A 57671-nucleotide genomic window follows, 5' to 3' on the forward strand; every position below is an offset into this window, starting at 1 on the left:
CTCACCCGGCGTGGCTGTCACCTCGCCATCCTCGGGTCGAGTGCCGCCTTCTTCGTCGGCGTCGCCGCTCTCGGGACTCTCGTCGACCCCGTCGCAGCCGCCCTCGCCCTCCCCGGGTGGCTGGTGGCCGTCCTCCACGCCCCGCAACTCGACACCAACCCTCTCGGCGCGACTCTCGGGTACCCGGCTGGCATCGGCTTTGCCCTCCTCGGCGGCTACTACGTCCAGACCCGCGGCCTCTCGACGGCCGTCGTCGCTTTCGCCGCCGTCTTCGTCGTCGTCCTCGCTGGGATCAAGGTCGTCGACGACACCACCGACTACGCCTACGACCGTTCGGTCGATAAGCGGACGGTCGCGGTGGTCGTCGGCCGCGACCGGGCACGGGTCGTCGCCGGCCGACTCATGGGCGCGGGCATGATGGCCGTCCTCGCACTCGCCGCTACCGGCGTCGTCCCGCGAGGCTCCGCGCTCGCCGTCCTCCCGTTCGCCGTCGTCGCGCTGATCGCCCGGCGAGGCGACCCCAAGACCGCGACGATGTTGCTCGTGCGGGCGTCCTACCTCTTTTTTGCGCTTCTCGTTGTCGCCGTGTGGCTCCGACCGCTCGCCGGCCTCTCGGCGCCCGACCTCACCGTCCTCGGTCCCTACACCTACCTCGCCACGGAGCTACTGTGGGGGACCGTCGCCGTCGCGCTGGTGGTGCGGGCAAACGCGGTGCGGGCGGCCGCCCGAACCGTCGCCGTCCTCTACCCCTTCGCCTACGTCTGGGACTGGTACACCCTCACCGTCGGCGTCTTCGCGATTCCGATGCGGACGGGGATCGACCTGCTCGGTATCCCGCTGGAGGAACATCTGTTCATGCTGATCGTTCCGACGATGGTCGTCGGCGTTCACGAGACGCTACGCCACCTGTCCGACTAGTCGTGTGACGCCCTCGTCCGACGGCCGACGCCGATCCCCGAATATAAATCCCGGTGTGACGTAGTTTACGTAGAGAGAGCGTGATGTACGAAGATTCCGACGACGGGGAGATGCGAGCCTTCGAGGGCGCCTCGGGGGCTGTCTACGAGACGATTTTCCGCGAGATGCAGGATGCTGTCTTTCTGGTCGACGTCAAGCGGGTGGATGGCGACTACCGGTTTATTTTCCGACGGAACAACGCTTCGCACCGACAACGAACTGGGATTTCGGAGGACGAATTCCGCGGACAGTCCCCGAGGGAACTGCTCGGTGCGGAGGAGGGTGCGGCCGTCGCGGCGAACTATCGCCGCTGTGCCGAACGGGCGGAGACGATCGAGTACGAGGAGGCGCTCACCTTTCCGGGTGGGACGAGCCACTGGCAGACGAAACTGACGCCGATCATCGACGACGGCGAGGTCTCACAGATCGTCGGGGTCGCCCGGGATATCACGGAACGAAAGACCCACGAACGGGAACTCCAGCACATCCACAGCCAGTTCGAGACCGTCTTGGATACCATGTCCGCGGCCGTGTTCCTGAAAGACACCGACGGCCAATATCTCATGATGAACCAGGCGTGTCGCGAACTGTTCAACGCCGAAGATCGGGATATCGTCGGGCTTTCCGACTACGATCTCCTCCCTCCAGGGGTCGCCGAAGAGGCGAGAGCGGACGACCGACAGGTCATCGAGTCCGGTGAGGTAACCGAAATAGAGGAGACGGTCCCGACGGCCGTGGGGAACACCGTCCGGCTTACGCGAAAGTCCCCCGTCTACGAGGGCGACGAGATCACGGGGATCTGTGGCGTCTCGACCGACATCACCGAACAGAAGCGGCGTGAACAGGAGCTTCAACGCCTCACGGAGCGGTTGGAACTCGCCGTCGAGGGTGCGAACCTCGGCATCTGGGACTGGGACATGACCACCGACGAGGTGGAGTTCAACGAGCAGTGGGCCCGGATTCTCGGCCACTCGCTCGACGAAATCGAGCCTCGACTCGCGGCCTGGGAACAGCGCGTCCATCCCGACGACCTCGGCGGCGTCGAGGACACACTCGACAAACATCTGGCTGGCGAAACCGACCTCTACGACACGGAACACCGGATGAAAACCGCCGACGGACGCTGGAAGTGGATTCGCGATATCGGAAGGGTCGTCAATCGCGACGAGGACGGTGAGCCGCTGCGCGCCGTCGGCATCCACCTCGACATCGACGAGCGCAAGATGTACGAACAGACCCTCGAACGCCAGCGTGACAACCTCGAAGTGCTCAATCAGGTCGTGCGCCACGACGTCCGCAACGCCCTCCAACTCGTGATTGCCTACGGCGACGTGCTAGAGCATTACGTCGAGGACGACGGAGCCAAATATCTCCGACAGATCCTAGAGGCGGGCCGCGAGGCCGTCGACATCACCCAGACCGCCGGCGACGTCACCAAGGTGTTGCTCCGCTCGGAGGCCGACCGCACCCCGATGAATCTCCGCCCTCTCCTCAGAGAGCAGGTCGACGAGATCCGAACTAGCCACGAACGCGCCATCGTCACCGTCGACGGACCGATTCCGGACGTCGAGGTGCTGGCCGACGATATGCTCGCGTCGGTGTTTCGGAACCTGCTGAACAACGCCATCGTCCACAACGACAAGGAGCTTCCCGAAACCACCGTTTCGGTGAGCGTCGACGACGAGGCCGTCCGGGTCCACGTCGCGGACAACGGGCCGGGGGTTTCCGACGACCAGAAAGAGCAGATCTTCGAGGAGGGCGAGAAAGGCCTCGACAGCGAGGGAACTGGACTGGGACTCTACCTCGTCCGGACACTCGCCGAGCGCTACGGCGGTGTGGTCTGGGTCGAAGACAACGACCCCGAGGGGAGTGTCTTCACCGTGGAGCTACTCCGCGAGTCGTGGGCCGGCGATCAGTGACCGGTACCGTCCCGAACGTCGCGGTGGCCGCCACGCCGTGCCCGCCGCGGTAATCAGTCCTTCGCGCCCGGATCGGTTACCGCGCCGTTTGCCGCCGACCCGAACATCTGCCCGTATTTCGCCAGCACGCCGCCGGTGTAGTTCGGTTCGGGGTCGTACCCCTCCAGTCGCCCCTCGATTTCTGCGTCGCTGAGATCCACCGAGAGTTCGTGGTCGTCGACGTCGATAGTGATCACGTCGCCGTCTTCCAGTGCGGCGATTGGCCCGCCCACGAACGCCTCGGGGGCGACGTGGCCGATGGAGAAGCCACGGGTCGCGCCGGAGAAGCGGCCGTCGGTGAAGAGAGCCACGTCCTCGGCGTGACCTTGGCCGGCGACGGCGCTCGTGACGCCGAGCATCTCGCGCATCCCGGGCCCGCCGCGAGGCCCCTCGTTCCGGATGCCGATCACGTCCCCGGAGTCGACGTGACCCTCTTGGACGTACTCCATGGCGTTTTCCTCGTCGTCGAAGATCCGGACGGGGCCCTCGTGGTGGAGGTGGTCCTCGCCGGTGATCTTGATGACCGCCCCCTCGGGCGCGAGGTTGCCCGAGAGGATACGAATGGCGCCACGCTCGTGGATCGGGTCGTCGACCGTATGCAGGAAGTCGGCGTCCAGGTCGGCGACAGCGGGCGGATCGTAGCGGTCGAGCGCCTCAGCCATCGTCTCGCCCGTGACGGTGAGCGCGTCGCCGTGGAGCAGGTCGGCATCCAGGAGTTCACGCAGGACGACCGGGACGCCGCCGACCTCGTGAAGGTCGTTCATCACTCGCTCGCCCCCGGGCTGGAGGTTGGCGATCTTCGGCGTCCGCGCGCTGATGCGGTTGAAGTCCTCGATGTCGAGGTCGATACCAGCCTCGGCGGCCATCGCCAGCAGGTGGAGGACGGCGTTGGTCGACCCGCCGATAGCCACCTGGAGCGCGATGGCGTTCTCGAAGGACTCCCGCGAGAGGAAATCGGAGGGCTTGCGCCGTGAGTCGACGACGTCGACGACGAGTTCGCCGGTTTCACGCGCCACCTCGTAGCGGGACTCGTCCTCGGCGGGCGGTGAAGCCGACCCGAGCGGTGCGAAGCCGATGGCCTCGCTGATCGAGGCCATGGTGTTGGCGGTGAACATACCGCCACAGGACCCCGCACCGGGGCAGGCGTTCCGTTCGAGGTCGTCGAGTTCCTCGTCGGACATCTCGCCCTCGGCGACGGCGCCGACGCCCTCGAAGACGTTCTGGATGGTGACCTCGCGGCCGTCGTGTTCGCCGGGCATGATCGACCCACCGTAGAGGAACACGGAGGGCAGGTCGGTCCGGATCGAGGCCATCATCATCCCGGGCATATTCTTGTCACAGCCGCCGATGGTGACGAGGGCGTCCATGCGCTCGCCAAAGGAGACGAGTTCGACGGAGTCGGCGATGACCTCCCGGGAGATCAGCGAGGATTTCATCCCCTCGGTTCCCATCGAGATGGCATCGGAGATGGTGATCGTGCCGAACTCGATGGGCATGCCGCCTGCCTCGTCGATGCCTTCGATGGCCGACTCGGCCAGTTCGTCGAGGTGGACGTTACACGGCGTGATATCCGCCGCCGGATTGGGGACACCGATCATCGGCGACGAGAGGTCCTCGTCGTCGAACCCCATCGCGCGGAACATCGACCGATGGGGCGCGCGGTCCCGGCCCTCGGTAACGTCAGTACTCCGGAGGTCTGAGTCCTTGTCTCCGGCGTAGGGCTCCGACTCGGACTCTCGCTCTGGTTCCTGTTGACTCATGACCCGACTCTACTCGTCCGAGGGCTTAAAGCATGAGGCCTCGTGCGTGTCTCAGGTCTCACGCCCCGCCAATCCCGAGAGGTGGCCGGCCTCCGGCACGATAATCTCCTCGGCCCCGAGTCGCGCCGCGTTCTCGCTTCCCGGCAGACAGAAGACGGGCGTCCCCGCGACAACCCCTGCGACCGCCCGCGTCCCGACTACCTTCGTCCCGATTTCGTCGTACGAGAGCCGGCGAAAGAGTTCGCCAAAGCCCGGGAGCGTCTTCCCGAACAGGGGTTGGGCCGCCTCGGCGGTCACGTCGTCCGGCGTCACGCCCGTGCCGCCGGTGCTCACCACCGCGTCTACGTCGTCCCGTCCGGCGAGGTGCTTCAGCGTCGCCTGCACGCGGTCGTAGTCGTCCGGGATCAGCTCCCGGGTGGTGACCTCGTGGCCCGCGTCGGTGAACGCCGCTGCGATGGCGTCGCCCGCCGGGTCGTCGTCCAAGCCACGCGAGGAGGTGACGGTCACCACCGCGGCACCGAGGGTCTCGACGTCGTGGTGGTGGTGTTCGTGGTCGTGGTCGTCGCCACCGCCGTCGTGTCCGTGATCGTCAGCCATGAGCGTGGCTTCGGGAGCCGCCCACAAAAACCGTCCCCGAGAGGCGCGCGACATATTGGACGAGTAACCACTTTGCCGATGACGGTCGTACGCACGCGTATGGTCGACGCATCCAGCGGGACGGAGGTAACGTGTTTCAAGTGTGGGTTCGCGGCGCCCGCCGGGAGCGACGACTGGGACACCGCGACCCATCCGTCGCTCGGGACGCTCCAGCGGTGCCCCGACTGCGGGAGTACGGACACGACGAGCGGATAGGGAACGGGGACGCCGGCCGGTGGAGGCGGATACCCCGGTCTCGCCGGAACCACAGCGTTTTGTCGGTCGCGGTGGTTTTCACGGGTATGCACGCGGTCTATGTGGCCTACACCCTCGACGCGAGCGACTCCGACGTGGCGTCCGATCCGGTTGGCGGCCGGAACGCGCGACGCGGCGGCCGGGCGCCCTCGCGACCCCCGAGAGCACTGTGTAGCGGTCAGAGCGGGTCCCGACGGTGAGCGACGACGACCGCCCTGTTGTCGAACCCGGCGGGGACGTGTCGCGCACGAGCGACCCTCCGGACGGCGAGACGGACCTCGGATGGGTCGGGTGGGTACTCGTCGCGGCCGTCGTCCTCGCCGTTCTCGGGGTCCCCGGTGCCATCTACCTCTGGCCTGCCGGCGGGAGCGTCCTCGGCGCTCACTACCGCACGGCGATGCTCGTTCTCCCCATGGCGCCGGCCGTCCTCCTCGGCATCGTCGCCGTCTGGTCGATGAAGAATCGACGCTAAGAGCGGTTCGTAATAAATCCTCCCGACAAGAGTTATATCACGGGGTATGGTAACGTGTACCGAACCGTATGTTCGAAGAGTTCTCCGCCGGCTACTACCTCGGACGGTTGTACGTCCAGCCCCGCGACGGTGACCACGCCGTCATCCACCGGACGGACCACGAACGGATGAACGAACGCCTCTATTCGACGGGCGAGGGGGTCGAACGCCTCGATGCGCCGCTCGTGATGAAACTCGACGGGCGTCACTTCCCGGTGCTCGGCGAGGAGGGCGTCCCCTCCGGGACGCTCGGCCTGCCCCCGACCGTCACCGAGACGGACCTCCCCGACCGATGTGAGGTGTTCCTCGCCAAACCCGACCGCGCCGCCGAACTCCTCCGGTATTCGGGGTACGAGCCTGGTGGTGTCGCTGGCGAGGCCGTGTAGACGGGTCGCGGTCGCAGGGTAGAAGGCCCCCGCGCTCGCCTACCTATTCATGCTCGATTCGTTGCTCGGGCGGGCCGAACTGAAGGCGCGCATCGAGGAACTCGAAGAGGAAAAGCGCCACCTCGAACGTCGACTCGACGCCGAGAGCGACCGCCGAGCCGAGGCCGCAACCGCCCGTCAGGAAGCCGAACAGCGGGTCAATCGTCTCGAGGACCGCATCGCTGACCTGGAGGGCCGCCTCGACGCCGAACGCGACGACCGCGAGGCGTCGCTCACCCCGCGCGGCACCGAAGACCTGCGCGGCGACCGACGCGACGAGGTGCTTGCACGCCTCCGAAGCCTCTCGACGACGTCCGAAGGAGCGCTGACCGCGATGGTCGGCGCGGGCGGAGTCGGCGGGGCGAGCGCGGAGCGGGCACCGCCCGATAGCCTGGCGAACGACGCCGCCTCACCCCCCGACCGCGACGCCGTCGACGACGCCATCGGCGACCGGGCGGCGCTTCTCGACGACGTCGCACCCGCGCTCGTCTGTGTCGACGACGCCGGCCTCGTGAGCGTCGCTCTCGACCCACCGCTCGCGCCCGATCCCTTCGTCGAGTGGGGCGAGGGCTTCCGCCTCGACCCCGACTGGTTTCGCCCGCCCGACGGCCTCGCCGTCGCGCTAGTTCGCTCGGATCTGTTCGCCGTCGGCCGCTACGACGGTGGCTCGCTCGTCGACGTCGAGACGGTCGAGACGGACGTCAAGGGACGTCACTCGAAGGGTGGATTCTCGCAGGCCCGGTTCGAGCGGCGTCGCGAGGAGCAGGTCGACGGCCACCTCGACGACTGTCGTGCCGTCCTCGACGCGCGCGACCCGGATCGACTCGTGCTCCTCGGCGAGCGAACCGTCCTCGACGACCTGGACCGCGAACCCGTCGCCCGCGCCCCCGTCGACGCGAGCGGCGACCCCGAGACCGCCCTCGTGGACGCCGCGGACTCCTTTTTCACGACCCGGCTGACGCTGCTGTGAGCGCGGGATCGGCCGACGCCGTCGCGTTCGTCGCCCGGAGGTCGTGTTCGACGACGACGCCATCACGCGCCGCGTCGGGGATGTACGCCGCCTCGCCGCCACACCGGAGCGCCTGCCGACAGACCTCGACGTATGGCGTCAGAGCGCGGGTTCGGTCGCCCTCGGTCGCTGTCGGCACCTCGAGCCGGTAGCTGAACCCGTTGCCCGAACCGTAGTCGGCAAAGGCCGTCACCTGCAGGTCGTCACGGTCGTCGACCGGAACCGTCGCGTTCCCGTTGACGGGTGTCACGCCGCGGAGGCGGGCGCGGCCGTCGCCGACGACCAGCGACGGGGTGGCGAGTGTGGGCGTGCCGTTCGTGACGTAGTAGGCCTGCCCTGCCTCGGATTCGAGGCGGATGGAGACGCGTTCGACACCCGGTGGGACGCCGAGACGCAGGTCGAGGACGACCCGGTCGCCGGCGACGTGATCGACGGGCTGGATTCGTGGGCGAACCGTCTCCCCCGCCGTCGGGACCCACGTCCCGCGGTAGGTGTAGCGATACAGCGTCCGCCCGGGGTGGGCGTCGACGACGTCGAACTGGCGCTCCCGGAGCGCGTAGACCACGTCGCCGTCGAAGTCGGGATCGTTGCGTAGCGCTTGGAACGGGTGATTCATCCAGTCACCGTACGGCGTCGGGAGGAAGACGAGTCCCCCGTCTTCGATCCCGTTGACAGGCGCGTACGCGCTCCGATAGGTGTCGGTCACCTCGGCGTTGCGCTCGACGGGGCTGGCGAGTGCCGTCGCCGCCGGCATCGCGAACGCGAGGAGGCAGACGGCCGCGATAGCGATTCCGATCCGGCGTCGCCGGGCGCCCTCGGAGACTCGCGACGCCAGCGCCGCTCGGAGTCGCTCGCCGCCGCCGACGACCCCGTGGGCGGCGAAGGCGGCGGTCGGCACCAGCAGGTCGAAGTGGTAGTACGGCCCGAGGTGGGCCACCAGGCCGTCGTTGGCCTGGCCGAGGTCGCCGAGGACGTTCACGTTCCCCCAGAAGTAGACGTTGCCGGCGGCCACCGAGACGAACAGGCCGGCGAGGACGAGACGACGCGGGTCGGCCGACCGGTCGCGGGCCAGGCGGGCGAGGAGGCTACCGACGCCGACGGCCGCTAAGAGCGTCCCGACGGGGCCGGCGGCGACCCACTCGCCGAACAGGAGCGCGAGCACCCGGCCGTTGGCCCGAAGCGCGAGTTCGGGGGTGTACTCCCGTGAGTACGCGAGGATCTCACGCTGGCCGAAGCCGAGGCCGTCCCGCGGAGCGAACGCCTCGTAGGGAAACACTGTGGGATCGCCGGTCGTGAGGGCGTTGTACCCGAGCGCCGCACCGACCCCGACGAGGCCGAACGCCGCGGTCGTGGTCTGCCGAGCGACGCTGTCGTGGCCGAGGCCACGAAGCGTCCACAGCGCGTGGACGATTACGGGCGTCGCGAAGAGGACGGCCGTGTAGGGGCGGGCGAAGAAGGCACCACCCACGGCGAGGCCGGCGACGGCGGCGGCCCGGAGACTCCCGGTTCGCTGGGCGCGGAAGTACGCCACCGCGAACGCGAGGTTCAGGAGTGTCGTCGGCGCGTACGGCAGGAAGACCGCCGACTCGATCAGAAAGAGTGGCGAGACAAGCAGGAAGGCGGCTGCGAGCAGCCCCCGACGGCGGTCGAAGGCTTCGGTGACGAGCGTGTAGGTGAGCGCGAGGTTCCCCGCCGCAATCCCCGCGAGCGCGAGGCGGTAGCCGCCAAGGCGTTCGCCGATGGCGAACATCGCCGCCGGAACGGGGGCGTACTTCGCGTACAGTGCCCCGTCGGGCGCCCGGACGAAAAACCACGGGCGGTAGGCCTCCGCGACGGGCGGCCGCAGGAACACCTGGCCGTCGAGCAGCATCGCCGCCTGCTGGAGGTAGACGCCTTCGTCGTGGTTGAGGCTGTGGTACGGAAACAGACGCGTGGCGACCAGCAGAACGAGTAATCCGCCGCCGATGGCGAGGGCGGCGGCGAGCAGGCGGTAGGTTCGGGGACCGAGCCACGCCGTCTCTTCGGTCACTCCGCGGGATACCACGCCAGCGTGTGGTCGGCAACTAGGTCGACCGTGACCCGTTCGCCGAGTTCGTGCTCGGTCGAGTGGTTGTGCTCGCAGTGGACGACATCGCCCGTATCGAGTTCGACCCCGTACACGAACGAGGGGCCGGTGTACTGGCGGCCGACGAGCGTGCCGTTGCCGGTTCGCCGGTCGTCGTCACACGGCGTCGCCCGCAGGTCGTCCGGTCGGACGAGCACGTCGATCCGGGCGCCGTCGTAGTCCGCGGTCAACCCCTGGAGTAGATCCGCCGAGAGCGTTCCGAGACCGGTCTCGATGTTGTTCTCCGCGAGCCGGCCGGTGAGGAAACTCGCCTGTCCGAGGAAGTCGGCGACGAACCGAGACTTCGGGTGTTCGAACACCGCCTCGGGGCGGCCAACCTGCTCGATGTGGCCGTCGTTCATCACCGCCACCCGGTCGGAGATAGAGAGGGCTTCCTCTTGGTCGTGGGTGACGGAGACGGCGGTGACGTTCGTCTCCTTGATGATCCGGCGGACCTCCTCGCGCATCCGTTCGCGAAGGCGGATGTCGAGGTTGGCGAACGGCTCGTCGAGCAGGAGCACCTCGGGTTCGGGCGCCAGCGACCGGGCGAGTGCGACGCGCTGTCGTTGCCCACCCGAGAGGTTCTCCGGGGAGCGGTCCGCGAACGACGAGAGGCCGACCAGGTCCAGGAGGTCAGCCACCCGGCGTTCCCGCTCGTCGGCGTCCCAGTCGTCGAGGCCGAAGCCGACGTTCTCGGCGACGGTCAGATGCGGGAACAGGGCAAACTCCTGGAACACCATGCCCACGTCCCGCTGCTCGGGGGGGACGCCGTCGCCGTCGCTGGCGACCGTCTCGTCGTCGACGCCGACCCGTCCGCTCGTCGGCATCGTCAGGCCGGCGATCATGCGGAGCGTCGTCGTCTTGCCACACCCCGAGGGGCCGAGAAGCGTGAGGAGTTCGCCGTCACGGACCGTCAGGTCGATGTCGTCGACTGCCGCCTCGGCGCCGTAGCGCTTCGTCACGCCGTCGAGTGTCAGCATCGCCGACGCGTCTGGCGTCGATTCCGCCGTGTTCGTCGTCGTTCGACGAGGTATCTCTAGTGTGTCGTTAGGCATCGTCCCCCTCCTGTCGCAAGAGCAGAATCATCGAGAGCGCTGAGACGGCGACCAGTACCAGCGCCGGGAGCGCGGCTCGCCCGTAGTAGCCCGCTTCTTGCACACGCCAGATGTAGGTCACGAGGGTTGTAAAGCCCGTCGGATGGAGGATGAGCGTCGCCGGCAGTTCCTTCATCGTCGTCAGGAAGACAAGCGCGGCGCCCGCGACGAGTCCGGGGGCGATCAGCGGCAGGGTCACGCGCCGGAAGGCGCCCCGCGGTGTCTCCCCGAGGGTGCGGGCCGCGCCGAGCAGTTTCGCGTCCACCTGTATCACCGACGACCGGGTCGATCCGACCGCCTGGGGCAGAAAGCGGACGATGTACGCGAACACCAGCAAGGGGAGCGTCTGGTAGAGCCAGGGGAAGTAGTTCGCCCCCAGAAACACCAGTGCGAGCGCGAGGACGATTCCCGGTACGGCGTAGCCGACGTACGTCGACCGCTCCAGTAGTTGAGCGATCCGGGAGTCCGAACGCGCGGAGACGTAGGCGATGGGAAGCGCCGCGAGCACCGTCCCAACCGCGGCGAAGACGGACACGTAGACGGAGTTGATCGCGAAGTCCCACTGGAAGCCGATGCCGCCGGATGCGTAGCCGGGGCCGCTCCGCAGCAGCCACATGCCGAAGATGGCGACGGGAATCACGAGCGTCAGTCCGACGACGAGCGCACAGAACGCGAGCGCCGGGAGCTTCGCCCACCCGAGCGAGGCGACGGGTGAGTCCGTGCCGACGACGCCCCCACCGTATCCGTCGCCGCCGGCGTCGCCGAGCCGGGATTCGAGAAACAGCACTAGCGCGGTCACCGCCAGCAACTGGATCGAGAGCAGCGACGCGGTTCCGCGGCCGAAGTTGTTGTACTGGACGTAGATCACCCGCGTGAACGTATCGAAATGCATGATCGCGGGCGTCCCGAAGTCCGACAGCGCGTAGAAGGCAACGAGGAGAGCGCCGGCGGTCATCCCCGGCGCAATCTGTGGCAGGACGACGCGGCGGAACGCCGACCGGAAGCCGTGATTGAGCGTCTGTGCCGCCTCCAACTGCTCGGTGTCGAACGAGAGCAGGGACGCCCGGGTCGTCAGGAAGACGTAGGGGTAGACAAAGAGGCCGAGGACGAGCGTCGCACCCTGGAAGCCGTAGACGGTCGGAATCGTGACTCCGAGCGGCGACAGGAGTTCGGCGAGTTCGCCCCGTGGACCGAACGCCGAGACGAACGCGAACGCGCCGAGATAGCTCGGGACGACCAGTGGGAGCGACAGCGCCACGGTCCAGACCCGACGGAACGGCAGGTCGCTCAACACCGTCAGCACTGCCAGTGGCACGCCGAGCGCGACCGAGAGGCCGGTGACCGACGCCACGAGCGCGACGCTGTTGACGAACACGTCGAGCGTCGAGGGGGCAACGAGGATCGACAGCGCCTCCCGTGGACCGACCGCGGCCGCCCGGAGGAACAGCCACAGGAGCGGTGAGATGACCGTCACCGCGATCAGGACGGCCACCCCGGCGACGAGTCGGTTCGACCCGTCGCGTGTCGGCGAGCGGGCGGCCTCCCGGAGTCGGTCGACCGCCCGCCGGGTGCCGGTGTCCTCGCGACTCATCGCCTAGAGGACGCCCACGTCTCGCATGAGTTGGAGGGTCGGTTCGACGTTTGCTAGCTCCTGCAGATCGATGGACGGCGGGTTCAACTCGTCGATGGTGGGGAGACCGCCGACCGGTGGCACGCCGGGGATCATCGGGTAGGCGAACGTCCGGGTGGCGAAAAACTCCTGTGCCTCGACCGTGAGCAGGTGGCGGACGAAGTTCTGAGCCAGTTCCGACTGGTCGGTTCCCTGGACGACGGCGGCGCCAGCGATGTTGATGAGCGCGCCCGCGTCGCCGCTGGTAAAGGCCAGATCGAGCGGCGCGTTCGAGCGCGCCGAACGCACTCGCAACGCGTAGTAGTGGTTGGCGAAGCCGGCGTTGATCTCCCCGTCCGCGACGGCGTTGGAGGTCAGGAACTCGTCGGGGTACTCCGTGACCCCGCCGTCGAGCATGCCCTGGAGCCACTCACGGGTCGCGGACTCGCCCTCGATGAGCCGCATCGCCGTGACGAACGCTTGGAACGCGCCGTAGGTTGGTCCCCAACCCATCGACTCCACGAGGCCGTCCGTTTCAGGGAAATCCATCACCGTGTCCGGGATGTCCGCCGCGGAGAGCGCGTTCGTGTTGTACGGAACGCTCCGGGCGCGGCCCGCCGTTCCGACCCACCGACCGGTGGGATGGAACTCCTCGGGGACCGATTCGACGACGTCGCCCGAGAGGTCCACCGTCATGCCCGCCTCGTCGACGGCACCGAGTGAGCCTGCGTCGACCGCCCAGAACACGTCGGCGGGGGTGTTCTCCCCCTCCTCGATGATGGTGTTTGCGAGCTGTGCGGTGCCACCCTCGCGGGGTCGGGCGGTGAAGTCGGGATAGATCTGTGAGAACATCGCGAGCAGGTCGCGGTACAGCCCGCCCTCGCCGCCGCCGAGGTAGATGGTAAGCTCGCCGGAGAGGTCGGGGAGGTCGGCGATCCGGGTGCCGCTCAGCGACGCCCGGTTCTCGACGAGTGGCCCGGACCCGCGGAACGAACTCAGGCTGAGCGTTCCGCCGCCGTCGCCGCTGCTGCCGCTGCCGCCGCTGCCGCCACCGCTCCCACCGGGCAACCCGTTGCACCCTGCGAGCGCACCGACAGCCGCGGCCGCACCAGTCGCGAGGAACCGACGCCGTCGGAGGGACGACGAAGTATCGTCTTCCATAGTTTGTTTAGGCCGCCCTAAAACACTTATACCTGCCGATTCAGCTGACCGAGTCGTCAGTCGCCGGGGAGCGAATCGTCAGTCGTCGGCCGGCACCGCGCGCTCGACCGACTGGAGTTCGTCGAGACACGCCAGCCAGTCGTGCATATACTCGCCGACGTGTGCGAGGAAGTCACCGTTACGGTAGTCCGCCTCCGCGTCGATCAGCGCGTCGGCCATGGCGGCGAAGGCGTCGGCGTACGTGACTTCGCCGGTCGGTTCGGCGCCGTCGACCAGTTTCCAGAGGTGCTCGTTGAGTTCGAGCCCCGCCACCTCGTTGTGCAGGTCGTCGAAGGTGGATCGCGGTGCCTTGTCGTGCCGACAGAGCGGGTCGCCCGTCAGAATCTGTTTGCCCAACAGGTCCGCGGCCCGCTTCAGGAACACGCCGCTCCAGATGTCGTCGAACCGGCCGACCGACCACTCGTTGTCGTCCATCGGCAACTGGTAGAAGGCCGGCACGACTTCCCGGCGGAAGGCCAGGTTCATCGAGCAGACGGTGAGATACTGGCCGGGTTCGGCGACGAAGTCGGGGCCGAAATCCGCGGCCGTCAGCCGTGTTTCCGCCTGTCCCTGTAGGTCGCCGTCCATGAGAATGCGCACCGCGTCGAGGTCGGGGACGTTCGTCCACAGCCCCTGTGAGGCGACCACGCTGTCGACGTGGGTCGTCCCCGTTTCCACCCGCTCGTCCATGGCTGCGTAGGGGTAGCCGCGAGGGTAGAGTCCGTGGTCGTCGGCCTCGTGATAGAGCACGTTGACCCACCCCTCGTCGGATCGCACCGACTCGACGGTGCGGTCGGCGTGCAGGTTTCGGAGGTGTGTTCCGAAGAAGTCGACGTCGTCGTGTGGCCGTGTGTCGTCGTCGATGAACACTCCGTAGGGGTGGTCGTGGGCCCAGAGATACAGCAGGCCGAAACTCGTCTGAGCGTGACTCCGCGCCGGGATCAGGTGGTCGTACTCACCGACGCCCCGTTCGGCCAGCCACGCTTCGCGCCGACTCCCGTCGAACACCTCGCCGGCGACGCCCAGATCGTCGAGCATCGCCGCCATCTCCGCGGTCGGGCAGTGGTCCTCGGTCACCAACACGAACTCCAGTCGGTCCGTATCGAACCCGTGTCGCTCGGCGTTCGCGACGTAAGACCGCACACATTCGTACTCCCTGATCGTCGGCACGATCACACAGACGTCCTCGCTCATCACACGTTCGTCTTTAGGGGCACCTAAAGTAACTGTCGCTCCGCACCGAGAGTATATATGACTCTGTAGCCCGATAGAGTCATCATACCAACCGCTTTCCGTCGCTGCTGTCTCCGCTCATTCGATCCGCCGACGGCGGCGACCCCACTCCCATGACCGGACCCGACGACACGGACACCGTCCCCGAGTCGACGCCCGATCTGTCCGACCCCGAGTTCTATCTGAACCGGGAGTTGAGCCACCTCGAATTTCAGCGGCGCGTCCTCCACGAGGCGCTCGACGAGCGGACCCCCCTGTTGGAGCGGGTACGCTTTCTCGGCCTCTTCACGAAGAACCTCGATGAGTTCTTCATGAAGCGGGTCGGGGGGTTGAAACAGCAGATCGACGCGGGCGTCACCGATCCGACGGTCGACGGACGGACCCCTCGCGAGCAGTGGGCCGAGATCCTCCAGATGACCCGCCCGCTGTTCGACCGACAGACCGACTGTTACCGCGAGACGATCCGACCTGCGCTCGCGGCGGCGGGGATCGAAATCGTCGACCACGACGATCTTACGGCCGCCGAACGCGACCGTATGCGGGACTACTTCGAGGAGTCTGTCCTGCCGACGCTGACGCCGCTCGCGTTCGACCCTGCCCACCCCTTTCCCTTTATTTCGAACCTCAGCCTCTCGATTGGGGCGTACGTCCGTCACGAATCTGGCGCGGACCCGACGTTCACCCGCGTGAAGATCCCGCAGAACCGGCCGCGACTCGTCCCCGTGACCGACGGGACGCGGTATCTCCTCCTCGAGGACCTCATCTGCGCCCATCTAGATCTGCTGATGCCGAACGTCGAAATCGTCGACACCGCCACCTTCCGGATCACGCGTAACGCCGAGGTCCGCAACGACCAGGAAGTCGCCGAGGACCTCATCAAGGCCATCGAGAAGGTGATCGAACAGCGTCGCTTCGCCACCGCGGTTCGCTTGGAAATCGACGCCGACGCACCGCCGGCGATGGTGGACCTCCTGCGTGAGCAACTCGACCTCGACCCCGAAGAGGTGTTCCACCGATCTGGTCCCCTCGACTACCGCGATTTGACGACGCTAACTGACCTCAACCGGCCGGATCTCACACGCGACTCGTGGTCCCCGCTCCCGCATCCGCGCTTCGAAGACGGAGCGAGCGCCGACGCGTCTCTCACGGGGAGTGATCTCTTCGACACCATCGCCGCCGACGACGTCCTCCTGCATCACCCGTATCACTCCTTCGAGGGGACCGTCCAGCGCTTTCTCGACGCCGCCGCCAACGACCCCGACGTGTTGGCGATCAAGGCGGCCATCTACCGCACCGCGAGCGACTCGCAGGTGATCCAGCGGCTGATCGACGCCGCCGACAACGGCAAACAGGTGGCCGTGATGGTCGAACTCAAGGCGCGGTTCGACGAGCGGAACAACCTCCAGTGGGTGCGAAAACTGGAGGAACATGGCATCCACGTCGCCTACGGAACGGTCGGCCTGAAGACACACACAAAGACCGCACTGGTCGTCCGCGAAGAGGACGATGGCGTCTCGCTGTACTCCCACATCGCCACCGGGAACTACCACTCCGAGACGGCGAAAGGCTACGTCGACCTCGGACTGCTGACCGCCGACCGTGACATCGGACAGGATCTGGTGACCGTTTTCAACTTCTTTACCGGCCCCTCGCTTGACGAGGAGTTCCGCAAACTGCTGGTCGCGCCGGTCACCATGCGCGAGCGGTTCACCGACCTGATCCGTCGGGAGGCGGATCACGCCCGCGACGGTCGTCCCGCCCGCATCGTCGCCAAAATGAACGCGCTCGAAGACCCCGACATCGTCGCCGAACTGTACCGCGCCTCCATGGCTGGGGTCGACATCGACCTGATCGTCCGCGACATCTGTCGGCTCCGCCCGGGGATTGAGGGCGTCAGCGACACCGTCGACGTCTACTCCGTCGTCGGTCGGTTCCTCGAACACTCCCGTATCTTCTACTTCGAGAACGGGGCGCGAGCGAGCGACCCGGATGCCGACCGCAGTCCGGAGTATTACCTCGGGTCGGCCGACTGGATGACCCGCAATCTCGATCACCGGGTCGAGGCTGTCACCCCCGTCGACGACCCCGACCTCCGTGAGCAACTCCGCTTTATTCTCGAGGTGGTGCGCAACGACAACCGCACCTGCTGGACGATGAACGCCGACGGGAGCTACGATCAGCGGACGCCGGGCGACGAGCCGTCCCGGGCCACCCAGTCGGTCCTCATGGACGCCGTCCGCGCGGCCCACGACCGCGACGACGACCGGGGCCTCGACACCGAGCACCCGGCCAGCCCCGGCGACCTCCTCATCGGGGACGACTAGTCCGCCTCACTCAGGGCCGACAGGAGGTGGACGGCCGGTTCGGGGGCCAGCGGATCGTTGGCGTTGCCACAGTGTGGCGACTGGACGCAGGCCGGACAGCCACCCGCGCAGTCGCAGTCGTCGATCAGCCGTTCGGTCCGTGCGAGCAGGGGTTCGATCCGCTCGTAGCCGCCGCGGGTGAGGCCGACACCGCCGGGGTGACCGTCGTAGACGAAGACAGTGCTCGCGCCGGTGTGGGGGTGGTGCGGTGTCGAGAGGCCGCCCACGTCCGCCCGGTCACAGAGGAGATGGAGGGGAAACAGCGAGATGAGGCCGTGTTCGGCGGCGTGGATGCCGCCGAGAAAGTCACCGAGCGCCCGCATTTCCGCTTCCACGTCCGCCGGGACGGTGAAATACAGCGCCGTCGTCCGCAGAGTCGTCTCCGGCAGGTCCAGGGTCTCGCGGCCGAGCGTCTCGCCCCGACTCGCGTCCCGGCGCTCGAACCCTGTCACCCGCTCGGTGACGGTCACGTCCGCGAGGTGGACCGCCGTCTCGGGCCGGGCCGACAGTGCTGTCGACTCGCGGTCCCGCTCAACCGCGACTGACTTCTCGGTCAGCACCCGGGTGTAGTAGTCCGCCCACGTCGACTGGAGGGTCGCCACGTCCCGGTCCAGGTCGAGTTCTGTCACCTCGTAGGACCGCCCCTGGTGGTGGTATATCGCGCCCGGGTGGGCGTCCCGGAGGGCGTCGTCAAGCCCCAGCGTGGCGATCACGTCGCCGTCCGCCAGCAGATCCACCTCGCGGTCGTCCGCGCTCCGGAGGCTCGTTCCCTGTTGTGGGCTCCGGTCGCCGGCGTGGGTCCAGCGGACGCCACCCTCGGTCTCCCGGCGCTCTAAGCGCCCGGCCGCCTCTAGGTCCGCCACGATTTCGGGAAAGCCCTCGCCGAAGTGAGACTCGTCCCCCTGTGAGAGCCAGTTTTCCGTCGCCGCTGCAGCGACGTGATCCGGCAGGAGGTGGTCGTTCTCGGGGTCGACGGTCGCCCGCTCCGGGTCGCCATCGAAGAGGTCGTCGGGCTGGCTCATCAGATACTGATCCAGTTGGTCCTCGCCGGCGACGAGGGCGACGAGCGCGGGGTCCGATCCCCGCCCCGCCCGCCCGGCACGCTGGAACGTCGACATCCGGGTGCCGGGGTAGCCATCGAGGAGGACCGCATCGAGGCCGCCGACGTCGACACCGAGTTCGAGCGCGCTGGTCGACCAGACGCCCGCCACCTGTCCCTCGTGGAGTCCATCCTCAACCTCGCGGCGACGCTCGTCGCGCAACGAGGCTTGGTAGGCCTCGATCCGCCCCGCAAGCCCGTGTTCGCCCCGGTCGCGCAGAGCGTCGGCGCTCTCGGTCGCGTACCGCTCGGCGGTCTGTCGCGCTCGGGTGAACGCGAGGGTCTGGTGGTCCGCCGCGACGAGGTCCGCGAATAGCCGCTTCGTCTCGACGTGGCTCGACCGACGACGGCCCGATCCACGGTCGCCCTCGTACTCGGGCGGGTTCCAGAGGAGCCAGTGGCGCGGCCCCCGACCGCTCGTGTCCTCGTCGACGAGCGCGAACGACGACGCCTCGCGGCCGGTGAGGCGCGCGGCGTGTTCGACGGGATTGCCGATGGTGGCCGAACAGCAGACAAACTGGGGGTCGCTCCCGAACCGCTCACAGAGTCGGGCGAGGCGCCGGAGTACGAGCGCGACGTGGCTCCCGAACACGCCGCGGTAGCCGTGTACCTCGTCGACGACGACGAGCGAGAGCGACGAGAACAGCCACTCCCACAGCCGGTGGCCGTGCGGGAGTAGGCCGTAGTGGAGCATGTCGGGATTCGACAGTAGGACCGTCGGCCGCCGGTCCCGGACCTCGCGTTTCTTGGATTGGGAGAGTCGGCCGGTGTAGGTGTCCACCGAGACCCGGCTGCCGAACCCCAGCCCCTTCGCGAGGTCGCTCAGGCTCGCGGCCTGGTCCGCGATCAGCGCGTTCTGTGGGCCGAGATACAGCGTGCGCTCCCCGTCGGCCATCGCCCGCTCGAACGCCGGCACGGTGTACGCGAGGCTCTTTCCGCTCGCCGTCGGCGTCGCCAGCACGACGTTGCGGCCGTCCCGGACGGCCTCGATGGCGTCGACCTGGTGGCGATACAGGCGGTCGACCCCGCGGTCAGCGAGCGCGCCCGCGAGCCGGGATTCCAGATCGCAGTCGGCGTAGCTCGGGTCGCGTTCCGGCACCACCCGGTAGTCCGCGACCGCTCCGTCCCCACGCTCTCGCAGTCGGTCGACCACGTCGTCCACGCCCTCCGCTCGGGACGACGCGAACAAACCGGTTCCGGTCGATCTTTGGCTCTCGACCGCCCGGGTGTAACCATGACCGATGCGGACGGCGGCACCTACACGCTACTCCTCGAACTGCCCCGCGACGTGGACATCGAGGTCGGTGCGCTGGGCACCCACCACTTTCCCGCTGGCGCCTACGCCTACACCGGGAGCGCTCTCGGGAGTGGCGGCTTCGCCCGCGTGGACCGACACCGCCGCCTCGCGGCCGGCGAGAGCGACACCCGCCACTGGCACGTGGACTACCTCACCGGCCATCCGGCGACGGATCTGGCTACCGTCGTCACGTCCGGCGGCGCAGACGTCGAGTGTGCCGTCGCCGAGCGCCTGCCCGACGGGCCGGTCGACGGCTTCGGCGCCTCGGACTGTGACTGTCGCGCTCACCTCGCGATGGCTCCGTCGCTGTCGACGTTGACAGCGACCGTCGAGTCCGCACACCGCGACGCGATGAAAGGGTGATCCCGACCGCTGTCGGGCGACCGGGGGCACCGACGCCGACGGGGCCGGGCATCCCCGTCGGGGGTACGGTGCCGGATCGAATGGCGGGCCGGGCAACCCGCCACGACCCCGTGTGTCAGAGGCACCCCGGCGTACAGGAGTACAGCCATCGACGACTTGATGTTGTCGTGCGGCGAAAACCTCACTCGTTGAAACGTGATATATAACTATTGTGCTGATTGTCTATCGAGGCGGCGGATCAGGTCGCCGGGCGGGGGTCGATGACCGATCCGTCACCGGCCGCGGTCGTCGCCCGACGGATCGAGACACTCCGCGCGCTCGACGAGGGGGAGGTCACAAAGGCGGCGCTCGTCGACCGACTCGGCGTCTCCCGGTCGACGGTCGACCGAGCCGTCCGCGAGCTGTCGGCGGCCGGGTTCGTGGAGGCGACACAGTCGGGATACCACACGACGCCGTCCGGACGACTGGCCGTCGGGGTGTACGACCGTCACACTCGACGGAGCGAGACGCTGGCCGAGGCCGCCCCCCTGTTTGCTGGGGTCGAGATCGGTCTCGACCTCGACCCGGCGATTCTCGACGAGGCGACGCTGATCGAGGCGACGCCACACGCACCCAGCCGTCCGGTTTCGGCGGTCGCGGACCTGATCGGGACGGCGACGCACGTGTCGGTGTATACGGGACGATTCCTCTCCCGACACGCACAGCGCTATCACAACCGGGTCACGGAGGCGGGCATGACCGGCTCGTTCGTCACGACCGAGCGGGTGCTCGAACGGCAGGCGGCGGCTCGGCCCGGAGACATGCGCGAGGTGGTCGCGAGCGGGCGCGTCGCGATCCGTCACGTCGACCGGGACGACCCCGTGACGCTCGTCCTCGCGGAGACGCCGTCCGGTCCCAAGATGGGGCTGGTGGTCTACCGCGACGGCACCCCGAGTGGCTTTCTCGGCACCGACGCGCCCGCGGCGACACGCTGGGCGCGTGCGTGTCACGACCGCCTGTGGGCGGCGGCGACGCCGTTCGATCCTACCTGAGCGCGGCGTCGAGTTTCTCCACCGGTGTCGGCGGCTCCGCGTCGTAGTGATCGCCGAGTTGTGTCCGGCAGGAGGCACCGGGCGCGACGAGTTCCTCGCCCGGACTGTCGTCCACCTGGTCGAAGAGGATGGCCCCGATGGCCTTGCTCATGGAGAAGTGTTCGGCCTCGTAACCGAAGGAGCCGGCCATCCCACAACAGCCGGAGTCGAGGGGGTCGACCGCGTAGCCCGCCCGCCGCAACACGCCGACGGCGTGGTGATCCTTCTGTGTCGACTTCTGGTGACAGTGGCCGTGGTAGGTCAGCGACCCGTCCGCCTCCGTCTCCAGCGCCTCGTCGAGGCGGAAGGCGTCGAGATACTCCATGACCCCGTAGGCGTTGTCCGCGAGGGTTTCGACGTCGTCGCCGTCGAGCAAGTCGCGGTAGTCCGACTGGAACATCACGGCGTCGGTGGGTTCGACCAGTACCACGTCCCAGCCGTCGCGGACGCGGGGCGCGAGGGCGTCGACGTTCGTCGCCGCCTGCTCGCGAGCCCGGTCGAGAAAGCCCTTCGAGAACGGCGGGCGGCCGCTCCCGCTCACGTCTCGCGGAATGCGGACGTGGACGTTCGCCGCCTCCAAGATCCGGACCGCGGCCTTCCCGGACTCGGGGTGGTTGTACGTAGTGTAGGTGTCGGGAAAGAGCAGAGCGTGGCGGTCGGCCTCGGCCTCGGGAACGCGACTGCCGCCCCGGTCGTCGAACCAGTCGACGAGCGACTCGCGGTGGAAGGTCGGTAGCGTGCGGTCTTTCGCGATACCGAGGGTCTTCTCTATCACCGTTCGGGCGCCGGGTACCTTCGCCGCCCAGTTCGAGAGCGGTGCGAACGCCGAGCCCAACGCGTTCAGGCGGTCGACGTTCGCGAACAGCTTATCCCGCAGGCTGGCGCCGTGACGCTGGTGGTGTTCGTGGGTCACCTCCGCTTTCAGCTTCGCGAGATCCACCTCGCTCGGGCAGTCCTTCGAGCAGCCCTTACACCCGATACAGAGGTCGAGCACCTCGTGCATGAACTCCACGTCGGTAGCGTCGGCGTCCAAGTCGCCGCTCATCGCCTGCCGGAGCAGGTTCGCCCGACCTCTGGTGGCGGTGATCTCCTCCTCGCTCGCGCGGTAGGTCGGACACATCACGCCGCCGGTCGTCTCCTGGGGGCCGCGACAGCCGCCACAGCCGTGACAGAGTTCGACCATGCCCTGCATGCCGTTTTCGTTGTCCCACGCGAGGGTCGTCGAGAAGCCGGCGTCGAACTCGTAGTCGGAGCCAAAGCGGAGATTCTCGGTCATGTCCGCGACGGCCGCGCGGTTGGCCAGGCCGTCGGGGATCGGCTCGTCGTCGGCGTAGCCACAGACCGTCCCCGGGTTCAGGAGCCAGTTGGGATCGAACGCGCTCTTCAGATCCCGGAACACCTTCCAGAGGCGGTCACCGTACAGCTTCCGGTTCCACTGGGTACGGGCGCGGCCGTCGCCGTGTTCGCCGGAGACGGAGCCGTTGTATTTCACCACGAGGTCGGTCGCGGCGTCGGCGATGGCCTCCATCTCCTCGACGCCCGCGACTGTCTTGGTGTTGACCAGCGGGCGGATGTGGAGGACGCCCGGCCCTGCGTGGGCGTAGTAGGTCGTGAGGGTGTCATGTTCGTCGAGTATCGCCTGGAAGTCGGCGACGTAGTCGGGAAGGTTCTCGGCCGGGATGGCCGTATCCTCGATGAACGCGATGTGTTTCTCGTCGGTAGTCCGGCTGAGAAGGATCGGCAGTCCGGACTTTCGCATCTTCCAGAACTTCGCCCGCGTCTCGGCGTCGTGGGCCTCCATCGCCGCCTGCGCGACCTGCGGGGTGTCCGTCCGCTCGGCCGCCCCGTCACCCGGGGTCGCCGCGGGGTCGCCGTCGGGGACCCGGTCCGCGATGAGGTCTGCTACCTTCCGGCGGCCGTCGTCGTCGTCTTCGGCGTAAAACTCCACGAGCAGGACTGAACTCGTCCCCTCGGGAAGCATCCCGACCACGTCGGCGAACTCCGCGGTGTCCCGCGCTAAGTCGAGCAACACGTCGTCCATCACCTCCACGGCCGCGGGGTCATGTTCGAGGATGGGCGCGACGTCCTCCATCGCGTCAAGCAGGTCGTCGTAGGTCAGGAGGGCAACCGACTTCGTCTCCGGGACGGGTTCGAGCGAGACGGTCGCCTCGGTGACGACTGCGAGCGTTCCCTCGCTCCCGGCGAGGAGGCGGCCGAGGTTGACCGACCCCGACGCGGCCTCGTCGACCAGCATGTCGAGGTTGTACCCCGAGACGTTGCGTTTCATGTCCGGGTATCGCTCGCGCACCTCGTCGGCCTCCTCGTCGACGATTCGCACGACCGCGGCGTAGATGCGCTCCTCGATGGTGCCCTCGGGGTCGGCCCCCTCGCGGAGTTCCGTGAGCGACACCTCGCCGAAGGTGGTCACGGTTCCGTCGGCCAGCACTACCTCCAGTTCCTCGACGTAGGCGTCGGTTTTGCCGTATTTCAGTGAGTGGGCGCCGGTGGAGTTGTTACCGATGGCGCCTCCGAGGACGCTCTTATCGCCCCACGCGGGGTCGGGAGCGAACTTCAGGCCGTGGGACTCCAGTTCCGCGTTGAGGTCCCCGAGCGTGACACCCGGCTGTGCGCGGGCCCGCCGGCCATCGGGGTCGGTCTCGATCACGTCGGTCATGTGCCGCGAGAAATCGAGGACGACCGCCTCGTTGACGGTCTGGCCGGCGAGACTGGTTCCGCCGCCACGAGGAAGGATCGGCACCTCGCGCTCGGCGCAGTATTCGACAGCAGCGGCCACGTCGGCGGTCGAGGTGGGGAAGACGACCCCGACAGGGGTCATCTCGTAGGCGCTCGCGTCCGTGGCGTAGAGCTGTCGAGAGTAGTCATCGAACCGCACGTCACCCTCGATCAGTTCCTCGAGGTCGTCGACCATCCCCGGGCGGTCGACGTCGTCGCTTCGATAGTCGTACTCCCCCGACGCTGCGGGATCGTCGGCGGGGTCACCTGTCGTTGCCATCGGCGGCCACTTGGTGTATGGCCGCTTAAATTCCGGGTACTAGAACGTGCCGGGGAACAGCACGTACCCGAATAGCAAGGTCAGGATTCCGGTCATCGTCGCGTAGTACGTGAGCGGGATGAGTTCGTAGCGGATGACACGGCCCTCCTCGCCGACGAGTCCGACGACGGCGAGCGCCGCGACGACGTTGTGGACGGCGATGAGGTTGCCGATGGCACCGCCGACGGCCTGCGCGCCGAGGATGATGGTGCGCGGGAAGCCGATCTGGTCGGCGACGCCGTACTGGAAGGTGCCAAAGAGAATGTCGGAGACGGTGTTCGACCCCGCGAGGAAGGCACCGAGGGCGCCGACGAGCGACGCGAAGAAGGGGTAGACCCCGCCGGCGAGGTTCGCCATCGCGTCCGAGAGGACGATCAACATCCCGTCGGTGCCGGTGGCGGTGCCGGACTGGAGCATGATCTGGACCGTGGCCACCGCGAACAGCAGGGCGATGACTGCGGGAGTCACTTTCTCTATCGTCTCGCTCCACGCACCGGTGATCTCGTCGCTCGACATCCCGTGAATGGGAATCGTCAGCAGGTGGACGCCGACGAACACCGCGCCGGGGAGATACAACACCGCGAGCGATCCGGACAGCGACGTTCCGAAGATCGACCCCCACTGCAGGACGAGCGTCGACTGGAGGAAGCCCGTCACCGGGTCGACGACGCGCGTGACGACCAGCAGCGCCGCGACGAGGGCGTACGGCGTCCACGCCTTCCAGAGCGGCATCGTCTGCACTGCGCCGCCGTCGGCCGCAACACTGGCCTCGCGACTGGAGGATTCGCCGGGCTGGATCTCGCCGACCCAGTGGTCGGGCCACGACGACTGGTCACCGAAGTCCCACTCGTCGTCGGGGTGGAAGAAGCCGGCCTTGAGGGCGCCGACCGTGATGAACAGGCCGGCCATCGCGCCGATCAGTCCGGGGAACTCCGGCCCCAGGAAGTATGCCGTCGCCCAGTAGGGGACCGCGAAGGAGGCCCACGCAAAGAGGGTGAGCGGCAACACCTCCAGAGCGGGCTTGATCGAGCGCTCCTCGCCGAAAAAGCGGGTCATCATCGCCACGCCGATGAACGGCAGGACGGCGCCGACGACGACGTGGAAGGAGGCGGCCCACACCGCGATGTCGGCCACCCAGCCATCGATGGTCATGCCCTGAGCGGTGACAGCCGAGGAGATGACCTCGACGTCGGCGAAGATGTCGATCATGCCGATGATGAGCGGGGTTCCGACGGCGCCGAAGGTGACGGCCATCAGGTTCCCGGTGAGCGCAACCACAACGGCCGCAAGCGGCGGGAAACCGAGACCGACCAGCAGGGGGCCGACGATGGCCGCCGGCGTCCCGAAGCCGGCCGCGCCCTCGATGAACGAGCCCATCAGGAAGACGAGCAGGACCACCTGGACGCGGCGGTCGTCGCTGATGGAGGCAAAGCCCTGGTTGATGGCATCGAACGCACCGGTCTGTTTGAGCGTATAGAGCAACAGGATCGCCCCGAAGACGATCCAGAGGATGCTTGCGGCGGTGATGAAGCCGTTGACGGTGGCGGCACCGATCCAGGCCGGCGACATGTTCCACCCGGCGTAGCCGGCGACCATGGCGACGACCCACGCCACAGGCATCGCCCGCGTCGCGGGCCAGAACCGCCCGACCATCAGGTAGGCGATGACCGCCAGCGGTGCGATGGCGATGGCGATATCGGCTAGTGCCATCGCACACCCCCGTCGGCCACCCGTCGATTCGTTCCACGACCGTTCGCAGATCGTTCTGGCATCGTTCCCTGCCACCGTCTGCCCCGATATATATCCATCGTTCCTCGCTTTTCGTGATGGATACGGCGTGACTCGGGAGTGGTTCTCACACTCTTGATCTCTCGACTGAATCGAAAAAACCGACGAAAGGGCGGGTTTCAGTGGGTTTCTCTCGACCGACCCCACATCCACAACACACGTGTGTACTACCCTCTTCACTCGTGTGTGCCGACGTTCACACGAGTGCGAAGGCTTTTGTCCTCGTGTGTAAAGGGTCGACCATGGCCGGAGAGGACCGCGCGCGGAACGACGACGGCCAGTACGCCGACCGCATCCCGCCGGAGGCGGTGCTGGAGGTGTTCGACGAACGCGACGACCTGGCGCGGCCGCTCACCGCCGGCGACGTGATGGCGGCGGTGGACTGCTCGCGGCGGACGGCCCACAACAAACTCGAGACGCTCGTCGAGCGTGGGCGGCTGAAGACGCGGAAAGTCGGCGCGCGGAGTCGTGTCTGGTGGGTGCCGATGGAGCGGGCGTCGTCCCAACCGTCGCCCGACGACGACTCTGCGACCGACGGCCGACCGCTCGCCGTTGCCAACGCCATCCGCGAGGCGAAGTTGCCGGGGAGCGGGCCGACCTTGGAGGCTCGCCGCGAGGCACTGTCGGCCGCCTACGACTATCTGGCTGCCCACCCCGAGGCAAAGAAGGCCGACTTTCTCCGGGACGTGTACCACGAGCACCCCGCGGGCTACGAGTCGCCCGAGTCGTGGTGGAACGCCATCCAGCCGGCGCTGAAGGGGTTACCGGGGGTCGACCCGCCGGCCGAGCGGGGTCACCTCTGGCATTTCCTCGGCGGCGACTGATCGGTTCGTTTTTCTCGCGCGCTTCCTGAGTCGGAACTGATGGGAGCGTCGACGCCCAGCGACCGCCCGACATCACGCGGCGGGGGTAGCCGTGGGTGACGACGACGCGGCGTCCGCGGACTCCGTGGACCCGACCGACGAGGGCGACGCCGATGCCCCGGTGTACGCCTCCGCGGTCGAGGGCCGACAGTACCGGGGGACGTGGTACTGCCCACTCCCCTACGACGACCTGGACCGCGCGCCCGAGACGGTCGACTACCCCGACCGCGGGACCGGCGGCGCCTTCCGGCTGGCCGAACTGCCGCGCGTGCCCCGCCTCCGTCACATCGTCGGCCCGAGCGCCATCATGCTCGGTGCGTCGCTCGGGAGCGGCGAGACGCTGTTTTGGCCGGGGTTGATCGCTCGCCACGGCTGGGGGCTCTACTGGGCGTTCTGGGTCGGCGTCCTCACGCAGTTTTTCGTCAACACGGAACTCCAGCGGTGGACGCTCGCCACCGGTGAGAGTGTCTTTCGTTCGTACGTCCGCGTCCACCGCGCGTGGCCGTGGGTCTTCCTCGTCGCCGGTCTCCTCAGTCTCGGATGGCCCGGCTGGGCCGCCGGAGCCGCACAGGTCGCGGCCACCGCAATCGGCGTCGCCGGATCGACACTGTTCGGCCTCCCCGTCTGGAAACCCCTCGCTATCGGCCTCATGCTCCTCGTCTGGGGCTCCTACCAGGCGTCGTCGGTGATGTACAACGCCGTCGAGGCGTTCCAGATCGGGCTGCTCACGCTCGCCATCGTCACGGCGCTCGCGCTTGCGGCCGTCGGCGGTGCGGCCGGCGAACTCACCGCCCTGCCGACGGCACTCGGCGGTGTGGGAACCCTCCCCCCGAACATGGACGTGGCGGTCTTCCTCGGTGGTCTCGCCTTCGCCGGCGCCGGCGGCTACCTCAACCTCTCACAGAGCCTCTGGGCCCGCGAGAAGGGCTACGCCATGGGCAACTATCAGGGCCGCGTCCACAACCCCTTCAGCGGTGACGACCCCGAGGCCATCCACCGAAACGGCTTCACCTTCCGCCCCACGGAGTTGAACCTCCGCCGCTGGCGCGGCTGGTGGCGGGTGATCCAGGCCGAACACCTGCTCACGTTCGTTCTCGGCCTGTTGCTCGTGGCGACGGTGCTGATGGCCGTTGCCCACCGCCACGCCCCCGGGGTCGAGGCCAACGCCCTCGATATGTGGCTCGGGCAGATTGCCCCCGCAATCGGCGGATTCGGGGCGCTGCTGGTCTTTCTTCTGCTCTTTCTCGCCCTCTTTACTACCGAGTACGCCATCGTCGAGTCGTTCGTCCGCAACTCCGCGGACGCCGTCTACGAGGCGTTCGCCCGCGACGCGGGGTGGGACCTCTCCCGTCTGTTCTGGTGGTTGCTCACCGCCTTCACCGTCTGGGGGGTGATCGTCATCCTCCTGTTCTCGGCGCCGCTCGGCGACCGTGACCCCTTCTTCCTGCTCGTCGTTGGCGCCGCCCTCTCCGGGCTGATGATGTGGCCTTACACGCTCCTGACGCTACTCGTCAACACCGGACGGCTCCCCGAACACCTCCAGCCCGGATGGAGCCGGGTCGTCGTGCTCTGGTGGGCCTCCGGATTCTACGGCTACTTCTCGGTCCTCCTGCTCGGCGAGACGGCGGTCACGGCCGGTCTCGACGCCTTCGGAACCGCCGTCGGCGTCGTCGGAAGCGCTCCCGGCGGGTACGTCCTCTGGGCCGGCTACGCACTCGTGCAGGCGTACGCGGTGGTTCGCTCGATCCGCGCGAAGCGGGCGGCGGCGGGCACCGTCGCGGCCCTCGACCGCCCTCGGGCGTTCCGGTGAGCCGCCGCCGGACCGAAGCTACAAAGCCGGCGCGCCCCAAACGCCGTGCATATGGCTACCACGACCACGAACCCACTGTCGACGTTCGAGGACGCCCTCGACGAACTCGGGGTCGCCCTCACCCGGACGACAACCGACGAGTTTGCGGCGACGCTCGACGGTGTCGTCCGCGCCCCCGCGGTCGGCACCCCCCTCCCCTTCGATGTCGCGTATCCCGACAGCGTGGCCGTCGATCCGACGCCTGCGGCCCTAGAGCGGGCGGCGACCGGCGTCACCCCCGCCTCGTTCGGCGTGGCCAACTACGGGAGCGTCTTCCTCCCTTCCACCGCCGACGGCGCCGAACCCGTCTCCCTCTACCCCGAACTGCACGTTCCCGTGATTCGCGCGGGCGACGTCCTCCCGGACCTCCCCGAAGCCCTGGATCGGTTCGGTGAGACGGCTCGTGCGGACGCCGCCAGCGCCATCGTCGGCACCGGGCCGAGCGCCACCGCCGACATGGGTGAACTCGTCCTCGGCGCGCACGGTCCCGAGGCCGTCCACGTGGTGATGCTCGATGAGTAAGGGCCGTGGCGACAAGGCCGCCGAGATCAGGCGGCTGATGGCGACCGAGGGCCCAGCCATCGAGGAGAACACCAAGGGGTTCAACCGCAAGCGTCAGGCGGCGGTGGCCGACTTGGAGAACTACGAGGAACTCCGGACCCGCGCCCGCGAGATCAAGGAGGACGCCATCGAGCGACTCCCGGAACTGATCGAGCAGTTGCGTGAGTCCGTCGAGGCGAACGGCGGCACCCTCTATCTCGCCGACGACGCCGCGGACGCAAACCAGTATATCCGGGAGGTGGCCGACGACGAGGACGCCGAGCGCGTCGTCAAGAGCAAGTCCATGACCACCGAGGAACTCGATGTCAACGACGCCTTGGAAGACGACGGCGTCGACGTCGTCGAGACCGACCTCGGCGAGTGGGTCGTCCAGCTAGCCGACGAGACGCCCTCGCATCTGATCGCCCCCGCCATCCACCGCTCGCAGGAGAGCATCGCCGACCTGTTCGAGACGATATTCGATCCCGACGATCCGCCCGAGACGGCGGACGAACTCACCAGTTTCGCCCGGGAACGGCTCGGCGAACGCATCCGCGACGCCGACGTGGGCATGACCGGCGCCAACTTCGTCGCCGCCGACTCCGGGACGATGGCTATCGTCACCAGCGAGGGCAACGCCCGGAAGTGTGCCGTCACGCCCGATACCCACGTCGCCGTCACTGGTGTCGAGAAGATCGTCCCCTCGACGGACGACCTCTCGCCGTTCCTCGAACTCCTCGCGCGCTCCGGCACGGGCCAGGATCTCACGGCGTACGTCTCGCTTCTCACCCCGCCGGTCGACTCCCCGACACTCGACTTTGACGACGACGAGACGCCGCTCTCGGAGCGCGATTCTGACCGCGACTTCCACCTCGTCCTCATCGACAACGGCCGCATGGCGATGCGCGAGGACGAGCAACTCCGCGAAACGCTGTACTGCATCCGGTGTGGGCAGTGTTCGAACTCCTGTGCCAACTTCCAGCACGTCGGCGGCCACGCCTTCGGCGGTGAGACGTACTCCGGCGGCATCGGTACCGGCTGGGAGGCGGGCATCGAAGGACTCGACACCGCCGCCGAGTTCAACGACTTCTGTACCGGTTGTTCGCGGTGTGTCAACGGCTGTCCCACCAAGATCGACATCCCCTGGATCAACACGGTGGTCCGCGACCGGATCAACCGCGGCGAGGAGCCGGAAGGGACTGACTTCCTCGTCGAGGGACTCACCCCCGACGCGGAGTCCAGCGGCTTGGACCTGGATAAGCGCCTCTTCGGGAACTTCGAGACGCTGGCGAAACTCGGGAGCGCCACCGCGCCCGTCTCGAACTGGCTCGCCGACACCGCGCCCGCCCGATGGGCACTCGAACGCGTCGCCGGCGTCGATGCCCGCCGTGACCTCCCCGAGTTCCAACGGGAGACCCTCGTCGACTGGTTCGAGCGCCGCGCCTCCACGGTGTCCGACCCGACGCGGGAAGTCGTCCTCTATCCCGACGTCTACACCAACCACGTCCAGGTCGAACGCGGCAAAGCCGCAGTCCGGACCCTCGAAGCGCTGGGTGTCGACGTGCGGGTCCCGTCGGTCCCGTCCAGTGGCCGTGCCCCCCTGTCACAGGGGATGATCGCCACCGCCGAGGAGCACGCCCACGACGTCTACGGCGCTCTCGCCGAACACGTCGACGCCGGGCGCGACGTGGTCGTGATCGAACCGTCCGACCTCGCGATGTTCGACCGGGAGTACGAGCGATTCCTTCCGGCGGCCTCCGCCGAGCGGCTTCAGGAGCGCAGCTACGAGGTCATGGAGTACGTTTACGGCCTGCTGGAGAACGGAGCCGACGCCGACCCGCTCCGCTCAGGTGACAGCCACGACGTGGCCTATCACGCCCACTGCCAGCAGCGGACGCTCGGTCTCGAAGCCCACACCGTCACCGTCCTCGAGGACCTCGGCTACGACGTGGCCACCTCCGACGTGGAGTGTTGTGGCATGGCTGGCTCCTTCGGCTACAAGGACACCTACTACGAGTTGAGCATGGATGTGGGTGAGGATCTGGCCGAGCAGTTTTCGACCCCCGAGACGCGCGACCGGACGGTCGTCGCGAGTGGCACCTCCTGTCTGGAGCAACTCGACGCCTTGCTCGCCCGCCCCTCTCGACACCCCGTCGAGTTGATTGCCCCGCCGTAGCCACCGGTCCCACCCGCGGCGACACCGTCGGCGTCCGTTTCGAACACACGGCCCTGGGACTCGGGCACGTGATTTTATGCGCGTTCCGCCCTGAATACGGGTATGAGCACCGCGACGAACTCCGGACTCGTCGATCCGGACACGCTGGGACCGCTGCATTACGCTGGCGTGGCGCTGGCGGTTGTCAGCGGACTGCTCCACATCGGACTCGGCGTTGGCTTCGTCCCCGAACCGCTCGGCCTGTCGTTCCTGTTTGCCGGGGTCGTGTTCCTCGCCGCCGGCGCCGCTGTCGTCGTGAACTACCGGCGGGGGCTTCTCTACCGCCTCGGGATTCCCTTTACCGCCGGACAGATCGTCCTGTGGTACTACCTCAACTTCGCCGCTGGCCCGAAGTCGTTCCCCAGCGATGTCGGGACGCTCGGCGCCGTCGACAAGGTCGCACAGGGGTTGCTCCTCGTCGTCCTCGTGCTTCTCGTCCGGAAGTGACCCCGCGGTTCGCGTCCTCGTCCGAGCGCCGCGAGGCGGTCCGCGAACTATTAAGACCCATCACCAACAGGGAGTGCATATGGACGGCACGCCACAGGAGATTACGACGCTCGTCGGGCGCGAGGTGTATTCGAACAACGGAGTCTTCGTCGGAGAGGTCGAAGACGTCCGCCTCGACCTGGGTCAGCAGTCGGTCACGGGACTCGCACTCGGCGAACTGAGCCAAGAGCTGTTTGCCGGACGGATCGAAGCCGGAAAGGGTGTGATGATCCCCTACCGGTGGGTTCGTGCGGTGGGTGACGTGATCCTGATCAACGACGTGGTCGAACGCCTCGACGAGGACGACGAAGACGAGGACGTCGTCGCTTAACTCCCGTTTGTCGCCTCGCCTGCGGTGCTCTCGACACCCATCGCGTCGAATAGCTTCTTGCGGACCGCCTCCTCGGCGAGCGACAGGAGCGTGTCACGGTTGTCCTCGCTGGCCTCGATACCGGTAAAGAGGCCCAGCGGAATCTCGACGCTACCCTGGGTGGAGTGGCCGCCGGCTTCCCCGACGTTGCCGTAGGCGTCGTCGAGAACGTTGCCGATGTTGATGCGGATGTCCTTCGAGCGAGCGGCGAGGTAGATGGTGTCGTCGGCGATGCCGAAGACGGCCGTCGTCGTGATTCCTTCCAAGTTCAGGAGATGCTGGGCGGCCTGCGAGAGGGCGTCCCGGTCGCGGATGAACCCCGCGTTCGAGACGAGGTGGCTTCCCTGAACCTGCCGATTCTGGATGGCCTCCGCCAGTACGTCCAGCGTCTCGGGCGACATCGACGGCGACTCGACCTGTTCGAGCGTGTCGTGGTTGGCGAAGGGGTAGAGATACGCCGCGGCCGTCAGGTCCGCGGGCGTGGTGTCGCGCTTGAAATCGAGCGTCTCGGCTCTGATACCGTACAAGAGCGCCGTCGCCACCGCCTCGCTCGGCGAGAGATCGAACTCCTGGATGTACTTCGTGAGGATGGTCGACGTCGACGAGACGTTCGGCCGCACGTCCATAAACTCGGCCTCGTACTCCGATTCGGGTTCGTAGTGGTCGATGAAGATGTCGACGCCCGAATCCAGCCCGATGTCGCCCGACTTCATGTGATCGACGAGTGCGAGTAGGTCGTAGTCGTCGAGCGACTCCACGTCCGAGAGCGGCAGGAGTTCGATCCCGAGGAGGTTGACGAACGCCCGGTTCTCTTGGTGGCCGATGTCGCCGTGATAGAGGATGTGCGCCTCGACGTCGTGGGCGGCGGCGACAGCCTGGAGCGCGACGGCACTGGCGATGGAGTCCGGATCGGGGTTGTCGTGGGTGAGGATGGCGAGGTCGTCCGCCCCCGAGTGGAAGATGTCCGCCAACTGTTTTGCCTTGTACTCCAGTTCTCCCGTCTCCAAGGTCCGCAACGCCGATTCGGCGATCACCTGCGAGGGGTTGATCACCACGTCCGCGCCCGCCTCGGTGAGTTCGTCCTCCGAGACCGGGTCGGAGGCGCGCACGATGATGAACTGATCGCCGCCGCGGTCCCGAATCGTCGACACCGCGGCCTTGTTCGCCTCGACGTCCGAGGCGAGAATCAGGAGGATATCACGGTCGGCGACCAACTCCGCCACCTCCTCGTCGCGGATGTCCGTCTGCCGGGCGTCAAGGTCCTGATCGCGGAGCGCTTCGACGCGGCTCTCGTCCCGGTCGAGGATCAACACGTTCTTGCCTTCCTCCGTGAGGTCCTCGGCGACGGCGTGACCGACGCTCCCGCAACCGAGGATTGCGTACGAAGACATCGTCGACACGGGGGCCGCGTTACTCATGCAATCCGACCTATCGAGTCGCTTCACTTAACATCGTCCCTTCTTCCCACCACGACGAAGGGAAACGCCTTTTAGTGGCCCACCGATAGCGAATACCGTAGGGCCGGTAGCTCAGTCAGGTAGAGCGACGGACTCTTAATCCGTCGGTCGGGGGTTCAACTCCCTCCCGGCCCGTGCATCGAACCGCCGAGTGACAACGAGGCGGTGAGGGAACCGGCAGGAAGGAGTTGAATCAGGAAACGGAGCGAAGCGGAGTGACCGTGGTTCAACTCCCTCCCGGCCCGCTTCTGCGCGACACTACGCGATGAGCGGAGCGGCCGGCGTGACCGACGCTAAGTGCCGTGTCGCGCGGACGGTGTACGAGAGCGTTGAATCAGGGAACGAACGAAGCGGCGTGACCGTGGTTCAACTCCCTCCAAGGCCGTTCTTCGTGCGGTAGATTCCGCGAATCAAGGAAGGATTAATAACATCCTCTCGTTATCATGTTAATCATGGGAAAAGACGAGTACGAGACGCCACGGATTACCCGGCGTGAGACGGTCGAGAATTTCAGCATCGTCGGCTTGGGGGGTGCCGGTGTGGGAACGATGTGGATGGGATCACCGGTTAACGGCAACGGCCACGGTAACGGTAACGGCAACGGCCACGGTAACGGTAACGGCAACGGCCACGGTAACGGTAACGGCAACGGCCACGGTAACGGCAACGGCCACGGTAACGGCAACGGCCACGGTAACGGCAACGGCCACGGTAACGGCAACGGCCACGGTAACGGCAACGGCCACGGTAACGGCAACGGTAACGGCAACGGCAACGGCCACAGTAACGGCAACGGTAACGGCAACAGCAATAGCAACAGCAACGGCAACAGCAACCACAAGGGTAACTAACCTAACGGCAACGGCGGCGAAGGCGAGGAGGCCTGAAGCGGACCGACGAACGGGAACTGGCGATGAGGTCGGTAGAGTTGTGCTCAACCACTGGACCCAGATTCCCGGAACCGCGGCCGGTCAGTTCGGTCAAGAGACGATATCGCCATTCGAAGCAGAGGTACCTATTCGACACGCGCGGGAGGGACGCAAGTGCGACCACCGAAGCGGTTGGCAGCCGAGTCCGCAGACGGACCGGCGGGCTGCGATGTCGATGCGGCGGTGGCAGAAACGACTATGTCCGGGAGAATCAACCATCGAGTCGTGAGCGACGAGTTGAGCCACTACCGGGCGTACGGACTGACGATCCAGTCGGACCTGTCTCTGCCCGAACTGCACGGCGTCGATTCGGTTCGCGGGTCACCCGACATCGTCATTCGGACCGGTGACGTCGAGGCACTCTGCGCCTCGGCCGACGACACTGTCGACCTGAACACGGTTCGGTTCGACTCCGTGGGAGCGTTTGCGGTCGTCGACGGTCACAAGATACTCTACGACCTCCACTCGTCCGACTTGCGACAGTACCAATACGTTCGTCGGATCGTCTACAACAAGGCACTCCCCGTCGCGTTGCTCCAGCGTGGCTCGGTGGTGTTGCACGCGAGTGCCGTCGTTATCGACGGGCAGGCGGCCATCTTCCTGGGATCGCGGTCGACGGGCAAGTCGACGACTGCGGCGGCGTTTCATCTGCAGGGCCATTCCGTTCTGGCGGACGACATCGTCGGGATTCGGCCCGGTGACGGTGCCCCGACTGTTCTCTCTGGTGTCCCACAGTTACGACTCGAACCGGAGGTGGTGGCAGCCCTCGACATCGACGAGACGGCCACGTCCAACCAGTCGGCGCGTTCCGAGAAACAGTATTTGAACCTCACTCCAGTCGCGGACACAGTTCCGGTCGGCTGTTTCTACCTGCTTGCTGAGGGCGAGTCGGTGGCGATCGAGTCGCTCGCCGGAACCGAGCAGTTCTTTCAGGTGGTCAAGCGCACCTTCCACGACGGGTTCCTGTCCGAAGATCGGATGACCCCGACCGGCTTCCAGCAGTGTTCGACGGTTATCGACGCCTCGCCGGTTCGGTACCTCCGTCGACCGAGGCGGTACGAGGCGCTTCCGTCGGTCGTCAAAAGGGTAGTGCGGGATCTTACGGCGGAGGAGACGGCCGCTGAGTGAGCTGTCGGAATCAGCTCTCTATTCTCCTTCCGCCAGAGGGGGAACTCGTGCAATCTGCGGCCCGTGAGTTGATTCAGGTTGTGGATGCTTTCTTCGGTAGAAGTGCTTTAACCGACACCTGTACACCTCTGTCGTACCGTTTCCGGCGCGGACGCAGTCGGTGTGCGGTGGGTTGTAGTGGGTTACGACACCATTTTTCGGCGTGGTGTTGGGGAGAGCGTTAGCCGCTAACAGCAACTCGGAAAATCGGGAAACTTCTCTTGGGGCGTTTTCATTTACGACGTAATCGTGGTTGACGAAGTGATGGAGTGGCGACAGGTGTGAATCCTCGGTTGTGTTCAAAAGCGAGACCGCCGTCGGTGTTGGTGTTTTGATAATTATTGCCACTCTTTCGTTTGTGGGGCCCAATGACTCCGATCTACCTACGCTTGGGAATTCTCGTGGTTGTTGCTGGTTTCCTAATGGCACTACTGCGGTGATTTAGCACCTTGCTGTGGGCGGGGTGCGCGTGAGGTTGTCGGAATTGAGTCCCTTCGACACCCGCCGCGGCCGACGCTTCAGACCGCGTAGGCTCCGTCTTCGGTGCGTTCGACGCCGGCGGCGTCCAAGTACGCCTCGACCGTCGATGCGTCCTGCGTGCATCCGGCGCCCTCGGCGGCGTAGCTCTCGCCGGCGACCGCTCGACAGACACGGTCTTGCTCAGGGAGGACGACGACGCCGAGGACATCATCGCTCGGGGGATCGACCGCCGTCGGCGCGAGTTCGATCGTATGGAGCGTCTCGCCGGCGTCGGTCTCGTGTTCGTAGACCTGTACGGGCGTCGCTCCGTCGGCCGAGTGCTCACCGACCGGGGCGTGACCCCCGCCGACCGTCGCCCCCGCTCCGGCGGCGGTCAACACCAACAGTCCGACCGCCACGACCGTCGCCCCGACTCGCACCGCCATCACTCCGCGTCCAAGTTGTTCGAACATACGTCTACGTGTCGAGGAGAAATCATATGAATGTACCGTAGATATACATATTAGTACTAGTAAGCCTAAAATATTCTGCGAATATTTAAACATGCGAAAGAACCAGGGTTGTGAGACGGCTGTCGACGGGTCGCTCACTGACCGCAGTGAGGATACCGGCGACGGGACGACGCCGAAGCCGTACGATATGGGGTAACAGTGGTGTTGCGGCGGATTTATGCTCGTGTCGCCCTCACTCGATACATGACGACGGGCGATTCGGATTTGGACCTCTCCGTTCTCCACGTGGACGACGATGCGGCGCTGGGTGAGCTGGTCCAGCTCTATCTCGAACGCGAGGAGTCGGTCGACTGCGGTGTCACGACGGTCACGTCGGCGACGGCCGCCCTCGACCAACTCCGTGGCGACGACGACTTCGACTGTATCGTCAGTGACTACCGGATGCCCGGGACCGGCGGCATCGACCTACTCGGGGAGGTTCGGGAGACCCATCCCGAGATCCCTTTTCTCCTCTTCTCGGGCGAGGAAACGGGCGATGTGGCCGCTGAAATCGTCCGCGCCGGCGTGACCGACTACCTCCGGAAGGGGGTCGGAACCGATCAGTACACCCTGTTACTCCGGCGGGTCGAACACGCGACCGGCACGGATGGCCGATTCGCTCCCGAGGCCGGGACGGCGACCGATGCCGTCGGCGTCGTCGGACCGGACGAGCGGTTCGACCGGGTCGATCCCGGCTACGCCGCCGTCTACGACTACGAACCGGCGGAGATTCAGGGCAAACACTGGACCGCACTCCACCCCAAGGAGGCGGTCGAACACATCCGCACGCACGTGTTACCGGTCGTCCAGGGGGGCGGAGAGTGGACGGGTCGGAGTACCGGACTCCGGGCCGACGGCAGCACTTTCACCGAGTCGAAACTGGTCACTGCCCTCGACGATGGCCGTCTGCTTATCGCCGCCTCTGAGATTCCGTCCGCCGAATCGAACTGACACCCGCCATCGTTCGCCGACACACAGAATAAACAGGAACTTTTATGAACAATCGGCCGCTCGTTTGAACTGATGCACTCGCACATCGTACCCGTACGCGACTGATTTCTCCACCGACGGGTATCGATGTTCGACCGCCGCCGCGTTGCAGTCTCCACATGAGCACACACCAGCAATCGACGACCGACACACGCACCGAACCGACGCTCACCGACGGCCGATGGACGGCCGAGACGAACGGTACGACCGGAGAGACCCCTGTCGATCCGGCTCACATGACACAACACCAGTTCACCGCCGACGCCCGCTATCGACTTCCGAACCTCGTTGACGACGAAAACCGCGCGATGTTCTAATCGAGGAAGTCGGGCTCGATCCGCTTTTCGTCGCGTTCCGCCCGGAGGTGGGCAGCGAAGGCCTCCCGGTCGACGTCCTTGCGCTCTCGCTCGTTCCGGTCCCGAACCGAGACGGTTCCCGTGGACTCCTCGTCGTCGCCGATGATGAGCATGTACGGCACGCGGTCGCTGTGGGCCTGCTGGATCTTGCGGCCGACGGTCCACGAGCGGTCCTCGATTTCGACCCGGAAGTCGTCGAGTTCGTTCGCGAGGCGGTGGGCGTAGCCGAGATTGTCGTCGCTGACAGGGAGGATCCGCACCTGTTCGGGGGCCAGCCACAGCGGGAACTTCCCGTCGAAGTGTTCGATGAGCACCATCAGGAATCGCTCGTAACTCCCATAGAGCGCGCGGTGGATCATCACCGGGCGGTGGTCCTCGTTGTCCTCACCGGTGTACGTGAGGTCGAAGCGCTCGGGCATGTTGAAGTCGAGTTGGACGGTCGGGCCGTCCCAGTCACGGCCGAGGGCATCCTCGAACGCGAAGTCGATCTTCGGGCCGTAGAAGGCGCCGTCGCCCTCCTCGACATCGTACTCGATGTCGCGGGACTCGAGCACCGACCGGAGCTGTGACTCGGCGCGCTCCCAAATCTCGTCACTTCCGACGGACTTCTCCGGTCGGGTGGCGAGTGCCACCTGCGCGTCGAGTCCGAACGTCTCGAAGACGCGGACGATGTTGTCCATCACCAGCGTCACCTCCGCTTCGATCTGGTCGGGGCGAACGAACTCGTGGCCGTCGTCGATGGTGAACGCCCACACGCGGGAGAGTCCCGAGAGTTCGCCGCGCTGTTCCTTGCGGTACACCTTGCCGTCCTCGAAGTAGCGGACAGGCAGGTCCCGGTAGCTCCACGACTGCTGGTCGAAGATGGTGGCGTGGCCCGGACAGTTCATCGGCTTCAAGCCGTACTCCTCGTCGTTCACGTCGAGGAGGAACATGTCGTCGACGTAGTTCTCGTAGTGTCCCGACTTCTTCCACAGCTCCGTCCGGAAGAGGTGTGGCGTCTCGACGGGTTCGTACCCCGCATCGAGGTTCAGATCGCGGGCGAAGGCCGCGAGTTCGTCCAGGATTCGCTTGCCGTTGGGGTGATAGAGCGGCAGCCCCGGTCCGGTCGTCTCGTCGATGGAGAAGATGTCGAGTTCCTGGCCGAGCTTCCGGTGATCGCGCTCCTCGGCCTCACGGCGGCGTTCGAGGTAGGCCTCCATCTCCTCTTCCTCGGCAAAGGCCGTGCCGTACACCCGGGTCAGCGTGTCGTTGTCCTCGTCTCCTCGCCAGTACGCCGACGAGATGTTCAGCAGCGTGAACGCACCAATCTCGCCGGTCGACTCGACGTGCGGGCCCGCACAGAGGTCTTCGAACTCGCCCTGTCGATAGACGCTCACGGGGTCCTCGCCGGCGGCCTCGGTCTCGAGGATGTCCCGCTTGTACGGGTTGTCCTCGTACGCTTCGAGGACCGCCGCGCGCGGACGTTCCTCGCGCTCGATCTCCAGATCTTCGGCGATGATCTCCTCGGCCTCCGCCTCGATTTCCGCGATGTCCTCGCTGTCGAGGTCGACGTTCGTCACGTCGTAGTAGAAGCCGTCGTCGGTCGGCGGCCCGATGGCAAGCTTGGCCTCTGGGTGGCGTCGCTGGAGGGCCTGTGCGAAGACGTGTGCCGCCGAGTGACGCAACACACGACGATACTCGTCGCTGTCCTCGGTGACGATGACGAGGTCGGCACCGTCCTCGAGCGGGGTGGCCTTGTCGACGAGGTCGCCGTCGACGACGCCCGCAACCGTGTCGCGTCCGAGGCCCGGGCCGATCTCGTAGGCGACGTCCTCCACCGTCGACCCCTCCGCGACGGAGAGCTCCGACCCGTCGGGAAGCGTCACTACGATTTCGCTCATACCGGTCGAAGTCGGACGAGCGGAATAATACTATCGAACACGCGGCTCCGGCCAGCCGCGCAAGTTATTTTTCGCTTCTCTTCCCATGCGAACTGTGCACACGACCTGCCCACTCGCGCCACGACACGCCGTCGCCCTCGCCATCGCGCTCCCGCTGGGCGCGGGCGTGTTCGCCCTCCCGAGTGGCGTCGAAAATCTCGGTGGTCCGGCCACGCCGCTTGCCTACCTCGTCGGGACGCTCGCGGCCTGTTCGGTCGCCGTCACTGCCGCCGTCTACCTCTCCAGCCCCCTCGCCGCCCGGGACGGCCTCGTCTACCTCGCCGTCTCCCGAACCTGGGGGTCCCGCCCGGTCGGGTTTCTGGCAGCCTGGCCCACCGTCGGCGCCTACGTGGCCGTCCTCGCCGCCATCGTGGCTGGCCTCGGTGACGCGGCCGCAACTCTCCTACCCGTCACCCCCACCGCCGCCGCCCTGGCCGTCCTCGCCGCGCTTGTGTTCGTCCACGCCCTCGGCCCGGCGACGGCAGGGCGCGCCCAGTTGTGGCTCACCGGGACGCTCCTCGTGTTTCTCGCCGGGATGCTCGCCGCGGGGGCGACGGCCGTCGCCCCCGACAACTTCCGGCCGCTCCTGCCGACGCCCCCGCTCCAAGAACGACCGCTGCCGACTCTCGGCGGCGCGGCCGTCGCCGCGCTGTTCGGCTTCGCCGGCTTCGAGGCCGCCGCCGCCCCGTCCGCGCTCGTCGCCGACGCCCGCCGGACCGTTCCCCGGGCGCTCCTCGTCGGCGTGTTGCTCGTGGGTGCCGTCACGACTCTCGCCGCGCTGGTGACCCTCGGTGTCATCCCCTGGGCGCGGCTGGTGTTCGCGTCGGCGCCGTTCGCCGAGGCGGCCGCGAGCGCCCTCGGAACCGCCCCTCGGCACCTGCTCGTCCCCGGGACGACCCTCGCGGCTCTCGGGGCTGCGCTCGCGACGGTGTGGCTCCCCACCCGGACGCTCCGAGGCGTCGCCGAGGTGGTTCCCGGACTCGACCGGGCCACTCGGCCCGGCGTGCCCGACCCCGCGCTGGCGACGACTGGCCTCCTCGCCGGCGTCGTCGTCGCCCTGGATCTGGTCGGCTACGCCCTCTACCTTGCGCTCGCCGGGATCTTTCTCGGCTACGCCGCCCTCGCCGTCTCCGCCGGCTTCCTCCCCGTTCTCCGCCCGGGGCTGTACCGTCGGTGTCTGTTTCGCCCCCCTGTCGTCGCTCTGGCGGTCGTCGCCGCCGTCGCCGTCGCCGCGACGGCGGTCATCCTCGCGCGTGTCGTCACTCTCGACCCCGCCACGACACTCGGCTTCGCGCGGTGGACGCCGCCCCTCGACGGCGTGGTCGCCGACACCGTCCTCGTTCGCGACCCGCTGTCGACGGTGGTCCCCGCTCTCGTGCTGTGGGAGTGTCTCGGCGTCGCGGTGCTCGCCGTGGCCGCCGACTACCGCGCCGACCGCGGCGTCGAAGCCCCACCACTCGACGCCGCCTACGAGAAGTAGAAGCGAAACCGGGAAACCCCGCCGGGCCAACCCGACCGCATGGAACGCGGCGCCATCCCACTCGATACCCTCGACGGCCCCTTCGACCTGCAGGCGACCGTCGAGAGCGGGCAGAGCTACCTCTGGACCCGAGCCGATGGGGGGATGTACGAACGTGACGTCGCCCACGGCGGCGACGCGTGGTACGAGACGGTCGTTCCGCCGCTCGACGCCGTCGGCAACGACCGGGCAGTTGTCCGGGTGCGACAGGCCGACGAGCGACTGGTGTGGGAGTCGACGACCGACGCTGTCCCGATCCTCACCCACCTGCTCCGCCTCGACGACGACCTCGATGCGATTCTCGGGGCCACCCCCGACGACTCGCTGCTCGCTCGCGCGTACGAGGCCTATCGGGGCATGCGACTGGTTCGCGACCCGCCGTTTCCCTGCCTGATCTCGTTTATCTGCTCGGCACAGATGCGCGTCTCGCGCATCCACGGTATGCAGCGGGCGCTCGCCACCGAGTACGGCGACACGCTCTCGGTCGACGGCCGGACGTACCACGCCTTCCCGACACCGACGCAACTCGCCGCCCGCACCGAGGAGGAACTCCGGGCGCTAAAACTCGGCTACCGCGCCCCCTACGTCGGGCGAACGGCGACCATGGTCGCCGACGGTGAGGCGACGCCGGCGGCTGCCGGCGACCGCTCGTACGAGGACGCCCGCGAGTATCTCACGCGCTTCGTCGGCGTCGGCGAGAAGGTGGCAGACTGCGTGTTGCTGTTCTCGCTGGGCTATCTGGAGGCGGTGCCGCTGGATACGTGGATCCGCTCGGCCATCGCCGACCACTACCCCGACTGCGACCGCGGCTCCTACGCCGAGACCTCACGGGCGATCCGCGAACGCCTCGGGGGCGAGTACGCCGGCTACGCACAGACGTATCTGTTCTACTACCTCCGGGCCGGCGGGGAGTGACCCGGCCCTATTCGATCTCGTCGAACAGCGCGATCACGCGGCGGTCGACTTCGTCGCGGATCTCCCGCACCCGGTCGAGGTCGGCCCCTCCGGGGTCGTCGAGCGCCCAGTCGCGGACGTCGACCTCGTCGCGGACCGCGTCCACGTCGAGTGTCGAACAGCCCATCGTGGCGGCGTAGTCGCAGGTCCGAAGCTCCGCGGTGCCGATTTCTCGGGGTGTCCGGTCGGCTATGTCGATCCCGACCTCGCTCATCGCGTCGACCACGACGTCGTGGACGTGACCGGCGGGATCGGTGCCACCGCTCAGTATCTCGACGTCGAGGCCCCGGCGGTCACGCTCTCGCTCGGCGAACGCGGCGGACATCTGCGAGCGGCCCGCGTTCCGGACACAGACGAAGGCGAGACGGATCGGATCGGTGGTCATGAGTCGGTCGTCGGTTCCGCGGCCGTCGTTCCGGCACTCTCACCCCACTCGTAGCGGCGCTGGAAGTACAGTGCGACGTTAACCAGTGCTAGCAGGACGGGGACCTCGATCAGCGGCCCGACGACGGTGGCGAAGGCGACGCCGGAGCCAACACCGAAGACGGCGACGGCGACGGCGATAGCGAGTTCGAAGTTGTTGGAGGCGGCGGTGAAGCCGATGGCCGTCGTCGTCGAGTAGTCCGCGCCGATGCCCCGTCCCATGCCGAAGCTCACGAGAAACATCACGACGAAGTAGACCGTGAGGGGGACGGCGATCAACAGCACGTCGCCCGGCGAGGCGACGATGGTTCTGCCCTGCGTGGCGAACATCACGACGACGGTAAAGAGCAACGCGACGAGCGTCAGCGGATCGATCCGCGGAACGAACTCGGTTTCGTACCACGTTTCGCCCTTGAGACGGGTCCCGACGTAGCGGCTCAGGAACCCACCCGCGAACGGGACCCCGAGGAAGACGACGATGGCCTCGAACACTTGCCCCGGCGAGACGTCGAAGGCTGTGATTCCCGCGACGAGCGATTCCATGCCCAACAACGGGGGGAGCACGAGACCGAACACCCAGACGTAGACGCCGTAGGTAACGATCTGAAACAGGCTGTTGAACGCCACGAGACCGGTGACGTACTCCGTCGACCCCTCGGCGAGTTCGTTCCAGACCAACACCATCGCGATACAGCGGGCCATCCCGATGAACACGAGACCGAGGAAGTACTCGGGACGGGCCGGCAGGCCGGGGACGAGTCCGCTGAAGAAGATCACTGCCAACCCGAACATCAGCGTCGGGCCGATCACCCAGTTCTGGACGAGGCTGAGTCCGAGGACGCGCCAGTTGCTGAAGACGGAGCGAAGCTGCGAGTAATCCGCCTTCGCCAGCGGCGGGTACATCATCACGACGAGGCCGATTTCGACGAGATGGAAGTCTCGGATGGGTTCCGTCACCGACGGTGCGACGAAGCCGAGGCCGACACCGACGGCCATCGCCCCGAAGATCCAGACGGTGAGATACTTATCGAGGACGTCCATCGAACGCGGGTCGCCACAGCTCTCACAGCCGCAGTGTGGCCCGTGGTCGTGTGCGTTACTCATCGCCGACGCTCCCGTCGAGTAGCGTCACGAGCGCGACGGCGCGGTTGGTCGCTCGGTATTTCTTCCAGCGGCCGTCCTTTCGTCCCTCCACCAGCCCCGCGTCGACGAGCCGTGAGAGAGCGTGACTGAGGCCGCTCTCGCTCACGTCGACGATTGGGTGTAGTTCACAGACACAGAGTTCCTCGCCCGCGGCGACGAGCACCCGGACGAGGGTGTAGCGCGTCTCGTTGGCGAGCGCCGAGAGCACGTCGAGTTCGGCGTCGACTCGCGCAGCCCCGAGCGCCGCTTCGAGCGTCCCGAGTTCGTCGAGTCGGCGCTCTACGTCCTCGCTACGACACTCTCCGAGTTCGTCCGCCAGATATCGTCGGAGCCGGTCGGTCCCTTGTGCCATCATCTCAACGGACGCTCTCGCCGAAATTAATTGTACCGATACTCAACTAACAGGTAGAGAAAAAGAGAAATATGGCGGCAAAGGCGGATTTGATCGCCGTATGAGAAAATACAGTTGAACAAGTATTGAAATAGATGACACACCGAGGCGGCGTCGGTCGGTCCACAAGCGGCGCCGCCGCCGACGCCGTGCGGCCGAAGGTTCATGACGGTGGAAATACAATTTCAGTGTGGTATGGACTGTCGAGTCGTCGTCGAGGCAGCGGTTCCGGTGTACGATGTAGAGACCCCGGACGAGGCGATCAGGATCGGTATCGCCAAGACCGGCGAGATGCTGAACCCGGACCTCAATTACGTGGAGATCGAAATGGGGTCACGAACCTCGCCATCGGGCGAGGAGCTTCCCCCGGCGTTTATCGCCGCCGACGAGGCACTCGTGGCCCTCGAACTCGAGATGACGGTGTTCAACGTCGAACAGGAGGAACACGCCTCCCGTATCGCGCGCAAGGAGATCGGTCAGCGACTGGAGAACGTCCCGCTGACGGTCCTGTCTGTCGAGCGCCTCGAGGAGGAAAGCGAGGACGACGAGAGCGACACATCGGCCGACGAGGACGGTGACGAAGACCTCATCCCCGAGTTCGAGGAACTCGTCGACGAGTAACCGCCGGTGCCGCCGCTGGTCGGTTCGGGTACACCGCGGGACTGCGCCGTACGTGTTTAGTCCGCGTGTGGCGCGACGCGCTCCTCAGACGTGTCCAGAGAGGAAGTGATGCCGTTCGCCAGCTTGAAAACGGCCGCCTTGTGGTCAGTCTTGGACTTATGAATAGATGTAGGTCGTACCCCCATCTCCTCGTACGCCGTCAGATCGATTTCGCCGTCATGCCACGCCGCACACTGTTTCTCTACCTCGGCCAGGAGGCCGTGCAGGTGAATGAGCTCCTGCTTTTTCATAACAACACTCCATAGCGAGTGGAAGGTTATATTATTATCTTGAGTGGAGTTAACATGCGCCTCGATAATTGTCCGTGACCTATGGCTCGCGACGGTCGTCTCTCGCGTGTTCCATGTAACCTGCCCACACGCCCAGCGTTCTGATCCGCACGGGTCCTGAAACGTTTTAGTCGTCACGGTAGTCAACTGGGCGTATGGACTACGACGACAGTCTCGACCGGGCGCTGACGGAGACGCCGGAGATCAACGACGCTGTCGAGCGGTTCCAAGTGCCCGACCCCGAGGTCCGTCCCGAGGGGAACGTGACCATCTACGAGAACTTCGCCGAGACACACGACCGCTTGAACCGGGACCAGGACCACCTTCTCAAGTTCTTCCAGTCGGAACTGGGGACGAGCGCCAGTATCGACGACCGGGGCCGCGCTCGGTTCACTGGCGACTTCAAACAGTCTCGCGCGAGCGACGCCCTCGACGAGTACGTCGAGACGTTCGTAACGTGTTCCGAGTGTGGGTCGCCCGACACCCGACTGGTCGAGGAACAGGGGGCGACGGTGCTGAAGTGTGACGCCTGCGGTGCGCTCTCCGCCGTTTCGGAGATCTGATCACTCGAACTGTTTGACGAGTTCCAGGTCGCGTTCGGTCCGCATGAACTCCGCAAGCCGACGCGTCGCGTGACACGTCGGACAGCTGAAGTTCTTCCGATGGCCGGGCAGGTCGGTCGGTCCGTCCTCCCAGTCCTTGCCGCACTCCGGGCAGAGCAGTCTCACGAACGCTTCAACCATGCCCCCGTCTGTGTCACGGAATCACATTAAACGTTCGGCGATTCTCGATGGCGCTCTTCGGATGAGTCTGTTCCATGCGAAGCCGAACGATCTAAACCACTCGTCTACTGTTTCTATATTGGCGCTACCGATACAGTTCGAAAAATTGGTAGTTCACTGAGTTATACTTTAAACGATACGTTCTCCGTCGTTCCGATTCCCGTAGTGTTCGTCCCCGAAATCGAGGCTGTGGCGACGGCAGGTGGCGTTCAGGGGAATCGCGTCATCGACGTCGTGTTGTCCACGTAATTCACACGCGAGTAAGCGATGACGTTCGTTCCGTCGGTTCACGTGTTGTATGGGATGATTCCCTCACTTCCGGATCAACCGCCCTAACGAGAGTTGTGCTCTCGTTCGTCGACTGCAACGCGTTCTGCTGACGGCGTACAGCCAACATCGCCCGCCATCGAGTCAGATTACGGTCTCGTCGACCGCAACGCCATCGGGACTTCGACTCTCTTCGGACTGTAGAGCAACCCCGTGAACCCGATTGCGGGCGGTAGATCATCCCCGTCCAACGCCAAAATATCTAAGGAAAAGAGATAGTGTACAAAAATGGTAGTTCTGCGAGACAGCGCCAGATTTTGAGCGTTATAAACTATTATAGAGTTGTAACTCGCTCTGCAACGCCTGCTCCGATTCGATCAACACTGTCGCTGGGGCTAGCGTTTTTGCAGTATCGGGCACTCGGACGACGTGACGTTTCACTCTCCACCCCTAACCCAATACGGCCGTCGTCAGGGTCCACAGTCAGTTACGAGCGTCGTGCTTGCTATTTTCTCGACACTTCGCAAAGTCCTTGGACTCGCCTCGATGCAGCAGGGTTGCTCGTGGCTATTGTACATCACTCCGTTCGCATTCGCGTCAGTACAGCCCGGCAGGACCGTAATTGGGGCACGGGCCGCCATGTGTGCCGGTCGCACCCTCGCACATCTCACGGCGACGGACAAACCCGCAAACAGCGTTGGGACGGTCAGGACGAATTTGTCGACTCGACCGCGCAACCACGCTTATTAGCGGGCAGACACATCTTCGAATCAAACAATGGGATGCAAGGTCGATTCCCTCACCGAGCGTCACGCCCCGACCGTGCCTGACCCGGGCTACGAGTCGGTCGACGAGTATCTCGTGGCGCGATGGACCGGCGCGGACGGACGTTCTGCCGACGGATACAAAGCCCTCACCGAGTGGTTCAATAAGCGACTGCTAAAGCGAGTGTACGAAGAACACGGCCGTGATGTCGTCAGCGTTCACCTCGACCGTGAGTACGAGGTCATCACCGGTGATGCGGACATCCAGCGGGACGAACTCGCGGCCGACCTTGCTGCGGATGGTCTCGATATCGACGAGGTCCAGACGGAACTCGTCTCTTGGAGTACGATGCGGCATCACCTCAAGGGCTGTCTCGAAGCCGAGAAAGACACGACACCGGCCGAAACCGACTGGGAAGCAAACACGGTGCAGATGGCCCGCGAACGAACCGCGGAAAAAGCGCAGTCAGTCTTGTCTTCGCTTACCTCGAAGGGCCGACTACAGGATGCAGACCGGGCGCAGGTCGATGTCCAAGTCAAACTGCGTTGTCCGGAGTGTTCAGTCCGGGTGCCGTTCGAGGATGCCGTCGAGCGCGGGTATGTGTGCAATACACACTCCGAACCGGACTCCGAAGAGTCAGTCGTGGACCGCGTCCAGAATCAGTTGTCGGCTATTGCACTCCCGTACGCTGCTGTTGAAGCACTGCAGACTGTTCTCCTTGGAGAGTCGCTCCTCGTCGAGAGTGTCGCAATGGGTGCTCTCTAGAAATGTCGTGGCAGCTCTCTCTCAGGAATATCGCTGGCATTCGGCACGGTGAGGCACACGTCGAACCGGGTGTGAACGCCGTTCGAGCGAGTAACTGGCAGGGGAAATCCAGCTTTCTGGCCGGTATCAAAACTGCGTTCGGCACCGCAACCCCGTTGACTGAGGGGCAATCATCCGGGGAAGTCGTCCTGCAGACCGACGACGGAGAGACCACGGTTCAGTTAGAACGAACGAACGGCACTGTCTCCCGATCCGGGCAACCGTATCTCGACGCGGAGTACGACCGCGTCTGTGCGGAGCTATTCGCGTTCCTCGACGAGGACAACGAGATCCGGCAAGCCGTTCGATCCGGGCAGAACCTAGAGGACCGTCTCACCCGGCCACTGGAGTTCGAGAATATCGACGAACAGATTGCGGAGTTGCGGGCCGAACGTGAGCAGGTCGAACGAGAGCGTGAACGGGCGGAGGCCGCAGCCGAGCGCCTGCCACAGCTACAACAACGCGTAACGGATCTTGCAACCGAACTCGAAGAGCTGCGGACTGCGCGTGCCGACATCGATGACGACACCGCTGGTGACAGTGATGCCCGCGAGCAACTGAGCGAGCGACGGGCCCAGCGCGACCGCGTGGAGCGTAAAATCGAACGGCTCGAAGCGACTGCCGAGAGCGTTCGTGAGACTCTTTCGGAACAGCGAGACGAACTGGAAGCTCTTACCGTTCCGTCCAACGACGATATTGCGGGCGCCTTAGAGCGTCTCCGTGCCGACCTTCGAGATATCGAACGCGACAAGGAGCTGTTGCAATCGGTGTACGAAGCGAACAAACGGGTGGTGGATGAAGAGCGCGTAGAACTCCTCACCGACGTCTCACACGAGATGCTCGCGGACTCGATGACGTGTTGGCTCTGTGGTTCTGACGCGACGCGGGAGGATATCGAAGCCCAATTAGCCACACTCGACGACCGGATCACCGATCTCGGTTCACGAGCGGAAGACACCAGAGCGCAGGTCGACGAACTCGAGACCAAACGAGATAAAATCAAGAACGCACGCCGCCGTGAGACGGATCTCACCGACCGGATTGCTGACCTCGAGTCCCGGCTTGCAGACGTGGAGACCGACCTCGAGACGGCGCGCGAACGGCGAGACGATCTGACATCGAAAATCGAGGAACTCGGGTCGGCTGTCGATTCGACTGAGGACCGCATCACTGATCTCGAAAGCGAGATCAAGTACACCGAGGCGGAACTGGCTGACGCTCGCGACGAACTCGAGGACACGGAGACGGTAGCGGGACAGCGGGACATGCTCGACAGCGAGTACGACTCGTTGACGAGTGAGATCACCGACCTCCGAACCCGAAAAGAGCAGGTCAAACGGCGGACGCGCGAGGCATTTTCCTCGGCGCTCGACGACCTGCTCAAGCCGTTCGAGACGGGATTCGAGACGGCCCGCCTCACGAGCACGTTTGAACTCGTCGTTGCGCGGGACGGCCGAGAGGCGGCGCTCGACGCCCTGAGTGAAGGCGAACGCGAACTACTGGGATTCGTGGCTGCGCTTGCCGGATACGAGGCCTTCGAGGTCGGTGAACGTCTGCCGGTGATGTTACTCGACGGACTCGGTGGGCTTGCCAGCGATAACGTCCAGATCCTCGTCGAGTATCTGGCCGAGCGCACGGAGTATCTCATCCTCACGGCCTATCCTGAGTACGAGGGTTTCGATGGACACGAACTGTCGCCGTCCGACTGGCGAGTGGTATCGCACGACTCGGACGCGGAAGCGGCATCATAGCGCGGCAATCGGCGCTCGTTTCGCGTTTCTCGTGTTCTCAGAACCCGTCACGGGACGTCCCAACCAGCCGGGACTTCTCGCACCTTCCGTGTCGCGCTCCACTCGTCCAAACAGAAGGGTTGATAACGACTAGATTCGAGCCTCGTACAAGCGTATGCCAGAAGAACAGCTAGAGTCGCTTCTCGAGAATCCAGCAGTGCGTGAGGCGATTGCTGTTGTATTCGACCGAAGCGACGGTGGGAGCGAAAAGCTTCAATGGGGCGATGTAAGCGATGCGCTGTCGAGTGACGAGTGGGGACGGCTGATTCGAGAGGGTGTTCTTGTAAGCGCGGGTGCTGGGTTCACCATCGCGAATCCAGAGGAGGTTCGGCAGACGCTTCAGGAACACGGAGACTCCTCAGACACGACGGATGGGGTCGACGACATTGACCCCGAGTCGTGGGCGTGGTACGACAAGGCTGCAGGCGTGACCGCCCTCGCCTTCTTTGCCGGTTATTGGAACACCGGCATTCGCGATATCATCGCGTCCTTCGACAATCTGCTTCTCGCTCCGATTGTCGATCTGGTACCGTTCTACGTGGTCATTATTCTCCTTGCGATTGTCACGGGCCTGTATTCGACCGTGTTGCAGGCGCGGCTCATGGACCACGAGACGATGCAGATGTATCAGGAACGGATGGCGGAACTGAACGAGCGGAAAGAGGCGGCCAAAGAACGCGGGGACGACGAGGCGCTCGAGCAGATCCAAGCGGAACAGATGGAGGCGGCGGGGGACCAACTCGGGATGTTCAAACTGCAATTCCGTCCGATGGTCTGGATCATGCTGCTGACGATTCCCGTGTTCCTCTGGCTTCGCTGGAAAGTTCGCGGCGGCCACCTCGGTGTGGGCGAGACTGGCTTGGTCGTGCCGCTTGCTGGCGCCGTCTCTTGGCAAGAGCCACTGCTCGGACCGATGGCGACGTGGATCGTCTGGTATTTCCTTGCCTCGATGGCGGCGCGGCAAATCATCCAGAAGACGCTCAACGTTCAGACGTCCCCTTCCTCGTCCTCGTAACAACAGCTAAGTGGTTGTTAGACCGCACCCCACTCGAGACCGGTTGCAGTTCGCACACCCCGACGTCTCAAAACGGATCGAGACGCGGAGCGGTGAGAAAGTGGTCCGTACCGAAGACCAGACACGACGAGAGTGAGACGACAACCGGGTGTCGTTCGCTCGTCCTCACGTGCTTGCCTACGAACGGCGACTCTTGAACCACCGCGTCACGCGTGACGTGATCCCGAGATCCTGTTTTGCCATGATGACGGCACTTTGCGCCCGCTTGCCGACCGCTTCGGGAATGGCCCCGAACACGACTTGCTGGAGGAGTCCTTCCCGGGACGCTCCGATGACTGTGAGGTCGTGATCGGCCGACTCCTCGACGATGGCGTCGGCAATATCCCTCCCCTCGACGACCTCTGTTGTCGTCTCGAGGGCTTCGAGTTCGGCAATGGTCGAATCGAGAATCGATTGTGCAGCGTCGTCACCGTCTGATTCGTCCGACCGGACGTATATCACCTTGATGTGGGCATGGTTGCGCCTGGCAACGGCACGGGCGATTTCGGTTGCGAATTTGGCGTGCGGCCCGCCAGCCGTCGGCAAGAGGAGCGAATCCACGCTCCCGTCAGACTCACCGTCGGCAGCAGGGCCGACACGCTCGACCAAGACATCACAGCGAGACTTAGTTACCACCTCGTCGACGTTACTCCCCAGGACGAAATCACGACGGCGTGGGCGACTCCGCCACCCCATCAGTACGAGGTCGATGTCGTCCTGATCGATCGTATTGAGGATTGCCTGGGAGACGTCGTGTCCGATGCGGATTTTGCCACTCACCGGGACCTCTGAGCGCTCTTCGTCGGCAAAGTCAATTGCTTGGTCGATGACAGCACGCTCCTCAGCGACGAACTGGCGCCCCTCTGAGAGCGGCGTCTGCTGTGGGACCGTGGCAACACTCACCACTTCGATCTCTGCGTCTCGCTCCTCGGCAAGGTCGAGTGCCGTCCGCATCAACTGTTCGACGGTCGCCGGATTCGCCACCGGGACGAGAATCCGCTGCTCGCGGTCCCGCCGTGCTTCGGCGGGCGCTTGCTCGGTCGTGACGGTCGGTGTTTCCTCTTCGATCTTCTCGTTTTCCTTCCGCTGGGAGTATCCGTAGTAGAGGAGAAGGCCGAGGACCATCCAGATCGCGGTCGTCACGAGGGCGATGAACCCGTGTGAGTCCGGTCCCAGTCCGATCTTCATCCCAAGCGCCGAGAGGAGGAACGGCGTCAACAGGAATTGGAGGACGATCCCGATGAGCGGCGGCCACGGCATGTAGGGGACCTCGTAGGTGCGGGGAAGGTCCGGGTGGGTCTTGCGCATCTTGATGACCGTCCAGTTGACCTGCACGAACAGGAGAATGAACATGATGTCAGCCGACGCCGCGACCGCTTCGATGGGCAGGACGACTGCCATCAACGCGATGAGGACCGCCGAGAGGAAGATTGCCACGTGGGGCGTTCGCTTCTCGGGGTGAACCGCACTGAAGAGTTGGGGGAGCGCCCTGTCACGCCCCATCGCAAACGAAACGCGTGACGAGGAGTAGACGGTCGCGTTCAGGGCACTCATCGTCGCCGTCAGTCCAGCGACTAGGAGTAACGGGACGCCGTAGGGAACGAACTGGCCGGCCGCCTCGATGATCCCGAGTTCGCCCAGATTCCCAAGCAGTTGCCACGTGGGGGCGCTAGCGGAGACGCTCGCCCGTTCCGCGAGTTCGGGAATCGTCTCGATTCCACCGATTGCGGCGAACGCGACGAGAATGTAGATGGGGACGACGATAGCCAGCGAGTAGAAGACGGCCTTCGGGACGTTCTTTCCCGGATCAACGACCTCCTCGCCCGATTGGACGATAATCTCGTAGCCCTCGAAGGCGATGTAGGTAAAGCCCATCGCGCCGATGATTCCGATGACACCGTTTGGCGCAAAGCGGGGACTGTTGATGAATTTCGCGGGCCAATCCGGGGTATGCATCGTCGCCAGAATACCGAACGCGACGAAGATTCCAAGAATGACGACTTTGATGAACGTCACAACGACGCCCGCCTTGCCCGTCTCCTCCGCGCCGCGATAGTTGATGTACGCGAACAGTGACACCATAAGCACTGCGAGAACCTTATCCAACAGTCCACGGCCGATGAATCCCAAGAGTTGGAATCCCTCGGCGAGGACACCGCCGTAGACCAAAAACTCGGTGAGGAACACGCCGAACGTCACCGCGTACAGCGAACAGGCAACCGCGTGCGCGAACCAGGACATCCAGCCCGCGTAGAAGCCATTCGGATCGACGAGCGCCTCTTTCACCCAGAGATAGCCACCACCTGCCTCCGGGAACGCGGCCCCGAGTTCGGCATAGGAAACGGCAGTGAACAGCGCAACGAAGCCATTCAACCCGAACGCGAGAATCAGCGCCGGCCCCGCGAGTCCCGCAGCGAAGCCCGTGAGGGCGAACACACCGGCACCGATCATCGCACCGACGCCGATGAAGGTGATATCGAAGAGACTCATGTCCCGCGAGAGCTCCGTCTCGACGTTGCCAGACTCCTCCTGCGTAGCGTCACCCTCCGAGTCTTGGACTACACGATCCGAAGGCTCATCGTCCATGTTCGCCACAACCAGACGCGATAGTAAAAAAGCAGATGGTTAGAAGGTGAGTCACTCTGACTCCCCGTCTGCGGCCGGCCCGAGGTACTCCCAGTGAACGTCATCCGTTCCATCCGGTCTCGGTTCGTGTTGAACCCGATAGAGAACCACCCGTGGACCACCATCCTCCGTCGTTTCAGTGACTTTGACGAGGACGTGTTCTATCCCCGATTCGGTTATTTCGTAGTCCGACACACCGTCGCGTGCGTCCAGCGCTTCGTTCACCGCTCGGTTCAGGTCGAAATCACTCCCGTTACCGCCGGCTTGGGAAGGAGCCATCGTGGCTAGTTCCTTCCGAATGGTATTGAATCCCGGTCTCTCACCCGAGACATCGCGGCTGAACCAGACGGTTGCCACAGTTCGAACGCCGGCTTCGAGTCACGAGTGAGCGACGGTCGCACGGCAACGTCGACCGGTATGCCAGCCACTCGCTGTGTGACTCCTTTGCAGTCGAACGACAGACATGTCACAAGGTGACGCCTGCGTTGCCGTCATCTGCGTTCAGCATCGCGTGACTCGCATTAGTTATGCAAAACATTGGCTCACCACCTGCCAATATATGCAAATCCGATGGGTTCATCAGTCTCGTGGCACGGGTCCCGGACAAATGAAGAGACGCAGTTGTAGCCAAGCATTTCCAACGATTCACCACCTGAGACAGCGTCGGGGGTGCTGAATACGTGGCACCTGCGATTCTCGTTCTCTCGGTTGCGCTGCTCGCGGCGCTTTTCATGTCCTTCACCGTCGGGGCGAACAGTAATTCGGCCCCCGTTGCGCCCGCTGTCGGAGCGAACGCACTCTCGGTTCTTCGAGCGGCTCTCTTGGTCGGAATCGTGGCTGGACTTGGAGCAATCCTCCAAGGAGGCAGCATCTCCGAAACAATCGGTAAAGACCTCGTGACCGGCGTGACGATCACGCCACTCGCCGCCGCCGCAGCGTTACTCACAGCGGCAACCCTCATCACGATCGGGAACAGCTACGGCTATCCGATTCCATCGGCATTCACTGTCACGGGAGCGATGATCGGCGCGGGCATCGCACTCGGTGGAGGATTCGCCGTCGACGAGTACGTCGTCATCCTCGAGTTCTGGTTCGCGATTCCCATCGCGGAGGGTGTGCTCGCCTACGGACTCGCTCGCGGCCTTCGGAGCGAATCCGTGCCCGAAATCGTCGGGATTCCCGTACTCGGCGGAGCAGTCGGGTACGCGCTGGCCAACATCCAGCTTACCATCATTCCAACAGCGAGCGGCGCACAGGGATCGATCGCCCGATATCTCGCGACTGCGTCCCACCTGCTCCCGGCGTCTGTTGGCGGGACCTACACGCTTGGGATGGTCCTCGTGAGTATCGTGTGTGGCCTCCTCGCGCTCGCCGGAACACGTGCGCTGTTGCACCGTGACAAGACAGCCGGAATCAATCAGTTCCTCGTCATCTTGGGCCTCATCGTCGTGTTCACGAGCGGTGGCACGCAAGTCGGACTTGCAACCGGGCCACTCGAAACGATCTTCCAGACGGACCTCCAGTTCTCGTCGATCTACCTGCTCGCGCTCGGTGGTGGCGGCATCCTCCTCGGTGCGTGGATCAGGGGACCACGGCTCGTTCAAGCCGTCTCGAACGAGTACGCCGCACTCGGACCGCGGCGGTCGATTGCTGCCCTGATTCCGGCGTTTCTGATCGCCCAACTCGCGATTGTCTTGGGCATTCCCATCTCGTTCAACAAGGTGATGATCGCCAGTATCGTCGGCAGTGGTCTCGCCGCGAGTTCATCCGGAGGAAGTGGTATTTCACCCCGGAAGGTCGGCATCACGATCGGATCGTGGGTTGGATCGATGGTGGGCGCAGGTATCATCAGCTACGGGTTGTTCCACCTTCTGAACGCCGTGCCTAGAACCGGGTAATCAGGAGACGATCTGATCGATAATCTCTTCCTCTGCCGCTTGGGTCTTCATGTCCTCCCACGTTTCGAATTCAGTCGTGGCGCGGACATACTCGTTGAGTCGGTCACGAGGAGCACCTTGGACGTCGCTGGCACCGTTGAGGGACCACGGACTTTGCGTGCAGAACGCGGTGAACGAGTCGAATTCGGTGTGAGCGCGCATGAACTCCTGTGAGAAGAAGGTGTCCGACTCGACTCGCGTCCCCGTCTGGAACTCACCGATTCGATCGACTGCCTCTCGAACTCGTTTTTCGAGATCCTCCAGTCCAACAACCTGAAGGTCCATAGCGGATTTGGCCCCTCAACCTTGGTAAAAGTCACGACCACCGAGAGCGGTGAATCTCTTATGTGATGTAGCCTGTCGTCTTCCAACGATTCGTTACGGAACACACGGGGACGGTTCGTGTTTTCAGAGAATTGAGTCCGGTGTCTGCCGGCCACGAGTGAAGCCTAGGGGGAGTCGACGACACGACGGCCGCCGATTTCAGAACGGCTCGACGGTGATTCCGTGCGCTTCAACGTCGTCGACGAAGGCTTCGACATCGGTTTCGATGGCCTCGAACGTGTCGTAATGGACGGGCAAGACGAGGTCGGCCTCGACGGAGTCGGCGAAGTCGGCGGCCGCGTGACGGTCCATCGTGAAGTGGCCACCGATCGGCGGGATGAACACGTCCGCCCGGATCGACGCGTGTTCGGGAAGCACGTCCGTGTCACTCGTGAAGTAGACGGCCGTCCCCGAGATGTCAAGCAGGAGGCCGACTACCTCGCGCTCGGCGTGGAACGGATCGCCGTCCTCGTCGACGTGTGGCCCGTCCGTACGATTGTACGCTGGCACGGCCTCGACGCCGATACCGCGAACCGTGCGCGAGCCTCCGTACGGAACAGTGGTGACCTCTAAGTTGAGGTCGCTCGTGTCGATAGCCTCGTAAGCGACGACCGTGGCCTCCGGCCCCGCGACGGCCGCGATTCCTGCCGGGTCGTAGTGATCCACGTCGTCGTGGGTTACGAACACCACGTCTCCGTCTTGGGGGTCGTCCGCAAGCACGTCACTCCAGGGATCGATATAGACGACGAGACCATCGTCGGTTTCGATTCGGACTGAAGCGTGACCCAGCCGTTCGAACGTCAACGCGTCGTACTCTACGTGCACACTCGATATTACGGGACCCATCGATAAAGCGTGCTTGCCGGTGGGGCGGTGTTCGGATACGGAGCAGGAACGAGAGGGTGCGATTTCTGCCCGATGCATGTCCGAAGTCACCCGCTCAACAGTAGTAGCGACTGCTTCGAACGAGAGCGCGTGGAGCGTGAGTCGACACCCGAGCCAGCGATGAGGCTCGGTGTTCGGCTCTGCTTGCCCGATATATCACTTTCAAATACAATATCGATTTCATATAGTTTTGGCGCCGAGTAGCGTTGATTCACTATTCACAACGGAGTGCAGAAGGCCGATTTAGCGTCCACAGATGGGGCCGATCCGGATCACGCTGCGGCCGACGAACTGTGCTCCAGTTCAGTGACGAGCGTCTTAGCTATGCGCTGCGATTGATTTCGAGACGAACCAGATACTATCCCTCAGACTCTCTGAGACGAAAAATCGTGCAACTACAAAGATGTATTCTGTCGAACTTCGCGGGATACATTTCGCTGACGATGCGCTCTGCTTCGCCGATTCTGCACCGTGGTGACAAGCCGTGCACCACCGACACGGCCTCGATTATCGCTACGAAACGCGTGATGATCGGAACAGCGTCAACATATCATTCAAAAACTAAAGCGTCGAACAAACCAACTCCCAAACTATTCTAGCCGCACCGAAGCAGACACTGCTCTGAAGCCAGCAAGGGTCCGTTAGCACCCACCGGGTGTTCCACGGTGTCAGTCCATCAACGCTCGGGAGGCCAGTCTTCTTTGCGGGCCGAAACGCCGAGGCGATGCGACTCCGAGTGGCCATTGCAATCTATACTCTGGAGCGTGAGATGGACCGACAACTCCCGTACTTACTACTCAGTCAGAAGGCTCTTAACTAACCAGTTAGTAAGCTTGAGTAGCGAATGAAATCGGAGACAAAATCCGAAATCATCGATGCGACGAACCGGGTACTCTGCAAACATGGGTATGCCGGACTCACGATGCAGAAAATCGCCGACGAGTCGTCGCTGACCACCGCAGCGATCCACTACCACTTCGACACGAAAGAGGAGTTGCTGAACGCGTTTCTTGACAACCTGATCGAGCGGTTCACATCGAAACTCGCCTCCGAAGCGACCGACCCGCGGGAACGACTCACCGCGTTCCTCGATGCGGTCTTCTCATCGCCGAACCCTGACGTCGACGGCTTCCCCGTGGCGATCATGGAGCTAAAGTCACAGG

At 65.2% G+C, this 57671-nt stretch carries 51 protein-coding genes and 1 tRNA gene (2 of these 52 cut by a window edge); 30 read left to right on the top strand and 22 right to left on the bottom strand.

Annotation, left to right across the window (positions count from 1 at the left end):
• Nucleotides 1-918: the 3' portion of a lycopene cyclase domain-containing protein gene (locus NO878_RS15315; RefSeq protein WP_256406841.1), read on the top strand. It extends 243 nt beyond the left edge of the window; only the last 918 of its 1161 coding nucleotides appear in the window; the start codon falls outside the window, past its left edge; its stop codon occupies nt 916-918.
• Between the two features lie 83 nt (nt 919-1001).
• Entirely contained in the window at nt 1002-2876 is a 1875-nt protein-coding gene (locus NO878_RS15320) for a sensor histidine kinase (protein ID WP_256406842.1), read from the top strand.
• A 53-nt stretch (nt 2877-2929) separates the two neighbouring features.
• Here the strand turns inward: NO878_RS15320 and ilvD are convergent, their stop codons facing one another.
• Entirely contained in the window at nt 2930-4675 is a 1746-nt protein-coding gene (gene ilvD / locus NO878_RS15325) for a dihydroxy-acid dehydratase (protein WP_256406843.1), read from the bottom strand.
• A gap of 51 nt (nt 4676-4726) precedes the next feature.
• On the bottom strand, nt 4727-5272 hold the full coding sequence (locus tag NO878_RS15330) for a MogA/MoaB family molybdenum cofactor biosynthesis protein (RefSeq protein ID WP_256406844.1): 546 nt from the start codon (nt 5270-5272) through the stop codon (nt 4727-4729).
• Between the two features lie 99 nt (nt 5273-5371).
• On the opposite strand from NO878_RS15330, the gene NO878_RS15335 reads away from it, so the two are divergent.
• From NO878_RS15335 to NO878_RS15355, 5 genes are all read left to right on the top strand, one after another.
• On the top strand, nt 5372-5527 hold the full coding sequence (locus NO878_RS15335) for a hypothetical protein (RefSeq protein ID WP_256406845.1): 156 nt from the start codon (nt 5372-5374) through the stop codon (nt 5525-5527).
• An 86-nt stretch (nt 5528-5613) separates the two neighbouring features.
• The gene (locus NO878_RS15340) at nt 5614-5766 is read left to right on the top strand and encodes a hypothetical protein (protein WP_256406846.1); all 153 of its coding nucleotides are present in this window, start codon (nt 5614-5616) and stop codon (nt 5764-5766) included.
• The gene (locus tag NO878_RS15345; RefSeq protein WP_256406847.1) at nt 5763-6038 is read left to right on the top strand and encodes a DUF7977 family protein; all 276 of its coding nucleotides are present in this window, start codon (nt 5763-5765) and stop codon (nt 6036-6038) included. Before NO878_RS15340 ends, NO878_RS15345 begins: the two co-directional genes overlap by 4 nt.
• A gap of 68 nt (nt 6039-6106) precedes the next feature.
• Nucleotides 6107-6463 (top strand): DUF5802 family protein, encoded by a 357-nt coding sequence (locus tag NO878_RS15350; RefSeq protein WP_256406848.1) that lies wholly within the window; start codon nt 6107-6109, stop codon nt 6461-6463.
• Nucleotides 6464-6512: 49 nt separating this feature from the next.
• Nucleotides 6513-7472, top strand: coding sequence for a Vms1/Ankzf1 family peptidyl-tRNA hydrolase (locus NO878_RS15355; protein WP_256406849.1), 960 nt, complete (start codon nt 6513-6515; stop codon nt 7470-7472).
• Here NO878_RS15355 and NO878_RS15360 read toward each other — a convergent pair.
• The 5 genes from NO878_RS15360 to NO878_RS15385 all read right to left on the bottom strand — a co-directional run bounded on the left by NO878_RS15360 (nt 7447) and on the right by NO878_RS15385 (nt 14712).
• The gene (locus tag NO878_RS15360; RefSeq protein WP_256406850.1) at nt 7447-9540 is read right to left on the bottom strand and encodes a DUF7846 domain-containing protein; all 2094 of its coding nucleotides are present in this window, start codon (nt 9538-9540) and stop codon (nt 7447-7449) included. The two genes, NO878_RS15355 and NO878_RS15360, sit on opposite strands and share 26 nt — an antisense overlap.
• Nucleotides 9537-10670 carry an ABC transporter ATP-binding protein gene (locus NO878_RS17345; RefSeq protein ID WP_379823359.1) on the bottom strand — a complete coding sequence of 378 codons (1134 nt, stop codon included), beginning with the start codon at nt 10668-10670 and terminating at the stop codon, nt 9537-9539. The genes NO878_RS15360 and NO878_RS17345 overlap by 4 nt, the downstream gene beginning before the upstream one ends.
• Complete coding sequence (locus NO878_RS15375; protein WP_256406851.1) at nt 10663-12300, bottom strand: ABC transporter permease; 1638 nt, start codon at nt 12298-12300, stop codon at nt 10663-10665. Before NO878_RS15375 ends, NO878_RS17345 begins: the two co-directional genes overlap by 8 nt.
• Before the next feature lie 3 nt (nt 12301-12303).
• Nucleotides 12304-13479: an extracellular solute-binding protein gene (locus NO878_RS15380; protein WP_256406852.1), complete on the bottom strand. Its 1176-nt coding sequence runs from the start codon at nt 13477-13479 to the stop codon at nt 12304-12306.
• A 78-nt stretch (nt 13480-13557) separates the two neighbouring features.
• The gene (locus tag NO878_RS15385; RefSeq protein ID WP_256406853.1) at nt 13558-14712 is read right to left on the bottom strand and encodes an alpha-1 4-glucan-protein synthase; all 1155 of its coding nucleotides are present in this window, start codon (nt 14710-14712) and stop codon (nt 13558-13560) included.
• A gap of 152 nt (nt 14713-14864) precedes the next feature.
• On the opposite strand from NO878_RS15385, the gene ppk1 reads away from it, so the two are divergent.
• Nucleotides 14865-17075 (top strand): polyphosphate kinase 1, encoded by a 2211-nt coding sequence (gene ppk1, locus NO878_RS15390; protein WP_256406854.1) that lies wholly within the window; start codon nt 14865-14867, stop codon nt 17073-17075.
• On the opposite strand, the gene NO878_RS15395 is transcribed toward ppk1, so the two are convergent.
• Nucleotides 17072-19375 (bottom strand): DEAD/DEAH box helicase, encoded by a 2304-nt coding sequence (locus tag NO878_RS15395; protein ID WP_256406855.1) that lies wholly within the window; start codon nt 19373-19375, stop codon nt 17072-17074. The two genes, ppk1 and NO878_RS15395, sit on opposite strands and share 4 nt — an antisense overlap.
• Nucleotides 19376-19447: 72 nt before the next feature.
• Between NO878_RS15395 and NO878_RS15400 the strand changes: the two genes are divergently transcribed.
• Both NO878_RS15400 and NO878_RS15405 read left to right on the top strand, forming a co-directional pair.
• Nucleotides 19448-19873 (top strand): GIY-YIG nuclease family protein, encoded by a 426-nt coding sequence (locus tag NO878_RS15400; protein WP_256406856.1) that lies wholly within the window; start codon nt 19448-19450, stop codon nt 19871-19873.
• A gap of 260 nt (nt 19874-20133) precedes the next feature.
• Nucleotides 20134-20904, top strand: coding sequence for a helix-turn-helix transcriptional regulator (locus NO878_RS15405; protein ID WP_256406857.1), 771 nt, complete (start codon nt 20134-20136; stop codon nt 20902-20904).
• Here NO878_RS15405 and NO878_RS15410 read toward each other — a convergent pair.
• Both NO878_RS15410 and NO878_RS15415 read right to left on the bottom strand, forming a co-directional pair.
• Nucleotides 20897-23956: an FAD-binding and (Fe-S)-binding domain-containing protein gene (locus NO878_RS15410; protein WP_256406858.1), complete on the bottom strand. Its 3060-nt coding sequence runs from the start codon at nt 23954-23956 to the stop codon at nt 20897-20899. The genes NO878_RS15405 and NO878_RS15410 overlap by 8 nt on opposite strands.
• A gap of 39 nt (nt 23957-23995) precedes the next feature.
• Nucleotides 23996-25705, bottom strand: a complete 1710-nt coding sequence (locus NO878_RS15415; RefSeq protein ID WP_256406859.1) for an L-lactate permease — start codon at nt 25703-25705, stop codon at nt 23996-23998.
• A gap of 320 nt (nt 25706-26025) precedes the next feature.
• Between NO878_RS15415 and NO878_RS15420 the strand changes: the two genes are divergently transcribed.
• From NO878_RS15420 to NO878_RS15445, 6 genes are all read left to right on the top strand, one after another.
• Nucleotides 26026-26607, top strand: a complete 582-nt coding sequence (locus NO878_RS15420) for an ArsR family transcriptional regulator (RefSeq protein ID WP_256406860.1) — start codon at nt 26026-26028, stop codon at nt 26605-26607.
• A gap of 91 nt (nt 26608-26698) precedes the next feature.
• Nucleotides 26699-28456 carry an Nramp family divalent metal transporter gene (locus NO878_RS15425; RefSeq protein ID WP_379823365.1) on the top strand — a complete coding sequence of 586 codons (1758 nt, stop codon included), beginning with the start codon at nt 26699-26701 and terminating at the stop codon, nt 28454-28456.
• 51 nt (nt 28457-28507) lie between these two features.
• Nucleotides 28508-29017 (top strand): LUD domain-containing protein, encoded by a 510-nt coding sequence (locus NO878_RS15430; protein ID WP_256406861.1) that lies wholly within the window; start codon nt 28508-28510, stop codon nt 29015-29017.
• Nucleotides 29010-31211, top strand: a complete 2202-nt coding sequence (locus tag NO878_RS15435) for an LUD domain-containing protein (protein WP_256406862.1) — start codon at nt 29010-29012, stop codon at nt 31209-31211. Before NO878_RS15430 ends, NO878_RS15435 begins: the two co-directional genes overlap by 8 nt.
• A gap of 102 nt (nt 31212-31313) precedes the next feature.
• Nucleotides 31314-31697 carry a hypothetical protein gene (locus tag NO878_RS15440; protein ID WP_256406863.1) on the top strand — a complete coding sequence of 128 codons (384 nt, stop codon included), beginning with the start codon at nt 31314-31316 and terminating at the stop codon, nt 31695-31697.
• A 79-nt stretch (nt 31698-31776) separates the two neighbouring features.
• Nucleotides 31777-32067, top strand: a complete 291-nt coding sequence (locus NO878_RS15445) for a PRC-barrel domain-containing protein (RefSeq protein WP_256406864.1) — start codon at nt 31777-31779, stop codon at nt 32065-32067.
• Here the strand turns inward: NO878_RS15445 and NO878_RS15450 are convergent.
• Entirely contained in the window at nt 32064-33524 is a 1461-nt protein-coding gene (locus NO878_RS15450) for a DHH family phosphoesterase (RefSeq protein WP_256406865.1), read from the bottom strand. The two genes, NO878_RS15445 and NO878_RS15450, sit on opposite strands and share 4 nt — an antisense overlap.
• Nucleotides 33525-33624: 100 nt before the next feature.
• Here NO878_RS15450 and NO878_RS15455 point away from each other — a divergent pair.
• The 3 genes from NO878_RS15455 (at nt 33625) to NO878_RS15465 (ending at nt 35620) form a co-directional block, all read left to right on the top strand.
• Nucleotides 33625-33698: transfer RNA gene (locus NO878_RS15455), tRNA-Lys, on the top strand.
• A 317-nt stretch (nt 33699-34015) separates the two neighbouring features.
• On the top strand, nt 34016-34414 hold the full coding sequence (locus NO878_RS15460; RefSeq protein WP_256406866.1) for a hypothetical protein: 399 nt from the start codon (nt 34016-34018) through the stop codon (nt 34412-34414).
• A gap of 303 nt (nt 34415-34717) precedes the next feature.
• Complete coding sequence (locus NO878_RS15465; protein WP_256406867.1) at nt 34718-35620, top strand: hypothetical protein; 903 nt, start codon at nt 34718-34720, stop codon at nt 35618-35620.
• A gap of 557 nt (nt 35621-36177) precedes the next feature.
• On the opposite strand, the gene NO878_RS15470 is transcribed toward NO878_RS15465, so the two are convergent.
• Nucleotides 36178-36591, bottom strand: a complete 414-nt coding sequence (locus NO878_RS15470; RefSeq protein WP_256406868.1) for a hypothetical protein — start codon at nt 36589-36591, stop codon at nt 36178-36180.
• Nucleotides 36592-36834: 243 nt separating this feature from the next.
• On the opposite strand from NO878_RS15470, the gene NO878_RS15475 reads away from it, so the two are divergent.
• Both NO878_RS15475 and NO878_RS15480 read left to right on the top strand, forming a co-directional pair.
• Nucleotides 36835-37581: a response regulator gene (locus NO878_RS15475; RefSeq protein WP_256406869.1), complete on the top strand. Its 747-nt coding sequence runs from the start codon at nt 36835-36837 to the stop codon at nt 37579-37581.
• A 158-nt stretch (nt 37582-37739) separates the two neighbouring features.
• Nucleotides 37740-37937, top strand: a complete 198-nt coding sequence (locus NO878_RS15480; RefSeq protein WP_256406870.1) for a hypothetical protein — start codon at nt 37740-37742, stop codon at nt 37935-37937.
• Here NO878_RS15480 and thrS read toward each other — a convergent pair.
• Complete coding sequence (thrS, locus tag NO878_RS15485) at nt 37934-39856, bottom strand: threonine--tRNA ligase (RefSeq protein ID WP_256406871.1); 1923 nt, start codon at nt 39854-39856, stop codon at nt 37934-37936. The genes NO878_RS15480 and thrS overlap by 4 nt on opposite strands.
• Nucleotides 39857-39950: 94 nt before the next feature.
• Between thrS and NO878_RS15490 the strand changes: the two genes are divergently transcribed.
• Both NO878_RS15490 and NO878_RS15495 read left to right on the top strand, forming a co-directional pair.
• Complete coding sequence (locus NO878_RS15490; RefSeq protein ID WP_256406872.1) at nt 39951-41375, top strand: APC family permease; 1425 nt, start codon at nt 39951-39953, stop codon at nt 41373-41375.
• Nucleotides 41376-41414: 39 nt separating this feature from the next.
• A complete protein-coding gene (locus tag NO878_RS15495; RefSeq protein WP_256406873.1) occupies nt 41415-42329 on the top strand; it encodes a DNA-3-methyladenine glycosylase family protein in 915 nt (304 codons plus the stop codon).
• 7 nt (nt 42330-42336) lie between these two features.
• Here the strand turns inward: NO878_RS15495 and NO878_RS15500 are convergent, their stop codons facing one another.
• The 3 genes from NO878_RS15500 to NO878_RS15510 are packed head-to-tail and all read right to left on the bottom strand — an operon-like array spanning nt 42337 to nt 44286.
• The gene (locus NO878_RS15500) at nt 42337-42753 is read right to left on the bottom strand and encodes an arsenate-mycothiol transferase ArsC (protein ID WP_256406874.1); all 417 of its coding nucleotides are present in this window, start codon (nt 42751-42753) and stop codon (nt 42337-42339) included.
• Nucleotides 42750-43895: an ACR3 family arsenite efflux transporter gene (gene arsB, locus NO878_RS15505; protein ID WP_305882765.1), complete on the bottom strand. Its 1146-nt coding sequence runs from the start codon at nt 43893-43895 to the stop codon at nt 42750-42752. The genes NO878_RS15500 and arsB overlap by 4 nt, the downstream gene beginning before the upstream one ends.
• On the bottom strand, nt 43888-44286 hold the full coding sequence (locus NO878_RS15510) for an ArsR/SmtB family transcription factor (protein ID WP_256406875.1): 399 nt from the start codon (nt 44284-44286) through the stop codon (nt 43888-43890). Before NO878_RS15510 ends, arsB begins: the two co-directional genes overlap by 8 nt.
• 234 nt (nt 44287-44520) lie before the next feature.
• Here NO878_RS15510 and NO878_RS15515 point away from each other — a divergent pair, with 234 nt between their 5' ends.
• The gene (locus NO878_RS15515; protein WP_256406876.1) at nt 44521-44946 is read left to right on the top strand and encodes a DUF555 domain-containing protein; all 426 of its coding nucleotides are present in this window, start codon (nt 44521-44523) and stop codon (nt 44944-44946) included.
• A 56-nt stretch (nt 44947-45002) separates the two neighbouring features.
• On the opposite strand, the gene NO878_RS15520 is transcribed toward NO878_RS15515, so the two are convergent.
• On the bottom strand, nt 45003-45236 hold the full coding sequence (locus NO878_RS15520) for a UPF0058 family protein (protein ID WP_157690602.1): 234 nt from the start codon (nt 45234-45236) through the stop codon (nt 45003-45005).
• Nucleotides 45237-45430: 194 nt separating this feature from the next.
• Between NO878_RS15520 and NO878_RS15525 the strand changes: the two genes are divergently transcribed.
• On the top strand, nt 45431-45838 hold the full coding sequence (locus tag NO878_RS15525) for a translation initiation factor IF-2 subunit beta (RefSeq protein WP_256406877.1): 408 nt from the start codon (nt 45431-45433) through the stop codon (nt 45836-45838).
• On the opposite strand, the gene NO878_RS15530 is transcribed toward NO878_RS15525, so the two are convergent.
• Nucleotides 45839-46018, bottom strand: a complete 180-nt coding sequence (locus NO878_RS15530; protein ID WP_157690605.1) for a DUF7836 family putative zinc-binding protein — start codon at nt 46016-46018, stop codon at nt 45839-45841.
• 1083 nt (nt 46019-47101) lie between these two features.
• On the opposite strand from NO878_RS15530, the gene rdfA reads away from it, so the two are divergent.
• From rdfA to NO878_RS15545, 3 genes are all read left to right on the top strand, one after another.
• Nucleotides 47102-47854 (top strand): rod-determining factor RdfA, encoded by a 753-nt coding sequence (rdfA, locus tag NO878_RS15535; RefSeq protein ID WP_256406878.1) that lies wholly within the window; start codon nt 47102-47104, stop codon nt 47852-47854.
• A 2-nt stretch (nt 47855-47856) separates the two neighbouring features.
• Entirely contained in the window at nt 47857-49644 is a 1788-nt protein-coding gene (locus NO878_RS15540) for an archaea-specific SMC-related protein (protein WP_305882766.1), read from the top strand.
• A gap of 154 nt (nt 49645-49798) precedes the next feature.
• Complete coding sequence (locus NO878_RS15545; protein WP_256406880.1) at nt 49799-50698, top strand: DUF106 domain-containing protein; 900 nt, start codon at nt 49799-49801, stop codon at nt 50696-50698.
• 177 nt (nt 50699-50875) lie between these two features.
• Here the strand turns inward: NO878_RS15545 and NO878_RS15550 are convergent, their stop codons facing one another.
• Together NO878_RS15550 and NO878_RS15555 are read right to left on the bottom strand one after the other, a co-directional pair.
• Nucleotides 50876-53323: an amino acid permease gene (locus tag NO878_RS15550; protein ID WP_256406881.1), complete on the bottom strand. Its 2448-nt coding sequence runs from the start codon at nt 53321-53323 to the stop codon at nt 50876-50878.
• 51 nt (nt 53324-53374) lie between these two features.
• Nucleotides 53375-53641 (bottom strand): hypothetical protein, encoded by a 267-nt coding sequence (locus NO878_RS15555; protein WP_256406882.1) that lies wholly within the window; start codon nt 53639-53641, stop codon nt 53375-53377.
• A 401-nt stretch (nt 53642-54042) separates the two neighbouring features.
• Between NO878_RS15555 and NO878_RS15560 the strand changes: the two genes are divergently transcribed.
• Nucleotides 54043-55260, top strand: a complete 1218-nt coding sequence (locus NO878_RS15560; RefSeq protein ID WP_256406883.1) for an inorganic phosphate transporter — start codon at nt 54043-54045, stop codon at nt 55258-55260.
• On the opposite strand, the gene NO878_RS15565 is transcribed toward NO878_RS15560, so the two are convergent.
• Complete coding sequence (locus tag NO878_RS15565) at nt 55261-55584, bottom strand: hypothetical protein (RefSeq protein ID WP_256406884.1); 324 nt, start codon at nt 55582-55584, stop codon at nt 55261-55263.
• Nucleotides 55585-55782: 198 nt separating this feature from the next.
• Nucleotides 55783-56448, bottom strand: coding sequence for an MBL fold metallo-hydrolase (locus NO878_RS15570; protein ID WP_256406885.1), 666 nt, complete (start codon nt 56446-56448; stop codon nt 55783-55785).
• 904 nt (nt 56449-57352) lie between these two features.
• Between NO878_RS15570 and NO878_RS15575 the strand changes: the two genes are divergently transcribed.
• A protein-coding gene (locus tag NO878_RS15575) for a TetR/AcrR family transcriptional regulator (protein WP_256406886.1) crosses the window boundary here: on the top strand, nt 57353-57671 show its 5' portion. Its footprint extends 272 nt past the window's final position; 319 of the gene's 591 nt are visible here — the first part of the coding sequence; the start codon lies at nt 57353-57355; its stop codon lies off the right edge, out of view.

The organism is Haloplanus ruber (assembly GCF_024494725.1).
Classification (GTDB): Archaea; Halobacteriota; Halobacteria; order Halobacteriales; family Haloferacaceae; genus Haloplanus; species Haloplanus ruber.

What these genes read in the sequence shown, in the direction of transcription:
- NO878_RS15320 (WP_256406842.1), top strand. Translation starts at nt 1,002, where the DNA reads ATGTACGAAGATTCCGACGACGGGGAGATGCGAGCCTTCGAGGGCGCC.
- ilvD (WP_256406843.1), bottom strand. Translation starts at nt 4,675, where the DNA reads ATGAGTCAACAGGAACCAGAGCGAGAGTCCGAGTCGGAGCCCTACGCC.
- NO878_RS15330 (WP_256406844.1), bottom strand. Translation starts at nt 5,272, where the DNA reads ATGGCTGACGATCACGGACACGACGGCGGTGGCGACGACCACGACCAC.
- NO878_RS15335 (WP_256406845.1), top strand. Translation starts at nt 5,372, where the DNA reads ATGGTCGACGCATCCAGCGGGACGGAGGTAACGTGTTTCAAGTGTGGG.
- NO878_RS15340 (WP_256406846.1), top strand. Translation starts at nt 5,614, where the DNA reads ATGCACGCGGTCTATGTGGCCTACACCCTCGACGCGAGCGACTCCGAC.
- NO878_RS15350 (WP_256406848.1), top strand. Translation starts at nt 6,107, where the DNA reads ATGTTCGAAGAGTTCTCCGCCGGCTACTACCTCGGACGGTTGTACGTC.
- NO878_RS15355 (WP_256406849.1), top strand. Translation starts at nt 6,513, where the DNA reads ATGCTCGATTCGTTGCTCGGGCGGGCCGAACTGAAGGCGCGCATCGAG.
- NO878_RS17345 (WP_379823359.1), bottom strand. Translation starts at nt 10,670, where the DNA reads ATGCCTAACGACACACTAGAGATACCTCGTCGAACGACGACGAACACG.
- NO878_RS15375 (WP_256406851.1), bottom strand. Translation starts at nt 12,300, where the DNA reads ATGAGTCGCGAGGACACCGGCACCCGGCGGGCGGTCGACCGACTCCGG.
- NO878_RS15380 (WP_256406852.1), bottom strand. Translation starts at nt 13,479, where the DNA reads ATGGAAGACGATACTTCGTCGTCCCTCCGACGGCGTCGGTTCCTCGCG.
- NO878_RS15385 (WP_256406853.1), bottom strand. Translation starts at nt 14,712, where the DNA reads ATGAGCGAGGACGTCTGTGTGATCGTGCCGACGATCAGGGAGTACGAA.
- ppk1 (WP_256406854.1), top strand. Translation starts at nt 14,865, where the DNA reads ATGACCGGACCCGACGACACGGACACCGTCCCCGAGTCGACGCCCGAT.
- NO878_RS15400 (WP_256406856.1), top strand. Translation starts at nt 19,448, where the DNA reads ATGACCGATGCGGACGGCGGCACCTACACGCTACTCCTCGAACTGCCC.
- NO878_RS15405 (WP_256406857.1), top strand. Translation starts at nt 20,134, where the DNA reads ATGACCGATCCGTCACCGGCCGCGGTCGTCGCCCGACGGATCGAGACA.
- NO878_RS15410 (WP_256406858.1), bottom strand. Translation starts at nt 23,956, where the DNA reads ATGGCAACGACAGGTGACCCCGCCGACGATCCCGCAGCGTCGGGGGAG.
- NO878_RS15415 (WP_256406859.1), bottom strand. Translation starts at nt 25,705, where the DNA reads ATGGCACTAGCCGATATCGCCATCGCCATCGCACCGCTGGCGGTCATC.
- NO878_RS15420 (WP_256406860.1), top strand. Translation starts at nt 26,026, where the DNA reads ATGGCCGGAGAGGACCGCGCGCGGAACGACGACGGCCAGTACGCCGAC.
- NO878_RS15430 (WP_256406861.1), top strand. Translation starts at nt 28,508, where the DNA reads ATGGCTACCACGACCACGAACCCACTGTCGACGTTCGAGGACGCCCTC.
- NO878_RS15435 (WP_256406862.1), top strand. Translation starts at nt 29,010, where the DNA reads ATGAGTAAGGGCCGTGGCGACAAGGCCGCCGAGATCAGGCGGCTGATG.
- NO878_RS15440 (WP_256406863.1), top strand. Translation starts at nt 31,314, where the DNA reads ATGAGCACCGCGACGAACTCCGGACTCGTCGATCCGGACACGCTGGGA.
- NO878_RS15445 (WP_256406864.1), top strand. Translation starts at nt 31,777, where the DNA reads ATGGACGGCACGCCACAGGAGATTACGACGCTCGTCGGGCGCGAGGTG.
- NO878_RS15450 (WP_256406865.1), bottom strand. Translation starts at nt 33,524, where the DNA reads ATGAGTAACGCGGCCCCCGTGTCGACGATGTCTTCGTACGCAATCCTC.
- NO878_RS15460 (WP_256406866.1), top strand. Translation starts at nt 34,016, where the DNA reads ATGGGAAAAGACGAGTACGAGACGCCACGGATTACCCGGCGTGAGACG.
- NO878_RS15470 (WP_256406868.1), bottom strand. Translation starts at nt 36,591, where the DNA reads ATGTTCGAACAACTTGGACGCGGAGTGATGGCGGTGCGAGTCGGGGCG.
- NO878_RS15475 (WP_256406869.1), top strand. Translation starts at nt 36,835, where the DNA reads ATGACGACGGGCGATTCGGATTTGGACCTCTCCGTTCTCCACGTGGAC.
- NO878_RS15480 (WP_256406870.1), top strand. Translation starts at nt 37,740, where the DNA reads ATGAGCACACACCAGCAATCGACGACCGACACACGCACCGAACCGACG.
- thrS (WP_256406871.1), bottom strand. Translation starts at nt 39,856, where the DNA reads ATGAGCGAAATCGTAGTGACGCTTCCCGACGGGTCGGAGCTCTCCGTC.
- NO878_RS15495 (WP_256406873.1), top strand. Translation starts at nt 41,415, where the DNA reads ATGGAACGCGGCGCCATCCCACTCGATACCCTCGACGGCCCCTTCGAC.
- NO878_RS15500 (WP_256406874.1), bottom strand. Translation starts at nt 42,753, where the DNA reads ATGACCACCGATCCGATCCGTCTCGCCTTCGTCTGTGTCCGGAACGCG.
- arsB (WP_305882765.1), bottom strand. Translation starts at nt 43,895, where the DNA reads ATGAGTAACGCACACGACCACGGGCCACACTGCGGCTGTGAGAGCTGT.
- NO878_RS15510 (WP_256406875.1), bottom strand. Translation starts at nt 44,286, where the DNA reads ATGGCACAAGGGACCGACCGGCTCCGACGATATCTGGCGGACGAACTC.
- NO878_RS15515 (WP_256406876.1), top strand. Translation starts at nt 44,521, where the DNA reads ATGGACTGTCGAGTCGTCGTCGAGGCAGCGGTTCCGGTGTACGATGTA.
- NO878_RS15520 (WP_157690602.1), bottom strand. Translation starts at nt 45,236, where the DNA reads ATGAAAAAGCAGGAGCTCATTCACCTGCACGGCCTCCTGGCCGAGGTA.
- NO878_RS15525 (WP_256406877.1), top strand. Translation starts at nt 45,431, where the DNA reads ATGGACTACGACGACAGTCTCGACCGGGCGCTGACGGAGACGCCGGAG.
- NO878_RS15530 (WP_157690605.1), bottom strand. Translation starts at nt 46,018, where the DNA reads ATGGTTGAAGCGTTCGTGAGACTGCTCTGCCCGGAGTGCGGCAAGGAC.
- rdfA (WP_256406878.1), top strand. Translation starts at nt 47,102, where the DNA reads ATGGGATGCAAGGTCGATTCCCTCACCGAGCGTCACGCCCCGACCGTG.
- NO878_RS15540 (WP_305882766.1), top strand. Translation starts at nt 47,857, where the DNA reads ATGTCGTGGCAGCTCTCTCTCAGGAATATCGCTGGCATTCGGCACGGT.
- NO878_RS15545 (WP_256406880.1), top strand. Translation starts at nt 49,799, where the DNA reads ATGCCAGAAGAACAGCTAGAGTCGCTTCTCGAGAATCCAGCAGTGCGT.
- NO878_RS15550 (WP_256406881.1), bottom strand. Translation starts at nt 53,323, where the DNA reads ATGGACGATGAGCCTTCGGATCGTGTAGTCCAAGACTCGGAGGGTGAC.
- NO878_RS15555 (WP_256406882.1), bottom strand. Translation starts at nt 53,641, where the DNA reads ATGGCTCCTTCCCAAGCCGGCGGTAACGGGAGTGATTTCGACCTGAAC.
- NO878_RS15565 (WP_256406884.1), bottom strand. Translation starts at nt 55,584, where the DNA reads ATGGACCTTCAGGTTGTTGGACTGGAGGATCTCGAAAAACGAGTTCGA.